This is a genomic window from Kaistella sp. PBT33-4, assembly GCF_029194425.1.
Lineage (GTDB): Bacteria > Bacteroidota > Bacteroidia > Flavobacteriales > Weeksellaceae > Marnyiella.
In genome coordinates, this window is the sequence record NZ_JARFYL010000002.1 from 1 (window position 1) to 57671 (window position 57671).

Annotated in this window: 58 protein-coding genes (1 of these 58 running past the window's edge); 33 read left to right on the forward strand and 25 right to left on the reverse strand. The window is 44.1% G+C overall.

The genetic code is table 11. The features are described from left to right. Window positions 1-515: 515 nt before the first annotated feature. From P0M11_RS02925 to topA, 10 genes are all read right to left on the reverse strand, one after another. Window positions 516-1193 (reverse strand): hypothetical protein, encoded by a 678-nt coding sequence (locus tag P0M11_RS02925; RefSeq protein WP_158065037.1) that lies wholly within the window; start codon window positions 1191-1193, stop codon window positions 516-518. After that, window positions 1190-2056 carry a dTDP-4-dehydrorhamnose reductase gene (rfbD, locus tag P0M11_RS02930; RefSeq protein ID WP_275624390.1) on the reverse strand — a complete coding sequence of 289 codons (867 nt, stop codon included), beginning with the start codon at window positions 2054-2056 and terminating at the stop codon, window positions 1190-1192. The genes P0M11_RS02925 and rfbD overlap by 4 nt, the downstream gene beginning before the upstream one ends. A 10-nt stretch (window positions 2057-2066) precedes the next feature. Further along, a complete protein-coding gene (locus P0M11_RS02935; RefSeq protein WP_158065039.1) occupies window positions 2067-2549 on the reverse strand; it encodes an acyl-CoA thioesterase in 483 nt (160 codons plus the stop codon). Window positions 2550-2611: 62 nt separating this feature from the next. Beyond that, window positions 2612-3106 carry an OmpH family outer membrane protein gene (locus P0M11_RS02940; protein ID WP_158065040.1) on the reverse strand — a complete coding sequence of 165 codons (495 nt, stop codon included), beginning with the start codon at window positions 3104-3106 and terminating at the stop codon, window positions 2612-2614. A gap of 59 nt (window positions 3107-3165) precedes the next feature. Further along, window positions 3166-3705: an OmpH family outer membrane protein gene (locus P0M11_RS02945; RefSeq protein ID WP_275624391.1), complete on the reverse strand. Its 540-nt coding sequence runs from the start codon at window positions 3703-3705 to the stop codon at window positions 3166-3168. 8 nt (window positions 3706-3713) lie between these two features. Next, the gene (bamA, locus tag P0M11_RS02950) at window positions 3714-6251 is read right to left on the reverse strand and encodes an outer membrane protein assembly factor BamA (protein WP_275624392.1); all 2538 of its coding nucleotides are present in this window, start codon (window positions 6249-6251) and stop codon (window positions 3714-3716) included. A gap of 25 nt (window positions 6252-6276) precedes the next feature. Continuing rightward, window positions 6277-7026, reverse strand: a complete 750-nt coding sequence (gene uppS / locus P0M11_RS02955; protein ID WP_275624393.1) for a polyprenyl diphosphate synthase — start codon at window positions 7024-7026, stop codon at window positions 6277-6279. Between the two features lie 4 nt (window positions 7027-7030). Further along, the gene (locus tag P0M11_RS02960; RefSeq protein WP_275624394.1) at window positions 7031-7921 is read right to left on the reverse strand and encodes a DUF6089 family protein; all 891 of its coding nucleotides are present in this window, start codon (window positions 7919-7921) and stop codon (window positions 7031-7033) included. 204 nt (window positions 7922-8125) lie between these two features. Then, entirely contained in the window at window positions 8126-9208 is a 1083-nt protein-coding gene (locus P0M11_RS02965) for a formimidoylglutamase (RefSeq protein WP_275624395.1), read from the reverse strand. A gap of 100 nt (window positions 9209-9308) precedes the next feature. Further along, window positions 9309-11879, reverse strand: a complete 2571-nt coding sequence (gene topA / locus P0M11_RS02970) for a type I DNA topoisomerase (protein ID WP_275624396.1) — start codon at window positions 11877-11879, stop codon at window positions 9309-9311. A 245-nt stretch (window positions 11880-12124) separates the two neighbouring features. On the opposite strand from topA, the gene P0M11_RS02975 reads away from it, so the two are divergent. The 9 genes from P0M11_RS02975 (at window position 12125) to P0M11_RS03015 (ending at window position 21721) form a co-directional block, all read left to right on the forward strand. Further along, complete coding sequence (locus P0M11_RS02975) at window positions 12125-15763, forward strand: MMPL family transporter (RefSeq protein WP_275624397.1); 3639 nt, start codon at window positions 12125-12127, stop codon at window positions 15761-15763. A 27-nt stretch (window positions 15764-15790) separates the two neighbouring features. Continuing rightward, a complete protein-coding gene (locus P0M11_RS02980) occupies window positions 15791-16693 on the forward strand; it encodes a dialkylrecorsinol condensing enzyme DarA (protein WP_275624398.1) in 903 nt (300 codons plus the stop codon). Window positions 16694-16711: 18 nt separating this feature from the next. Beyond that, the gene (locus P0M11_RS02985) at window positions 16712-17851 is read left to right on the forward strand and encodes a beta-ketoacyl-ACP synthase III (RefSeq protein WP_275624399.1); all 1140 of its coding nucleotides are present in this window, start codon (window positions 16712-16714) and stop codon (window positions 17849-17851) included. After that, window positions 17851-18282 (forward strand): hypothetical protein, encoded by a 432-nt coding sequence (locus P0M11_RS02990; protein WP_275624400.1) that lies wholly within the window; start codon window positions 17851-17853, stop codon window positions 18280-18282. The genes P0M11_RS02985 and P0M11_RS02990 overlap by 1 nt, the downstream gene beginning before the upstream one ends. 2 nt (window positions 18283-18284) lie before the next feature. Next, window positions 18285-18728, forward strand: a complete 444-nt coding sequence (locus P0M11_RS02995) for an ABC transporter permease (protein WP_345774350.1) — start codon at window positions 18285-18287, stop codon at window positions 18726-18728. 42 nt (window positions 18729-18770) lie between these two features. Then, on the forward strand, window positions 18771-19175 hold the full coding sequence (locus P0M11_RS03000) for a hypothetical protein (protein ID WP_275624401.1): 405 nt from the start codon (window positions 18771-18773) through the stop codon (window positions 19173-19175). Further along, on the forward strand, window positions 19176-20186 hold the full coding sequence (locus tag P0M11_RS03005) for a BtrH N-terminal domain-containing protein (protein ID WP_275624402.1): 1011 nt from the start codon (window positions 19176-19178) through the stop codon (window positions 20184-20186). Window positions 20187-20288: 102 nt separating this feature from the next. Further along, window positions 20289-21098, forward strand: a complete 810-nt coding sequence (locus P0M11_RS03010) for a hypothetical protein (RefSeq protein WP_275624403.1) — start codon at window positions 20289-20291, stop codon at window positions 21096-21098. Window positions 21099-21340: 242 nt separating this feature from the next. After that, complete coding sequence (locus P0M11_RS03015) at window positions 21341-21721, forward strand: hypothetical protein (RefSeq protein WP_158065054.1); 381 nt, start codon at window positions 21341-21343, stop codon at window positions 21719-21721. A gap of 352 nt (window positions 21722-22073) precedes the next feature. Here P0M11_RS03015 and P0M11_RS03020 read toward each other — a convergent pair whose 3' ends face one another. Next, on the reverse strand, window positions 22074-22640 hold the full coding sequence (locus P0M11_RS03020) for a hypothetical protein (RefSeq protein ID WP_275624404.1): 567 nt from the start codon (window positions 22638-22640) through the stop codon (window positions 22074-22076). A 27-nt stretch (window positions 22641-22667) separates the two neighbouring features. Between P0M11_RS03020 and P0M11_RS03025 the strand changes: the two genes are divergently transcribed. The 14 genes from P0M11_RS03025 to P0M11_RS03090 all read left to right on the forward strand — a co-directional run bounded on the left by P0M11_RS03025 (window position 22668) and on the right by P0M11_RS03090 (window position 33398). After that, window positions 22668-23423, forward strand: a complete 756-nt coding sequence (locus P0M11_RS03025) for an ABC transporter ATP-binding protein (RefSeq protein WP_275624405.1) — start codon at window positions 22668-22670, stop codon at window positions 23421-23423. Next, window positions 23413-24681, forward strand: a complete 1269-nt coding sequence (locus P0M11_RS03030; RefSeq protein WP_275624406.1) for an ABC transporter permease — start codon at window positions 23413-23415, stop codon at window positions 24679-24681. The genes P0M11_RS03025 and P0M11_RS03030 overlap by 11 nt, the downstream gene beginning before the upstream one ends. Next, window positions 24656-25093 (forward strand): acyl-CoA thioesterase, encoded by a 438-nt coding sequence (locus P0M11_RS03035; protein ID WP_158065057.1) that lies wholly within the window; start codon window positions 24656-24658, stop codon window positions 25091-25093. The genes P0M11_RS03030 and P0M11_RS03035 overlap by 26 nt, the downstream gene beginning before the upstream one ends. Then, the gene (locus tag P0M11_RS03040; RefSeq protein WP_275624407.1) at window positions 25093-26232 is read left to right on the forward strand and encodes a beta-ketoacyl synthase N-terminal-like domain-containing protein; all 1140 of its coding nucleotides are present in this window, start codon (window positions 25093-25095) and stop codon (window positions 26230-26232) included. The genes P0M11_RS03035 and P0M11_RS03040 overlap by 1 nt, the downstream gene beginning before the upstream one ends. Before the next feature lie 5 nt (window positions 26233-26237). Beyond that, window positions 26238-26768 carry a 3-oxoacyl-ACP synthase gene (locus P0M11_RS03045; protein ID WP_275624855.1) on the forward strand — a complete coding sequence of 177 codons (531 nt, stop codon included), beginning with the start codon at window positions 26238-26240 and terminating at the stop codon, window positions 26766-26768. 5 nt (window positions 26769-26773) lie between these two features. Beyond that, window positions 26774-27031, forward strand: a complete 258-nt coding sequence (locus P0M11_RS03050; protein WP_158065060.1) for a phosphopantetheine-binding protein — start codon at window positions 26774-26776, stop codon at window positions 27029-27031. Window positions 27032-27034: 3 nt separating this feature from the next. After that, window positions 27035-28234, forward strand: a complete 1200-nt coding sequence (locus P0M11_RS03055; protein WP_275624408.1) for a beta-ketoacyl-[acyl-carrier-protein] synthase family protein — start codon at window positions 27035-27037, stop codon at window positions 28232-28234. After that, window positions 28231-29295, forward strand: coding sequence for a beta-ketoacyl synthase N-terminal-like domain-containing protein (locus P0M11_RS03060; RefSeq protein ID WP_275624409.1), 1065 nt, complete (start codon window positions 28231-28233; stop codon window positions 29293-29295). Before P0M11_RS03055 ends, P0M11_RS03060 begins: the two co-directional genes overlap by 4 nt. 63 nt (window positions 29296-29358) lie before the next feature. Further along, window positions 29359-30111 (forward strand): polysaccharide deacetylase family protein, encoded by a 753-nt coding sequence (locus P0M11_RS03065; RefSeq protein ID WP_275624410.1) that lies wholly within the window; start codon window positions 29359-29361, stop codon window positions 30109-30111. Continuing rightward, a complete protein-coding gene (locus P0M11_RS03070; RefSeq protein WP_275624411.1) occupies window positions 30108-30731 on the forward strand; it encodes an outer membrane lipoprotein carrier protein LolA in 624 nt (207 codons plus the stop codon). The genes P0M11_RS03065 and P0M11_RS03070 overlap by 4 nt, the downstream gene beginning before the upstream one ends. Next, entirely contained in the window at window positions 30697-31335 is a 639-nt protein-coding gene (locus tag P0M11_RS03075) for a hypothetical protein (RefSeq protein ID WP_275624412.1), read from the forward strand. The genes P0M11_RS03070 and P0M11_RS03075 overlap by 35 nt, the downstream gene beginning before the upstream one ends. A 17-nt stretch (window positions 31336-31352) precedes the next feature. After that, window positions 31353-31724: a 3-hydroxyacyl-ACP dehydratase gene (locus tag P0M11_RS03080; RefSeq protein ID WP_275624413.1), complete on the forward strand. Its 372-nt coding sequence runs from the start codon at window positions 31353-31355 to the stop codon at window positions 31722-31724. Between the two features lie 3 nt (window positions 31725-31727). Then, window positions 31728-32204: a hypothetical protein gene (locus tag P0M11_RS03085; protein ID WP_275624414.1), complete on the forward strand. Its 477-nt coding sequence runs from the start codon at window positions 31728-31730 to the stop codon at window positions 32202-32204. A gap of 6 nt (window positions 32205-32210) precedes the next feature. Next, window positions 32211-33398 (forward strand): DUF2062 domain-containing protein, encoded by a 1188-nt coding sequence (locus tag P0M11_RS03090; protein ID WP_275624415.1) that lies wholly within the window; start codon window positions 32211-32213, stop codon window positions 33396-33398. Here P0M11_RS03090 and P0M11_RS03095 read toward each other — a convergent pair. From P0M11_RS03095 to P0M11_RS03125, 7 genes are read right to left on the reverse strand one after another with little or no spacing between them, the layout of a single operon-like run. Beyond that, the gene (locus tag P0M11_RS03095) at window positions 33388-35013 is read right to left on the reverse strand and encodes a C45 family peptidase (RefSeq protein ID WP_275624856.1); all 1626 of its coding nucleotides are present in this window, start codon (window positions 35011-35013) and stop codon (window positions 33388-33390) included. The two genes, P0M11_RS03090 and P0M11_RS03095, sit on opposite strands and share 11 nt — an antisense overlap. A 50-nt stretch (window positions 35014-35063) precedes the next feature. Then, window positions 35064-36578, reverse strand: coding sequence for an NAD(P)/FAD-dependent oxidoreductase (locus P0M11_RS03100; RefSeq protein ID WP_275624416.1), 1515 nt, complete (start codon window positions 36576-36578; stop codon window positions 35064-35066). Window positions 36579-36613: 35 nt separating this feature from the next. Further along, window positions 36614-37495, reverse strand: a complete 882-nt coding sequence (locus tag P0M11_RS03105; protein ID WP_275624417.1) for a lipid A biosynthesis acyltransferase — start codon at window positions 37493-37495, stop codon at window positions 36614-36616. Between the two features lie 41 nt (window positions 37496-37536). Then, the gene (locus P0M11_RS03110; protein ID WP_275624418.1) at window positions 37537-37797 is read right to left on the reverse strand and encodes a phosphopantetheine-binding protein; all 261 of its coding nucleotides are present in this window, start codon (window positions 37795-37797) and stop codon (window positions 37537-37539) included. 12 nt (window positions 37798-37809) lie between these two features. Continuing rightward, window positions 37810-39033: a beta-ketoacyl-[acyl-carrier-protein] synthase family protein gene (locus tag P0M11_RS03115; protein WP_275624419.1), complete on the reverse strand. Its 1224-nt coding sequence runs from the start codon at window positions 39031-39033 to the stop codon at window positions 37810-37812. 43 nt (window positions 39034-39076) lie between these two features. After that, window positions 39077-39808 carry a 3-oxoacyl-ACP reductase FabG gene (fabG, locus tag P0M11_RS03120; protein WP_275624420.1) on the reverse strand — a complete coding sequence of 244 codons (732 nt, stop codon included), beginning with the start codon at window positions 39806-39808 and terminating at the stop codon, window positions 39077-39079. A gap of 10 nt (window positions 39809-39818) precedes the next feature. Next, a complete protein-coding gene (locus P0M11_RS03125; RefSeq protein ID WP_275624421.1) occupies window positions 39819-41336 on the reverse strand; it encodes an aromatic amino acid ammonia-lyase in 1518 nt (505 codons plus the stop codon). 77 nt (window positions 41337-41413) lie between these two features. Between P0M11_RS03125 and P0M11_RS03130 the strand changes: the two genes are divergently transcribed. Then, a complete protein-coding gene (locus P0M11_RS03130) occupies window positions 41414-42661 on the forward strand; it encodes an NAD(P)/FAD-dependent oxidoreductase (RefSeq protein WP_275624422.1) in 1248 nt (415 codons plus the stop codon). 34 nt (window positions 42662-42695) lie between these two features. Here the strand turns inward: P0M11_RS03130 and P0M11_RS03135 are convergent, their stop codons facing one another. Continuing rightward, window positions 42696-43991, reverse strand: coding sequence for an AMP-binding protein (locus tag P0M11_RS03135; RefSeq protein ID WP_275624423.1), 1296 nt, complete (start codon window positions 43989-43991; stop codon window positions 42696-42698). Between the two features lie 152 nt (window positions 43992-44143). Here P0M11_RS03135 and ileS point away from each other — a divergent pair, with 152 nt between their 5' ends. From ileS to P0M11_RS03170, 7 genes are all read left to right on the forward strand, one after another. Continuing rightward, window positions 44144-47632: an isoleucine--tRNA ligase gene (ileS, locus tag P0M11_RS03140; protein WP_275624424.1), complete on the forward strand. Its 3489-nt coding sequence runs from the start codon at window positions 44144-44146 to the stop codon at window positions 47630-47632. A gap of 72 nt (window positions 47633-47704) precedes the next feature. Beyond that, window positions 47705-48085, forward strand: a complete 381-nt coding sequence (locus P0M11_RS03145) for a TraR/DksA C4-type zinc finger protein (protein WP_158065078.1) — start codon at window positions 47705-47707, stop codon at window positions 48083-48085. Window positions 48086-48175: 90 nt separating this feature from the next. After that, window positions 48176-48418, forward strand: coding sequence for a DUF6576 domain-containing protein (locus tag P0M11_RS03150; RefSeq protein WP_275624425.1), 243 nt, complete (start codon window positions 48176-48178; stop codon window positions 48416-48418). A gap of 7 nt (window positions 48419-48425) precedes the next feature. Next, window positions 48426-48626 carry a DUF2683 family protein gene (locus P0M11_RS03155; protein ID WP_275624426.1) on the forward strand — a complete coding sequence of 67 codons (201 nt, stop codon included), beginning with the start codon at window positions 48426-48428 and terminating at the stop codon, window positions 48624-48626. Beyond that, a complete protein-coding gene (locus tag P0M11_RS03160) occupies window positions 48626-49264 on the forward strand; it encodes a lipoprotein signal peptidase (RefSeq protein ID WP_275624427.1) in 639 nt (212 codons plus the stop codon). The genes P0M11_RS03155 and P0M11_RS03160 overlap by 1 nt, the downstream gene beginning before the upstream one ends. 39 nt (window positions 49265-49303) lie before the next feature. Next, entirely contained in the window at window positions 49304-50272 is a 969-nt protein-coding gene (gene trpS / locus P0M11_RS03165) for a tryptophan--tRNA ligase (RefSeq protein ID WP_275624428.1), read from the forward strand. A gap of 56 nt (window positions 50273-50328) precedes the next feature. Then, window positions 50329-50703 (forward strand): PEGA domain-containing protein, encoded by a 375-nt coding sequence (locus P0M11_RS03170; RefSeq protein WP_275624429.1) that lies wholly within the window; start codon window positions 50329-50331, stop codon window positions 50701-50703. Window positions 50704-50758: 55 nt separating this feature from the next. Here P0M11_RS03170 and P0M11_RS03175 read toward each other — a convergent pair whose 3' ends face one another. From P0M11_RS03175 to P0M11_RS03200, 6 genes are all read right to left on the reverse strand, one after another. Then, window positions 50759-51454, reverse strand: a complete 696-nt coding sequence (locus P0M11_RS03175) for a YjjG family noncanonical pyrimidine nucleotidase (RefSeq protein ID WP_158065084.1) — start codon at window positions 51452-51454, stop codon at window positions 50759-50761. Between the two features lie 25 nt (window positions 51455-51479). Next, entirely contained in the window at window positions 51480-51614 is a 135-nt protein-coding gene (locus P0M11_RS03180; RefSeq protein ID WP_262714088.1) for a hypothetical protein, read from the reverse strand. Between the two features lie 50 nt (window positions 51615-51664). Next, window positions 51665-52255 carry a sigma-70 family RNA polymerase sigma factor gene (locus tag P0M11_RS03185; RefSeq protein ID WP_158065085.1) on the reverse strand — a complete coding sequence of 197 codons (591 nt, stop codon included), beginning with the start codon at window positions 52253-52255 and terminating at the stop codon, window positions 51665-51667. 170 nt (window positions 52256-52425) lie between these two features. Next, entirely contained in the window at window positions 52426-52914 is a 489-nt protein-coding gene (locus tag P0M11_RS03190; protein WP_275624430.1) for a hypothetical protein, read from the reverse strand. Between the two features lie 79 nt (window positions 52915-52993). Beyond that, entirely contained in the window at window positions 52994-54277 is a 1284-nt protein-coding gene (metK, locus tag P0M11_RS03195; protein WP_275624431.1) for a methionine adenosyltransferase, read from the reverse strand. A 189-nt stretch (window positions 54278-54466) separates the two neighbouring features. Further along, complete coding sequence (locus tag P0M11_RS03200; protein WP_275624432.1) at window positions 54467-55414, reverse strand: LysR substrate-binding domain-containing protein; 948 nt, start codon at window positions 55412-55414, stop codon at window positions 54467-54469. A 109-nt stretch (window positions 55415-55523) separates the two neighbouring features. Here P0M11_RS03200 and P0M11_RS03205 point away from each other — a divergent pair, with 109 nt between their 5' ends. Continuing rightward, on the forward strand, window positions 55524-56939 hold the full coding sequence (locus P0M11_RS03205; protein WP_275624433.1) for a catalase: 1416 nt from the start codon (window positions 55524-55526) through the stop codon (window positions 56937-56939). A 77-nt stretch (window positions 56940-57016) separates the two neighbouring features. Then, window positions 57017-57671, forward strand: the 5' portion of a protein-coding gene (locus tag P0M11_RS03210) for an enoyl-CoA hydratase-related protein (protein WP_275624434.1). It continues 113 nt past the right edge of the window; only the first 655 of its 768 coding nucleotides appear in the window; it begins with the start codon at window positions 57017-57019; its stop codon lies beyond the right edge, outside the window.

Genomic DNA, 57671 nt, shown 5'->3' on the forward strand with positions numbered 1-57671 from the left:
CATCTTCTGTCGTTGTGCCTCTGAATTGCGAGTGCAAAAGTATAAACTATTTTTTAAATGACCAAATCTTTTTTAAGAAATTTTTAAGTCCGGATATTCACTGTATTGTTCAGCAAACCCCCTCCTTAACTAACCTCCTCTCTCAAATCTGACCCTTAAGTCTCTCCTGCGCTTCCCCCTTTCTCGTTACCTCGAATTGGGACTGCAAAAGTACAACTTAATTTTAAACTGCCAAATGTTTTTTAATAAAATTTTAAACCGCTTCCCGCAGTTCCACTCTCTTATTACCTACACCCTGACTTGTCTTCTACTTCGCTCCCTGGTCTCTCGATTTGGGACTGCAAAGATACCTAAATATCCACTCCCTCCAAATAAAATGTTATAAAATTCTCAGGAAATTGTGTAAATGACTGAGGGTGAAGGGGGAAATACTTAACTGAGAAAAACAATTGGAACTCTTAACCCAAAAATATTGCCCCAATAAACTGCTTACAATTGATCCCCTGTCTTTAAAGTTATTTAAATTGGGTATAAACGACGCTAAGGAAATCCGCAAAAGAGCGTTCCAATCTTATGATATCACCCGACTTAAGATTAATGCCCGCCTCCCCATACGGTGCCGACTGTACCTGGAAGGCCTGAAGCTGCAGATACTGAGCGGGTTGATTTACATCTGCTTTGAGCTTTACCGAGGAACCCAGGAGTTTACGGGTAGACAGTGAATAGGTTTCACCATCGGCAAGCTTCCTTACTGTATACGTGCGCTCCTTAAACTTTATTTTAGTATTATTTAAAGAAACACTCTGGTCCTGCGCGGGCGGCGCATATATATAGAGCACTCCTTTCTCCTCGGGAATTTCTGCGGAAGGCATATAATATAAACTTATCCGATAGTTCCACGGATCAAATTTCTGCTTTTTGCCGTCCACAGATTCAAAAGGGCGGAATGAAAATGAATTTGCTCCGATTTCTTTAGCCTTCTTATATATAAGTCCAAATACTTTCGCATCGTCAGCAGAGAATCCCTGAACTTCCACTTCACCCAAATATTCAGCTTTGGAAATCTCTGGGTTAATCCGGTACAGCTCCCTTTCTGTTCCCTCCCGGCTTTTCACCACTTCGTTCCAGATCACATTCTGGCCAAATGCCCAATGAGTGGCAATTAATGCGGACAAACAGATCAGTTTTCTCATTTTGACACCATAATTGTTTGCAAACATTCCTGTAAACTGTTTTCCCAATACCTGGGTTCTATTCCGTACGCAGACTCAATCCTGTCCAGCGCCAATGTACTGCGGCGCGGCCTTGCGGCGGGTGTTGGATATTCTGCGGTCGTGAGTGCTTTGATCTTTATATCAGAACCGGAAAGTTCAGCAATTTTTCTGGCAAAATGAAACCAGGTGGTTTCTCCATAATTTGAAAAATGAAATACACCATATACACGTTTGTCTGACTCTATAATTTGCATTATAGCTTCGGCAAGATCATTCGCATTGGTGGGCTGACCAAACTGGTCATTCACCACTCCTATCTCTTCTCTTTCAGAAAAAAGATGTAGCATGGTCTTTACAAAATTCTTATTGTATTCCGAATAGAGCCATGAAGTTCTTATGATAACAGATTTTGGATTAGACTCCATCACCTGTTGTTCACCTTTAAGCTTAGAAGCACCATAGATACCATTCGGGTTAGTGAAGTTATCCTCATCATAAGAGATTTCGGTGTCACCGTCAAACACATAATCCGTAGATATATGAATGAGCACCGCTCCCACTTCTCTGCAGGCTTGTGCCAGATTTCCCGGACCGTCCGCATTCACTGCGAAGGTTTGCGCGGCCTCCTGCTCAGCCAGGTCCACAGCGGTGTAAGCAGCAGCATTGATACAGAAGTGCGGTTTCTCTTCTTCCAAAACCGAAAGCACTGCCCCTGAATCGGTGATATCAAGATCGCCGGAGGCTAAAAATATAAAGTTATAGCTCCAGTCATAATCCGAAGATAATTTCTGCAGGCATTTCCCCAACTGCCCATTGGCTCCAACAACAAGTATTTTTTTCATTAATGTGTAATTAAGCTGATTTATTTTGTTTTCTGAAAAATGCCACGCGCTCGGCGAACGTTTTCTCCGGGACTTCAGTCAAGAACTCTTCAAACATTCCGCGGGTTTCTGGCGGATGGATTTCAGATTTTCTGGTTTTCATGTTAAAATAGATTACCGTGATCCAAAGCACCGCATTTATTGTCTTACCATCTTCGCTCTTCATCAGAATTTCAACTTTGGAAATACGGTCGCGCACCTCAATCGTTTTGCTGCTGATCTGTACTTTGGAATTGAAACGGACTTCACGAAGATAGGCAATTTCATTTTGCACTGTGATCCAGGTGCAGCCGGTTTTACGCGAATATTCTTCATATGTAAAACCATAATAGGACTCTACATGGTCTTCACGGGCATTCATCATATATTCCAGATACTTCACATTATTCAGGTGTCCTATCGGATCGCAATCACTGAAACGCACTTTTACCAGTGTCGAGATTTCTTTATTCATGGCGCAAAAATAAAAAAACCACCTCTATGCAAGGTGGTTAAGCTGTATAAATGTTTGTTAAATTAAAGTCCGAGCTCTTTCTTAACTGCGGCAGTTGCGTCTGGCCCACCTTTGTAGATTAAAGCGCTTGCGTCAATAACAAAATCCCATCCGTTCGCTTTGGCAGCTTTTGCAATTGCTGCATTAAGCTTGTCAATGATCGGCTTCAGAGATGATTCTCTTCTTTTGTTAAGATCCTGCTGTGCAGTTACTGCCATCTGCTGAAGGTTCTGCTGTGTTTTCTGGAGTTCAGCTTCCTTAGCAGTTCTCTGTGCTTCCGTTAGCTTAGCTCCTTCAGCCTGATATTTCTGAACATCTGCCTGCCAGGTATCTCCCATTTTTTTGAGTTCTGCTTCTTTTGATTTGCTGAAGTTCTCGAGATCTGTTGAAACTTTTTTCGTTTCAGGCATAAGAGACAATACCTGCTCGTAATCCAGGGATGCCATCTTCTGCGCTTTTGCCATTCCAACAGTCATGAACATCGTTACTGCAGCAAATAATACACTTAATTTTCTCATAATTTTGATTAATAATTTAGGTTCTTTTTTTTGATTGTTTAATGCGGGCGAAGTTAAATCTATTTTGCACCCGATGATTTACCGCCTGTATTTTTTGTTAGCAGGTCCAGTACTTTATCCGTGTAGTCATACCTTTTCTGAAGGAAAATAACACTGATGTTGTTACTCTTGTCCAGTACGATCCCAAGACCGTTTTTCTCGGATACTGTTCTTATGGCTTCCCAAATCTGGTCCTGGAAAGGCTGTGTAAGATTGGCCCTCAACTTGGCAATTTCGCCATTAGTTCCAAAACGCAGACTTAGGGTAGTTTTAATATTTTTATCAAGATCCACCACTTCCCTTTCCCGCTGCTTCAACTGTTCGCCAATAAGCAGCACTTTCTCACTGTCGAATGCGGCCTTCTTTCTCTCATATTCCGACTGAAGGTTCTGAATTTCCTTCTGCCACGTGTCCACCTGAGCGTTCAGCCGGCCTTCGGCTTCTTTATACTGAGGGAGACGCTGCAGGATATAATCGGTGTCCACGACTCCAATCTTCTGCGCATTTGCAGAAAATGTAATAAAAAGAAATGCGACAAACAGGAGGATTCTCTTATTCATTGTTTTTTTTATAAGGATTGATTCATCAGGAAGTGTGTTTTCCAGCCCGACGGTTCACTGTTATATAGCGGCTTATCGAATCCGTAGGCAAAATCAAAACCTATCAGACCGAAGGCACCCATGTATACTCTAACCCCTACACCTGCTGAACGTTTCAGCTGGAATGGGTTAAACTTGCCCCAATCGTTCCAAACATTACCTCCTTCCATGAAAGTAAGCGCGTAAATCTTTGCAGTTTGGTTCATTGAGATCGGATATCTTAACTCTAACGAAAAACGGTTGTAAATAGTACCTCCACCCAACTGAGTTACATCATCACGTGTACCTCCGTTTGTGGTCGCATTTTCATAACCACGCAGCGGTACAAGCTCACGGCCGTCAAACCTTCCGCCGAAAAGCCCGGTTCCACCCACATAGAATCTCTCGAACGGCGGTGCACCCAGTTCACTGTTGTAGCCATCCATAAAGCCCATTTCGGCAGTACTTCTAAGTACAAGTTTACCAACGATCTCATTATAGAAATCACTCTTCACCTTTACTTTGTAGAACTCCATCAGGTTGTACTTTTCTGCAGGAGCCATTGAAGAGTAGTCTTTATTGCTGAAAAGCGAATAAGGTGGCGTGAACTTCACCGAAGTTTCCACATTGGAGCCTGAGGTTGGGAAAATCGGGTCAATACCTGCAGAATTACGGCTTAAACCTACATTAATGCTGAAGTTATTGGCATTTCCGTTATACTCCGTAGTTTCACCAAACTGGAACGGATAATTGTTAAAATTGTACCGCTGGAACTGCAAACCTGTATACAAGGAGAAGTAATCGTCCGGCCAGCGTAAGAGACGGTTCAGACCGGCATTTGCCGAAAAAATATTCAGCTTCTGATCCATTCCGAACTGATCCTCGTAGTTTACAAGCGACTGGTTTACCCCAATGGAAAGTGCTGTCGGCTTGGTTCCGAACAGCCATGGCTCGGTGAATGAAATACCGTAATTCTGGAAATAATATCCCGCTTGTGCCTGAATGGACAGTGTTTGACCGTCACCCTGTGGTACAGGTTTAAAATCTTTAAACTTCAGGAAATTCCGAAGTGAGAAGTTGTTGAACGTAAGTCCTAGCGTACCTATGAAACTGTCACCACCATAACCAGCCTGAAGCTGTACCTGGGAAGATCCTTTTTCCACCAGTGACCAGTGAACATCTACCGTGTTATCCTGAGGATTTGGCTTGATGTCCTGACCAATCTGCTGAGGATCGAAGAAGGACATGGACGCAAGATCGAAATAGGTTCTCTTTATATCACTTTTGGCGAATAGGTTGCCCGGTCTTGTCCTAAGCGAACGAAGTACCACGTGGTCATGAGTAGTGGTATTACCGCTCCACGTCACCCTATTCCAGGTCGCTTTTTCGCCTTCACTGATGCGAACTTCCAGATTGATGGAATCGCCGTTAACCGATTTTTCTACTGGTGTTACATTAGAAAAAAGGTAACCGTTGTTCATATACAGGGACTTGATATCGGAATCATCTTCCTTACCGCCATCTTCACCAACTTTCTTGTTAAATCCTACCGCATCGTAAATATCGCCACTCTTATAACCCAGCACACGCTGGAGATAATCCGTGGAAAAGGCCGTATTTCCTACAAAAGAAATATCGCCGATATAGTATTTTTTGCCTTCGTTCAACTTTACGTTGATTTCGAAGTTATTCTTTTCATTCCTTGTCACAGAGTCAGAAAGTATCCGTGCATCACGGTAACCCAGGGAATTGTAATAGTTCACCAGGTTCTGCTTGTCTGCCTCATACTTTTCTTCTATGAATTTAGACGGCTTCAGAATGGCACCGATACCAAATCTTTTCTGCTTGGTATCTTTAAAACCTTTTTTTCTGAGTCTGGAATCCGAAACATTCTCGTTTCCTTCAAAATCAATACGGTCTATCTTCACCCGTTTGCCTTTCTCCACTTCAATGGTCCAGTCTACAAGGTTAGGATCGGACGCATTCACTTTATCCTTGATGGTCACCCTGGCATCAGCAAAACCCTTTTTTATGTATTCGTTCGGAACATTGCTCTTAATGGTAGAAACGAGGTTCTGGGTTATTTTGGTTCCGGGCTTAAGATTGTTGTCTTTAGCCAGTTTTTCGTTTTTGGCTTTTCCGATTCCCTTTCCGGTAAAAGTAACCTCACCCAGTTCCTTCAGGTCCTGAAGATAGAAACGGAGCACCACACTTTCGCCCTGCTGGCTTTCGATGTAAACTTCAACTTCGGAGAAAGAGTTGGTTTCCCAGAGTTTGCGGATAGCATTACTTATTTTCTGACCGGGTATATCCACAATTTCACCTTTGGACAGGCCGGTAAAACGTAAAATCTGTGCCGGAGAATATCTTTTTACCCCATCAACCACAATATCCTGCAATTTGTAGGACCCTGTCTGGCTTTCAGCATAAACCGGGTTATTGTCCTGCGGATCCCCTTGCGGAGTTACCTGCCCATAGAAATGTGCCGAGGCAACAAACATAATAATAGGGATGAATCTAAACTTCATTATATATTTAATAACTTTTAATTAATTATTCGTGCTCCAACTGTTCACTGGTCTTGCCATATCTCCTTTCCTTCATCTGGTAGTCCAGGATACAGCGGAAAAAAGTTTCACGGTTAAAGTCCGGCCACAGCATATCCAAAAACTGCATCTCTGCATAAGCCATCTGCCACAGAAGAAAATTACTTATTCTCACTTCACCGCTGGTGCGGATCATCAGATCGACAGGGGGGAAGTCTTTTGTGTAAAGATGATCTTCAAACAGTTTTTCGTCTATATCATCTTCACTGATCTCACCTGCCTTAACTTTACTGCTGATCTGTTTAACAGCATTAAGGATTTCTTTCTGGGAGCCGTAACTTAATGCCAGGATCAGGTTTCCGCGTTTGTTGTCTTTTGTAAGATCCATTACATTCTGCAACTGATCACGCACCAAATCCGGCAGCTTTTCGATATCGCCAATGATGTGTAAACGCAAACCTTTCGTAAAAATTTCCTCAGCTTCTAGCAAAAGCGTTTCCGCCAGCAAATCCATGAGGCTGTTTACTTCGTCATTAGGCCGGTTCCAGTTCTCTGAAGAAAAAGTGTATAGAGTGAGATAGGGAATATGAATCTCATTACAGGCATTAATGGCATCTCTTACCGCCGTTAAAGCACTTTTGTGTCCGTATGTACGTTCCTTTCCCCGTGATTTTGCCCACCTGCCGTTTCCATCCATAATAATGGCCACATGACGGGGAAGATGCTCGGGATTGATTTGATCTTTTACTGACAGCATTTTATTAATCGCAATAACAAGGAGGTCTTCCGAAGGAATAGGTGATTCCCAGGGTTACACTGTTTATCCAGTCATTCCCGTTTGGATCTCCCACTTCTCTGTTTTTCAAAAACTCCCTTTCCCTTTCCTTGGATACCGCATAATAAATATCCGTCTGTAAAAGTGACGTATTGGTATTAGGAGCCAGGATATCGGTGTTATAAGTGGATTTCAGGTCTTTCGCGCTGATTGTACTATAATCCAGCTGGTCTGTAAGTGTGGGCCTGAACATAAGTTCACCCGAAATAGCCCAGTTATAGTTGAATTTATATTTTAAACCGATACCGAAAGGCAGGTAACCTGTTACTTTGCGGCCACTGTAATATTCGGCAGTGGTATTGAAGTCAATTTCATTTACCGGTGCCTGCGCCACACCGTCAACATCGCGGCGGTAGTCATGGTTCAGCGTAGCCTGAGTCACATCATGCATCATGGCACCTACCCCGGCAAAAATATAAGGACTCAGCATACCGCGTTCCTGTTCGTTATTCACAGGGAAAAGATTGTATTCAAAAATCGCATCAGCTTCCAGCAGTGTGTTGGTTCCCCACAGCTTACGGTTTCTGCGGTATTCTTCTTTGGCCCAGGCATCACCAAACTGGATATGGCTGTAACCAAGGTCAAAACGGAGTGTTTGATACGGATTGAAATTCATACGGTAGATAATGCCGCCGTATGCCGGAAAACCATATGTAGATGTCTCTCCAAATGGCTTCTGTAAAACGTAACCTGTTCTTCCTATGTCTCCTACCAAATTGCTTGTTCCCAAACGCACACCTAATTCGTGCCGTTGCGCCTTTACACTTGCTACTGTAAGAATAACTGCAAACAAGCTAAGTAATAATTTTTTATTCATAGGAGAATATAGATTATGGTTATTTTTAGTATTTAATTTTTGCAAATATAAAACATTTTTGCATTACCGAAATTCATAATATTTAGTTAAATATAAACAATTAAATATTAATTTAGTCGCTACCAGCGCACTTTTTTTGAAATTTTCCACAATTATTCAATAGTTGGGATACGAGCTGAAAAGATACCGGGACTGATGCAGTGCCTAAATGCGGTCACGCATGAGCCGCGCGGGCAGTGTTCCTCTTTTAGCCTGGGCATACTCTGCCGGAGAGCAGGGAATTAGCTTTTCTACATCTTCATCATCTCCAAAATACCACAATCCTGAAAAGCTGTCCCGCTTAAAAGCAAAATGAACATCGTCCACAGGTACATAAAAGGTTTCCATGCGCCGCTCCTTAGGATGCGACCTCTGAATATTAATACCTTCTATGAGATGCCAAACCATCTGGGCCAGCAACTGCTGATTAAGCAAAGAGTCGGAATGCGGATTAAAATTGAATATACCCACCGACTTCAGATTCTCACTGAGACCTATCTCCTTCATATAGGCACAAACCTCACGGCGGTTCAGCCCGTTCACCTGGGGATTCACTGAGAAACCTCCGGCAGGACCTTCCACGGAGTCACAGTTTACAGTTACCAGATCTGCCCTCCTGAAATAAGGTTCAGTGTTTTCTGTAGATCCCATCATCTCGACCAGACGGATTACGTCAAACTCAACTTCCTTCATCAGTTTTACGGAATCCAGCTCATTGAGATGCTTTTGGTAAGCCATGTGATGATAATCCCGCAACGGGAAGTTTTTGGAACCCAGAATCCTGGCCAGATAATTTTTCTCGTTTAATCCTTCGCCTTGGTCATTCAGAGAAATCATAGCCGAAATGTTGGTATAACTTATTTCCCGGTGGTAATGACTGAGTGCGGAAAACAGCGCAAATGAAAAATCACAGCTGCCGCCAATCACTACGGGAACCGCCTTCTTATCGTGACAGATTGAAAGCAGCTCCTGCAAAATATAGTGGGTATCCTCATGAGATTTCCCGGAGATTAAATCGCCCAGATCACATACGGGAATTTCAAAATCCAGACGGGAAAGGTTATAAAGTTCCCGCCTCACCTTTCTGAAACCATGTATTTCAGCCTCACCACCGTTTAAACCACGATAATCTGAACAGAAAATAAGGACGATACCACCTTCAGCAATCTCGCCGGAAATCAAATTTCCCAACTGCCATTTTTCGGTTTCAATTTTACCGGCCGGAATGATTATATCTTCAATATTCATGGATGTCAGTATTCAGTAAGCACTGCAAAAGTAGTAAAAGCAGCAATAAAAAACGCTTCCGTAATAATATCCTGGAAGCGTTCTGTTTACTACTGCATATTTATTTCTTTTTTGCAGCGGGCTTTTTGGCGGTTTTTTTTGCTGCGGGTTTTTTGACAGCAGTTTTCTTTACAGCTGCTTTTTTCGGTTTCTCCTTGAAGGCATCCTTGTCCTGGGCAGTAATCCACTTTTTCACCTCATCCAGAGAGACCTCAGCCAGCTCTTCGGCGGTATATTTTTCATCTTTTTTGGTCTTCGGAATCTTAAACATTTTCTTTCCGAATTTGATGAAGGGGCCCCACCTTCCGTTTTCAATCGAAATTTTCTCGTCTTCCCACTGGCGGATGTACCTGTTGGCTTCTTTTTCCAGCTTAGCTTCTATAAGCTCATGCATTTCTTCCTGTGTAAGGTTGTCAAAGTCATAGCGCTTGGGAACATTGATGAAAAGTGATTTATATTTGATGAAAGGTCCGAATCTGCCGGTTCCTTTTGTCACTCCTTCACCTTTATAGGTAGCCACAGGTGCATCAGCAATCTGTTTCTCGCGGATAATTTCCTCAGCACGTTCCTGAGTTACAGAAAGAGGGTCTTCGCCACGCGGAATACTGATGAAGGTCTCACCCCATTTTACATAGGGACCAAAACGGCCTACTCCTACCGAAACCGGCTGTCCCTCGTATTCCTGAAGGTCAAAAGGCAGTCTGAAAAGCTCCAGGGCCTCTTCCAGCGTAATTGTCGCGATATTCTGAGAGGCCATGAGGCTGGCGAAAACCGGTTTTTCTTCATCATCCTGCTCACCGATCTGCACCATTGGACCGAATCTGCCGATTCTGGCGATGACATTCTTACCGCTTTTGGGATCTGTTCCAAGGATGCGTTCTCCGTTTGCGCGGTCGGCATTTTCCTCCACATCCTCAATCCGCGGATGGAAATCGCTGTAGAAGCCCTGTAGTATCTCCTTCCACTTTTCCGAACCGTTGGCAATATCATCAAAATCCTGCTCCACCTTGGCGGTAAAACCGTAATCCAGGATCTCGGCGAAGTTCTGCGTCAGGAAATCATTTACCACTTCACCAATATCAGTAGGTACGAATTTATTTTTGTCACCCCCGAACTTCTCTGTAAGAACTTCCTTCTTGAGCCCGGATTTGGTTAGAGACATTTTCATAATCTCCCTTTCCTGAGGTTCAATTTCTCTTTTATCTACATAAGCACGGTTCTGTATGGTTTGTATCGTCGGTGCGTAGGTAGAAGGTCGGCCTATGCCCAACTCTTCCAGTTTTTTCACCAGGCCGGCTTCTGTATAACGGGCTGCAGGTTTTGTGAATTTTTCGGTGGCTTCAATCTTTTTATAGCTCAATGCCTCACCTACGCTTACTTTCGGAAGAATTTTTTCATTGTTTTCCTCCTCATCTTCATCAGTTTTGGTAATTCCGTAAGCCTTCAGAAAACCGTCAAAAACGATAACCTCACCCTGCGCCTCAAAATGCTGAGGCAATTTTGGACTTCCAATTTCAATTACAGTCTTCTCAATTTTGGCATTTGCCATCTGGCTGGCCAGCGTCCTTTTATAGATAAGCTGATAAAGCCTGTTAAGCTGTGCATCGCCAACCGACTTCACAGAAAAGTCTGTGGGACGTATGGCTTCGTGAGCTTCCTGAGCCGATGCGGATTTAGTTGTGTAATTGCGCGGCTGGGAATATTCTTCACCGTATTCAGATAAAATCTGTGCTTTCGCACCATTTATTGCTTCCTGGGAAAGACTTACCGAGTCGGTACGCATATAGGTGATGAAACCTTCTTCGTAAAGTCGCTGTGCCACTCTCATGGTAGAGGTCACGCCATAACCGAGACGGTTACTTGCCTCCTGCTGTAAAGTGGATGTTGTAAAAGGTGCTGAGGCCGTACGTGTGCCCGGTTTCTTTTCCACATTAAGCACCGTGAATTCTGTATCTTTTGCAAGGGTGAGAAACTTTTCGGCTTCCTGCTCTTCTGCAAAATCCTTCTTCACTTTAGCTGCAATAAGTTGCTTTTCACTGTTCAGGAAAGCACCCTCTACCCGAAAACTTGATTTAGGCACAAAGTTCCTGATTTCAAGCTCCCTTTCCACAACCAAACGGACAGCTACCGACTGTACACGTCCGGCTGAGAGTCCGGTCTTCACTTTCTTCCAAAGTACCGGTGACATTTCAAAACCTACAATCCGGTCCAGAACCCTTCGCGCCTGCTGGGCGTTTACAAGGTTTTGGTCAATAGACCTCGGATTCTCAATGGCTTTCAGGATTGCATTCTTTGTAATTTCGTGAAAAACAATACGTTTTGTATTGTCATCTTTCAATTTCAGTTCCTGGGCCAGGTGCCAGGCAATGGCCTCACCTTCACGGTCTTCATCGGAAGCCAGCCATACGGTATCCGCCTTCTTCACTGCATCTTTGAGTTCAGAAACTATCTTTTTCTTATCTGCCGAAACTTCGTAATCGGGAGTAAAAGTAGTGAGGTCAATCCCCATTCCTTTTTTAGGCAGGTCGCGGATATGACCGAAACTGGATTTCACCTCAAAATCTTTCCCAAGGTACTTCTGAATGGTCTTTGCTTTTGCAGGTGATTCCACAATCACTAAATTTTTTGGCATCAACTAAAATTTTTGCAAAAGTAGAGTTTTTTTTAAATGTGAAAATCCCACCCACATCTGCAGGTCTTAAATCAGCAGACGATAAACGCACTGAAAACGAAACTTCCCTTCTCTGCAACTGGCTGAAATGCAAAAAGCAGGAACTGAAGTGTTATTTAAAGTTACTTAACAAGGGTCACCTGATCTGCCTCCAAATAAATCTGTTTCCTGTTTATTTTAAAGAATTAATTTTGCGCCACCTAATTATGCACAGGATTTTTATTTCTTTATATAATCTGATTGAAAGATACCGCCTGATTGCGGCATTGCTGGCTCTGGCATTCCTGACAGCCGGTGCATTTTACGCCTCCAGAATAAAATTTGAAGAAGACATCAGCCAGATGTTGCCTAAGAACGGCAAATCCGACATTACAGCTCAGGTACTGTCACAACTGGAGTTCAGCGACAAAATAATCGTTCTTATAAACAGCAGGAGCAATGGAGCAAAACTTACTGAAACAGCAGATGCCTTCATTGAGAGGCTGGAGCCCCTGAAACCGTACATTAAATCTGTACAGGGCAAAGTGGATGAAGACCAGATTTCAGAAACATTTGATTTTGCACAGCAAAATATTCCGCTGCTATTGGATGAAGATGACTACGGGATCATTGCGGACCGCATTTCGGGCGACAGTATCAATCAACGGCTCGCGGCCAATTACCGGGCACTATCATCTCCGGCAGGATTGGTCACCAGGGATTTCATCAAGAAAGATCCGTTGGGTATCACCGCGCTGGGGCTGCAGAAGCTTAATCTGCTGGGTGAAAACAAAGACTTCCTCCTGCAGGACGATTATATTGTTACCAAAGACGGTAAAAACATCCTTCTGTTCCTTGAGCCTTCATTTGGTGGTGCCGAAACTAAAAACAATGAAATTTTTGCGGAACAGCTTAATATTGTTAAGGACAGCCTGAACAGGGAATTCCGGGGACAAACCGAAGTTTCCTTTTTTGGCGCACCGCTGATTGCCGCTGCCAATGCCAAACAAATCAAAAAAGACATCCAGACCACCGTACTGATTTCCACCGGAGTGCTTCTGTTGCTGCTTATCTTCTATTTCCGGAATATACTGGCACCCATCATCATTTTCATTCCCACAGTTTTCGGTGCCGTCACCGGATTGATTTTCATCTACATAATAAAGGACAGTATATCCGCGATTTCACTAAGTGTCAGTGCGATACTGATTGGAATCACGATAGATTATGCTATCCATATTCTGACCCATTACAAGCACAACAATAATATAGAGGATGTCCTGAAAGAGATTACACATCCCATAATCATGAGTGCATCTACCACGGCAATCTCCTTTCTCTGCCTGGTTTTTGTACGTTCAGAGGCACTCAGGGACCTGGGGATTTTTGCCAGTGTTACGGTCATCTTTTCCGCGCTTTTTACTTTGGTGCTCATTCCGCATCTGTACAGGCCCGGTAAAACGAAAACGCCTCAAAAGAAAACTTTCATCGATAAAATCGGAGCATATCCTTATGAAAAAAACAGGGCGTTGGTCATCATCTGCTCTCTGCTGATTGTTATTTCCTTTTTTGGCTTCAGCCATATAAAATTCAACCAAAACATCTCTGACCTGAATTTTGTACCCGAGGAAATGAAGCAGAATGAACGAAAACTGCAGGAACTTTCCGACCTTACTGAGAAGTCCATCCATGTGGTTTCTTACGGCACTTCACCGTCTGATGCTGTTGATAAAAATACAAAGCTGTTATCTTTCTTAAAAGACCAGCAGGAACAGGAAAATATACTGAGTTTTCAGTCGGTAGGCGAAGTGGTACTTTCAGAAAAAGAACAGCAACAGCGGGTCCGCCGGTGGAATCAATTCTGGACCGCTGACCGAAAAGCAGACGTTATTACGAAGTTGAAGATGGGTGGTGCTGTACTTGGATTTAATCACTCGGCCTTCGCTGAATTTGAAGAGATGCTGAACAGAAATTATCAGCCAATTTCACTTAACGATTACTCTAACCTGCCAGCCATGCAGTTTTCAGAATTTTACCGCGCCAGCCCGGGAATGCATACACTGTCCACTATTGTGAAGGTTAATGAAGCACAGCGCGCCCAATTCATCCGCAATGTGGAGAAGCACAATGAAGTCCTGGCCATAGACCGCCAGCAGATCAATGAAAATTTCCTGGGTTTACTTAAGGACGACTTCAACAACCTCATCAATTACTCGCTGATCGCCGTCATCATTATATTTCTGATTTTTTTCCGGAACACAGACCTTACGGTCATGGCCGTGATCCCAATCGTTCTTTCCGGTGTCGTAACTGCGGGCATCCTTTACTTTATGGGGCTTGAACTCAATATTTTCAGTACTATTGTATGCACGTTAATCTTCGGTGCCGGTGTCGATTTCAATATTTTCCTGACCCAGGCGCTTCAGAAAGAGATCAGCACCGGAAAAGACCAGCTGCCGCTTTACAGGGTGTCCATCATTCTGGCACTTATCACTACCGTGCTGGCGGTAGGAGCTTTGATTTTCGCGAAACACCCTGCGCTGTATTCGGTTTCTACAGTAGCCCTGGTGGGAATGGTGGCTGTTGTGGTCATTTCATTTGCTCTGTACCCACTGATGTTCGGATACATCCGCAGGCGTTCGCAAACAGGTTTGATGCCTGTAAAATTGAGGGTAGTACTTAATTCCCTTTTCTCACTTACTGTTTATGCTTTTGGCGGAATTGTTTTTGGAATTATCGCACCATTCTTCAGCAGAAGCAATGAAGGAAAATTAAGAAAAATAGTAGCTTCTTATCTCACCATGGTTCTTTATACCAATCCTTTTGTCCGGAAAAGAGTAATCAACCAAACGGGAGAAAAGTTTGAAAAACCTGCCGTGGTTATCGCCAATCACACGTCCTCTCTGGATATTCTGGCAATGGCCATGACCACCCATAAACTCATATTTTTCGTAAACGACTGGGTATACCATTCTCCCATTTTCGGCAGGTTGGTGCGCCGGCTGGGATTCTTTCCGGTTTCCGAAGGTCTGGAGGGTAATTTGGACCGCCTGAAAAAGAAGGTGGACCAGGGATATTCACTGATGATCTTCCCTGAAGGAGAACGCTCGTTCACTAATTTGGTGCAAAGATTTCACAAGGGTGCATTTTATCTGGCGCAACATCTTAAACTGGACATCCTGCCCGTTTACATTCACGGTACTTCCGAAGTAATGCCCAAGGGCGACCTTTTTATTCATGACGGCAGTATTACCGTAGTTACGGGCAAGCGGATTGCCTGGGATGATATGTCTTTTGGTGAGACTTACCAGCAAAGAGCAAAAAAAGTAAATGCGCTGTTCCGTGAGAAGTTTTCCGAACTGAGAAAAGAACTCGAAGATGAGGATTATTTCGCAAAAAAGATACTGATGAACTATCATTATATGGAGAAGGAAATCGTGAAGGATGTTCATGCCGACTGGAAGCAGAATAAAAAGCTGTACCACGAGCTGAATAAGTGGATCGGCCCAAAAGACAATATACTTCATATTTCCGCGGACTATGGACAGCTGGACATGCTTTTGGTTCTTCAGGAAGCGGGCCTCCAGATCAATTCCTACAATGTTGATGTAGAAAAAAGGCATACCGCCAGACAAAGCTATCTGCTGCACCGGCGGAAAATCCAGTATCTGGATTCTTTGGACAGCCTTGAAACAGTTCCGGATGTGTTGCTCATCAGTGACGTCAGCTTTAAGCTGGATGAACTCGTTGAACTTCCAGCACGAATTATATTTCTGAACAGACCGGAGGTGCAGGCTCCTGCCGGCTATCAAACATCAGAGGCAACAGATGGGCTTACCGTCTTTAAGATAATGGATAAATTTTAATATTTTTGTAGAAATTCATAAACTGCAATGCCGAAGAAGATACTGGTTACCTATTATTCACAAACCGGACAGCTGGAAGAGATCATGAAGAATATTGCCGGGGCATTCCGGGACCGCAGTCATTTTGAGATTACCTATTACGAGATCAAGCTGAAGGAGGATTTTGAATTTCCCTGGAAGCCGGAGGTTTTCTATGACACTTTTCCGGAAAGCTACCTTCAGGTGCCGCGTGAAATCATCCCGCCGTCTGAGGAAATTCTGAATACGAAATACGACCTGATCCTTTTTGGCTATCAGGTATGGTTTCTCACTCCTTCGATTCCTGTGATCTCTTTCCTTAAAAGTGAATTTGCCGAAAGACTGATGGCCCACACTCCGGTAGTCACCATTAGTGGGACAAGAAACATGTGGATGCTCTCTCAGGATAAACTTAAAGTGCATTTAAAAAGGCTGCAGGCCGAACTCGTCGGAAATATTGCGCTGGTAGACAGGCATGATAATTACACCAGCGTCATCACCATCCTGAACTGGATGCAGACAGGAAATAAAGCACAGAAAAAACCGCTTCCGCCGGCGGGTGTTGCCCAGAAGGAGATTGATGAAGCCGGAAAATACGGCCAAATCATTATGAAATATGCCGGGAGTGGCAGCTATGGTGGAATGCAGAAAGAATTGGTACAGAACGGAGCCGTAGAGATCCGCCCCTTCCTTATCAAGGTGGAAACCGTAGGCAATAAACTCTTTACGGTCTTTTCCGGAATCATTGCCAGAAAGCCTCAGAGCCGCAAATTTTGGGTAGGTGTCTACAAATTCTACCTCATGTTTGCCATTTGGGTGGTATCGCCCATTGTTTTATTTTTTTATACATTGCTGACTCCTTTCTTTTACAGGAAAAGAAAAAGACAGATTGAACACTATCAGGGACTTTAAAAATAACTTTACTAAAATATGAATCAAGTTTATATCACAAGGGCAGCCAAGTATCTTCCGGGAAATCCAATTTCCAATGACGAAATGGAAGACTACCTGGGTTATGTTAATGATACACCTTCAAAAGCAAAGGCACTTATCCTTAGGAACAACGGAATCAAAACCAGATATTACGCGCTGGACAAAAACAATAAACCCACCGAAACCAACGCTGAAATCACAGCCAAAGCGGTAGAAAAGCTTTTCGACGAAAACTTCACCAAAGAGGACATGGAACTGCTTACCTGCGGAACCACATCAGCAGACCAGATCCAGCCTTCCCATGCCTCAATGGTTCACGGCGTACTGAAACCGAGTCATTCCATTGAAATTAATACATCTATGGGACTTTGCAACGCGGGTATGAACGCGCTTCAATACGGTTTTATGTCGGTAAAATCAGGAAATTCCAATAACGCGGTTTGTGTTGGCTCCGAAAGATTCTCGGCCTGGATGACAGCAGACAAGTTCAACCACGAAGCAGAAAACCTGAAGCAGCTGGAAGAGAAACCGATTATCGCTTTCAAAAGGGAATTTTTAAGATGGATGCTTTCCGACGGCGCCGGTACCTTCCTGCTGGAGAAACAGCCGCGTGAAGGAGAAGTGAACCTTAGAATTGAGTTCATCGACTTCTTTTCCTATGCACATGAGCTGGAAGCCTGTATGTACGCGGGTTGCGAAAAACAGGAAGACGGCAGTCTGAAGTCATGGGCCGAATATTCGGCGGATGAATGGCTGAAGCAATCCATATTCTCGCTGAAACAGGACACCAAACTTCTGGGAGATTTCATCCTGAAAAAAGGTGCACAGGCGCTTAGAGCTTCATTCGACAAAAACAATCTGAATCCGGACGATATGGATTATGTGCTGGCACATATCTCTTCAAACTACTTCAAAGATGGCTTAAGAGAAGAGTTCGCAGCCGTAGGTCTTGATTTCCCTAAGGAAAAATGGTTCTACAACCTTTCTGAAGTAGGTAATATCGGTGCAGCATCAATATATATCGCGCTGGAAGAACTGATGGCTTCCGGAAAACTTAAAAAAGACGAAAAAGTACTGCTCTGCATCCCGGAAAGTGGCCGATTTGCTTATTCCTGCGCACTGTTAACCGTAATGTAATGGAAATTTCACTTCCGGTTACGGATAAAAACACTGTCGGAAACCTTATTCCACAAAAAAAACCGTTTGTAATGGTGGACGCCCTGTTCTCATGGCAGGAAACTGCACTGAAATCGGGCTTCACGGTGCCGGAGGAACATGTTCTGGTGGCCAATGGCTTCTTTCAGGCCTCGGGGGTGCTGGAGCATCAGGCGCAAAGTGTGGCTTTGCATACCGGCTATCAGTTTTATCTGAAAGATGAAGAACCGCCTGTGGGTTACATCGGTGCCATCAAGACTTTTGAAATCTCAGCCTTGCCTGCCGTGGGCGATAAGATTGAAACCGAAGTCGAGATCCTGAACGAAATGATGGGGGTAACTTTGGTGAGAATCAGCAGTTCGGTAAACGGAAAAGAAATTGCTACTTCGGAAATGAAGACGGTCGTTAAATAATTTTGGAAAAGGAAAACCACATCAACATTCAGGACTTCCTTCCGCACCGCGAACCGCTGCTGATGGTGGACCGCATACTGGAAATCCGGAAAGAAGAAGTAATTACCTCGTTCCGGATACAGCCCGATAATATTTTTGTTGATAAAGGCTTTTTTGTTGAATCAGGCCTGATTGAAAATGTAGCCCAAACCTGTTCCGCGATTACCGGTCAGGATTTTGGCGATGAGATCCGCAACCATGAAGATCCGGGCTCCAGGGTAATCGGTTTTATTACCAATATTAAAAAAGTGAAGATCCATGAACTGCCGCCTGTTGGAAGCGAAATTATTTCCAAAGCGCACCTTAACTCACAGTTCGGAGATATCTGCACTATTTCGTGCCTGACCTATCTGGAGGACCGATTACTTGTGGAAGCTGAGATCAGCCTTTTCATCAAGGCGCTTTAGTGAGCAGATTTTACAGCTATTGATGACATCTAAATTCTGATTATGAAAAAAGAAGAAGTTCCGCAGGAAAAAAGTGCACTGGAATCCGCCAACATGACGGATCTTTACTATGTGACCGATGAAAACGGAAACTATACCACCGCACGCAGCACCGGCTGGGACGCTAAAGCAAAAGCGCTGGAGGAAAGCATGGAACTCATTAACGAACGCGTGAATGAGGCCAAAGCCGCTGTGGCAAACGGAACTGCCAGTCCAATCCTTTACTTTATGGAGCTGAACAAGATGGATTTCAGCATACTCTCCAGCTATGTAGGAATCTGGACGTTCTTTGTAAAACAGCACACCAAACCGGGAAAATTTAGAAAACTAAGCGAAAAAACCTTACAGAAATATGCCGATGCTTTCGGAATCACTGTAGAGGAACTAAAGAATTTTGACGGAAAATAGATGAACGATATAACCAAACTGAACTTCACCCACCACCAGACGGCACACTGCGAAAACGGAGTGGCGTCCAACCTGCTGAAAGACAAAGGCCTGAACCTGAGCGAACCCATGATTTTCGGCATTGGCTCGGGTTTATATTTTGTGTACCTGCCTTTTCTGAAAGTCAATTTTGCCCCCGGATTCAGTTACAGACCCATGCCCGGTGCCATCTTTTCCAAAGCCGCCAAAAGGCTCGGCATAAAAATTAAAAGACAAAGGTTTTCCAACCCAAAAGAAGCTCAGGCGGCGCTGGAAAGAAACCTCGAAAACAAAATTCCCACGGGTTTGCAGGTGGGCGTTTTTCATCTGACTTACTTCCCGGAGGAATATAAATTTCACTTCAATGCCCATAACCTGGTGGTGTACGGCAAGGAAGGCAACCGGTTCCTCATAAGCGATCCGGTGATGAACGAAACCACCACACTTACCGAGAAAGAACTGGAACGCGTACGCTATGCCAAAGGCGTTATGGCGCCGAAAGGTCACATGTATTTTCCCACAGACATTCCGGCCACGCTGGAGCTGGAAAAAGCCATTGTAAAAGGAATTAAGGATACCTGCAACAAGATGCTCGCACCGGTTCCCATCATCGGCGTAAAGGCCATCCGGTGGGTGGCGCGCAGTATCCCGAAATGGGCCGACAAAAAAGGCGCAAAAACGACAAACCATTATTTGGGCCAGCTCATCCGTATGCAGGAGGAGATCGGTACCGGCGGCGGCGGGTTCCGTTACATTTACGGCGCCTTTCTGGCGGAAGCGGCAGACGTTTTAAAGAAACCCGAACTGAAAGAACTTTCCAGGGAAATAACCGACATCGGTGACCTCTGGCGTGATTTCGCGGTGGATATTGCCCGCGTCTACAAAAACCGCAACAGCAAATTCGACATCTACAACTCTCTGTCCCAATCCATGCTGCATATCGCGGATCTGGAGGAGGCCTTTTTCAGAAAGTTGAGGAAGGTGGTGAGGTAAGGTGTTAGTCAGGATCGACTGGGTGAAGATTAAATTCAAATTATGCAGTAGTAATCCAAATGCATATTAAAGCTACAACATATTTTTATTATTACATAGAATATGCCTGACCTTATAAAAGAAATTGCAGAAAAACAAATCAGCACTCTGCATCAAATAAGACTATATACCTGTACCTTATTTAAAGACCTAAGTTCCTATAAACAAAATGGGACGGGAGTATTTGTTAAAATTGGATCAAAACATTTTCTATTTTCAGCTGCCCACGTTTTTGATGATTTTGATGAATTATTCATTCCTTTAAAGGAAGGTAAGACTTTATTAAAACCTGGTGGTAGTGTAATAAAAAATTTCCCTAAAGAAAATCGGGAAACTGATGATTTAGATGTAGGAATATTAGTTCTTGACCCTGAATCCATTGCTGCATTAAAAGAAAGCTATTCTTTTTTGGAAAGCTCACATCTAGAAATAAATCATGTCCAAAGTAATTTATTATTATATACTGTTTTCGGATATCCTACCACTTGGTCAAAAAAATCAACTACAAAAAATTCTTTTCATAGTGTACCTTTCTTCAATTTTACAAAATGTGTTGGAGGTGCAGAATATTACAAAGTAAATCGACATGAGTATTTAAGCCTGATAGTCGACTATGACAGAAAAAATACGCCCAATTTAAAGTCTAGAACGTTTAGCTATGGACCGGACTTGTTCGGAATAAGTGGTTGTGGATTATGGTATCTAAACCCACACGATCTTCAACGCGGTCCTGCACTAGTGGGAATTATGAATGAGTGGTCCAAAACAAACAGATCAAGATTAATTGCTACCAGAATTGATGCCTACACAGAAATTCTGCGAAGTCAAGGAATCATTGACTTTCAAGAAACTAATTTGTTTGGATATAAATAAATTGAAAAAATCCTTCCAAATCAGTTTTGAAATCCGCGACTGTTCCCCCGATGTCGCGGATTTGTAATCCGTGACAATTTCGCAAGTTTAAGACCCACATACGCTTAGAAATCCTTTTGAAGTCCATTTTTTGTTATTTCATTCTACTACGTAAAGCGCTGTAAATAATTCCATTAACTTGGTTTACAGGTCAATAAATTTTTAACTTTAAATGAATTTATTAACCAATAAAACTCAAAATCATGGAAAATAATGTATTAACAAAGGAAGTACTGGATTTCTTACCTGAACCGTTTCAGGTGGCTCAAAAGGCTATTGACCTGCCCGAAGTAAAGGAAATGATGGCAAGACTGGCCAAATATAATCTGGGCGTTTTTATGCCCCATCAGCATAATGCGGAAAGTGGTGCCTTCGAAGTTTTGGAAGACGGTAAAATGCAGATGGAAAACGACCTCCAGGTTTCCTTTATGACCAAAGAGGAGGCAGCCAAAATAAACAGTCTGCCCGTAGGCTGGGTTTGGAAAAACGATGGCGTGCGGGGATCCGCAGAGTGCACTTTCGGCTGTCATTGGGAGATTAGCCCTACAACAGGTGCTGCCGTCCACATCAAAAATCATAAATAGTACAAGAACAAACTGTAAGTCTGTGAAGTCACTTACAATGCTGTTTTTACTGATCTGCCCCAACAGTTTATTCGGTCAAGGCGCCCGGGATTCCTCAACAATAATTGTAAAATATAAATTCACTTTTGTTCAGGATACCCTGGATATGAGCTCAGTTATTTAGTGCAGAAAAAAGGCATAGAAGTTACCCGCGAGCAGTATATATTCAAAAAGGAATGAGTTTATGAGTGATCCCCTTCAGGGCCGCGTGAACAACCCTGAATACAGAAACAGGATAAAAGCCAACAGACTTAGGTATAATAATTCTTTGGAATGAGCTTACAGATTGCTTAATAGAACCCCGTCTATTGATCTATTCGAAACGCATGTTCATAGGCAATTTATAATTGCTTTTTACTGGCTGACCATTAATTTTAGCAGGAATCCACCGCTCTTTTATATTGGAAAGCACACGGACCATTTCATTTCCCAAAGCCGCATTTCCTGTGTATTTAATGTCTGTAATCCGGCCTTCGGTGGTAATTACAAAAGTGGTTTCGGAAGCTAGCATTCCTTTCCCGGTGATTTTGGATGCATTAAAATCTTTCATTATTGCCTGACGGAATTTCTGCAAACCACCGGGGTATTCCGCTGCCTCTTCCACCTCTGCATAAACAGAATCAGTTTTTATCTGGATTTCCTGTGCAGAGATAAGCAGGCCAAAAAGCAAAAGAAACAAAGCGAGAAATTTTTTCATAGTTGCTGTTTTTAAACTCAGTTTATTGGAGTTAACATTTAACTGCAAGTTTAGTGAAATTAAACTTATTTGTAAGATTTTAACTTGAGCAGTCAGACGAATTAATTTTATCGGCAAGTACTCAGTGACGTACATCCAACTACCACCCAATTCACTGCCCTTTCCCCTTCCCTCTAAAATCACTATTTTGCAGCCTGAAAACCATTGCTTTTGGCTACAAATATTATCGAAATTAAAAACCTCTACAAGAAATATAAAAACGCAGACGAGTTCTCTGTGAACAATATTTCGCTGGAGATTGCGGAAAACGAAATCTACGGCATCCTCGGGCCCAACGGCGCCGGCAAGACCACCCTGATTTCCATGCTCTGCGGACTGATTAAGCCGACCTCCGGAAGCTATACCATTAACGGACTTTCGCCACGAAACCGGCTGAACTCCATTAAAAAAATCACCGGCATCGTACCTCAGGAATACGCCCTCTATCCTACGCTGACCGCCAGCGAAAACCTGATGTTCTTCGGCTCACTCTACGGTTTGAAACATGCTGATCTGCACCAAAAAATCGATACCATGCTGGAGCGTGTGGGCCTTACCAACTTCGCCAACAAGAAAATTGAACATTTCTCCGGCGGAATGAAGCGCCGCTGCAACCTGATCGCTGGTATTATGCACAACCCGAAAGTCCTTTTCCTGGATGAACCGACTGTGGGTGTAGATGTGCAGTCCCGGAACGTGATCATCGAATTCCTGAAGGAACTCAACCAAAATGGCACCAGCATCGTGTACACCTCGCACCACCTTCAGGAAGCTGAGGAATTTTGCACTAAGATCGCCATCATCGACAACGGTCAGATCTACGCCATTGGCAGTCCGGAGGAACTCATTGCCAACACCCCAAAAGCGGAAAACCTGGAAGACGTTTTCATTTCACTAACCGGAAAAGAACTTCGCGATGTTATATAAACTCTGGAGAGCCCTGTGGAAGGAGATCTTATTGCTGAAACGAGACATGGGCGGCATCCTGATCATCTTCATCATGCCCCTGGTGCTCATCATCACCATTACGCTTATTCAGGATTCCACCTTCAAAAATCTGGAGGGTACCAAAATCCCGCTTTTACTTGTTGACAATGACAAAGCCGAGGTTTCGAAAATCATAACGGACGGACTGAAAAAGGGCGATACCTTCAACCTTATCACGAAAGATTTAGACGAAGCTAAAGCCAGACAGGCGGTCTTCAACGGCGATTATCAGATGGCCATCGTGATTCCGGAAAATCTCACGGAGAACATGAACCAAAGCATCGACTTTAAGGTTCAGTCCATCGTAAGTTCGCTGGGCGTTGGCGAAACTGACACGGCAGTGGTGCAGCGTGAACTTCCGAAGGCCAAAGAAATCCACCTCTATTTTGATCCGGTGACGAGCGCAGGCTTCAAGAGCGGCGTGAAGAGTTCGGTAAATGAAATGGTAGCGACCATTGAAAATCAGAAAATCTACGCAGCCTTTCAGGACCAACTGGGAACCGAAGATGATATTTCTTTTGACCAGAAATTTATCGCTTTTAAGGAAATAACCCCTAAAGGTGATGACGAAGCCCTGCCCAACTCCGTACAGCACAATGTGCCGGCCTGGGCCCTGTTTGCGATCTTCTTCATTGTGGTGCCGCTTTCCATCAACCTTGTAAAGGAAAAAAACCAGGGAACCATCATCCGCATCCTGGCGAACCATACGCCTTATTATGTACACGTCCTCGGCAAGACTTTCACCTATCTCATGATCTGCATGATACAGTTTTTGCTGATGCTTGCGGTGGGCGTTTACCTTTTCCCCTATCTGGACCTGCCGAAGTTTGAGGTGGCCGGAAAACTTCCTGAGTTGCTTTTCGTGACCTTTTTCGCAGGATTGGCAGCCATCGGATTTGGCATCCTGCTCGGAACATTAACAGACACCCAGGAACAGTCGGCGCCTCTGGGAGCGACCTCGGTAGTAATTCTGGCGGCAATTGGCGGTATTTGGGTGCCGGTATTTATGATGCCAGACTTTATGCAGACGATATCAAGCTTCTCGCCAATGAACTGGGGGCTCAATGCTTATTATGACATTATCCTGAGGAACGCCGGCATATCGCAGGTGCTGCCCGGGGTGGGCCTTTTGCTTTTGTTCTATATTGTAACAGTGCTTATAGCTTTAATTTATGAAAGAAAAAAACACTCCATCTGATGCCATCATAAACCGGCAAACGGTTAGGGTGCGCTTCAACGAGTGCGACCCGCTCGGGATTGTATGGCACGGTCACTATATTGTCTATTTTGAGGACGGACGCGAAGCCTTCGGTCGCGAACACGGCATTTCCTATCTGGATGTCCAGCATAACGGATTTGCCACACCGATTGTGAGAACGGTTTGTGAACATTTTCTCCCTTTGAAATATGGCGAAACCATAACCGTTGAAACCACTTTCGTGAATTTGCCCACAGCAAAAATGATGTTCCGCTACCGGATCTTTAATGAAGAAAATAAACTGGTCTGCTCCGGCGAGACCGTTCAGGTTTTTATTGATACGGACGGAAACCTACAACTGTATAATCCAACCTTTTTTCAGCACTGGAAGGATAAAATGGGACTTTCATAATGGAGAAAACGGTCACCTACATTACAGATTACAACTGCGTTACACCTTTAGGTTACAATGCGGAAGACAATTGGCAAAATGTTCTGGACGGAAAATCCGGAATCAGGAAGCATGATCTTTTTGAGAGCCAGCCACCTTTTCATGCAGGGATCATTGACAATAATGAACTCGGAAGTATTTTCACGGCTGAATTTAAATCTGAGAATTTCACGCGGCTGGAAAAAATGCTGCTGCTAAGCCTGAAACCGCTGATTGAAAAAAATGGCGTTAAGGAAAAAACAGCCTTCATCCTTTCTACTACCAAAGGAAACGTTTCCCTGCTGAAAAACAAAATTGCACCACCTGAAGAGGCTTACCTTTCAGAGCTCGCGAAGACAATCGCCGATGTTTTCGGCTTTAAAACAAAGCCTGTGGTCATTTCGAATGCCTGTGTTTCAGGTGTGATGGCGGTTTCGGTGGCAAAAAACATGATCGAGTCGGGGCTGTACGAAGATGCTTATGTTTTAGCCGGCGATGAGGTTTCGGAGTTTGTAATCTCGGGTTTCAACTCCTTCCAGGCTATGAGTTCGGAGCCTTGTAAACCTTACGATGAAAGCCGTGACGGAATTACGATCGGTGAGGCCGCGGCAGCGTTGTATGTAACCTCCACTCCACCAACTGACGGTATATATTTTAAAATCCTGGGTGAGAGTGCGGTAAATGATGCCAACCATATTTCCGGACCTTCCAGAACGGGCGAAGGTCTGTTCCGCAGCATTGAAAATGCATTAAAAGAAGCACAGATTTCAGCGGAACAGCTGGATTACCTATCCGCACACGGTACAGCCACTATTTATAATGACGAAATGGAAAGCATCGCCTTTACACGGGCGGGCTTACAAAATGTGCCCGCAAACAGCCTTAAAGGCTTCTATGGACACTGTCTGGGAGCCTCGGGATTGCTGGAAATTATTATCGCTATGGAATGTGGCCGCAACAATACGTTAATTAAAAGCCTGAATCTTGAAAAGCCCGGTGTTTCGCATACTCTGAATATCATTACCGAAAATAAAGCTCAGGAAATTGAATATATTTTGAAAACGGCTTCCGGCTTTGGCGGGTCAAATGCAGCCATTATCCTGAAAAAATGTGCCCAATGAAAACACTGAAAACCTGCAGTATAGAAAATGGCAGCATCACAGTGGATGATGAGGTGGTTTTTCAGGAAGCGCACCTCCATTTCAGCGATTTTGCCAAGTCTGTTTATAAAAAGTTCAGTTTTGACTATCCCAAATTCCACAAGATGGATGCTTTAAGCAAACTTGCATTTATGGCTTCGGAAATGGTATTGAGGGATGAGGAGAATAAAAACACCGCTTTGGTTTTCGCCAACCGGTCCTCCAGTCTGGATACCGACATGAAATATCAGGAAAGTATCAATTTGGAAGAAAATTATTTCCCAAGCCCGGCGGTTTTTGTATACACCCTCCCAAATATCTGTCTGGGTGAGATCAGCATCAGGCATCAGCTTCAAACCGAGAATGCTTTCTTCGTCACCGATGAGTTTGATGAAGACTTCATGAACCTTTACGCAGGACAGCTCCTGAAGTCAGGAAAGGCAGAGCAGGTGCTGGTGGGCTGGACGGAATTGTACGGGGAGAATTACAAAGGTTTTGTATATTTGTTGACCTTATAAAAGAAATTATGGACTTAAGAGAAGAATTAAAGCATAAAATTATAGAAGTACTGAACCTTGAAGATGTTTCTGCAGAGGAAATCGCAAACGATGCACCACTTTTCGGCGGCGGCCTTGGATTGGATTCCATAGACGCGCTGGAGCTTATCGTTTTACTGGACAAGCAGTACGGAATTAAGCTGGCTGACCCAAAGAAAGGGAAGGAAATCTTCGAAAGCATCGACACGATGGCTACCTATATCGAACAGCACAGAACCAAATAGTCCATGTCGCGAAAGATTGCCATCACCGGCATGGGAATCATTTCCTCCATTGGCCGGAATGTAGAAGAAAATTACACCTCACTTCTGGAGTCCAGACATGGGATTTCCGATATCGAATTCCTTGAAACACGCCACCGTGGCGAGGTGAAACTGGGGGAAATAAAAATGTCTAACGAAGACCTGATTTCAGAGTTGGGTATTCCCGAAGACAACAATTACGCACGCAGCACCCTCCTGGGTATTGTGGCGGCAAAGGAAGCCGTAGAAAGTGCCGGCATTAAGAACCTGAACCAATATCGCACAGGACTTATTTCATCAACAAGCGTGGGCGGTATGGACGTTACCGAAAAATACTTCTACGACTACGAAAACCAACCTGATAAACAGAAATACATCGCTACTCATGATGCCGGACAGTCCTCTTTGGCAATTGCTGAGGTTTTAGGTCTGAAAGGCATGGTTTCCACAATAAGTACAGCATGTTCATCGGCGGCCAATGCCATTATGATGGGTGCGAAACTTATACAGAGCGGCATTCTGGACCGTGTGATCGTAGGCGGTACCGACGGACTCTCAAAATTCACGCTGAACGGTTTCAAAACCCTGATGATTGTCACCGATACTTACAATACGCCTTTCGATAATGACCGCAAGGGTCTTAATCTTGGTGAAGCAGCCGCTTTTTTGGTACTGGAAAGTGATGAGGTCTTAGAGAAAGAAAATAAAAAGCCGATTGCCTGGCTATCGGGGTATGCCAATGCGAACGACGCCCACCATCAGACCGCTTCCTCCGAAGACGGAACCGGTGCCTATCTGGCTATGGAAAAGGCGCTGAAAGTATCGGAGCTTGACACAAGAGATATCGACTATATCAACGCGCACGGAACGGCGACGCCCAATAATGACCTTTCGGAAGGTACGGCCATGCTGAGGATTTTTGGTGATGACCAGGTGCCGGATTTCAGTTCTACCAAAGCCTTTACAGGACACACTCTGGCTGCTGCTGCGGCAGTAGAAGCGGTCTATTCCATACTTGCAATCAACAACGGAGTTATCTTCCCAAATCTTAACTTTAAAACGCCGATGCAGGAGTTTGACCTTACGCCTGTAACAGAACTTAAACGGAAGGAAATCAATCACGTACTCTCAAATTCATTTGGGTTCGGAGGCAACTGTTCCACTTTAATTTTCTCGAAATCATGAAGCCGGTTTATGTTAACAGTGCCGTGTGTATTTCGGTGCAGGACACGCTGAATGCAGTATTTTTCCATACAATGGAAGCCGACCAAACCTCAGTGCTGCTTAATGCGGTTGCTCCCAATTATAAAGAATTTATTCCGCCGGCTCAGATCAGACGGATGTCCAAAACGGTGAGGATGAGTGCTGTAGCCGCGCAGAAAGCCATGAACGAAGCCGGTATAGTGACACCGGATGCCATTATCGTTGGTACGGGAATGGGCTGCGAAGAGGACTCTGAGAAGTTTCTGAAAAACGTTATCGAAAATAACGAGGAATTCCTGACGCCTACACATTTCATACAATCCACACACAATACCGTAGCAGGACAGATTGCTTTGGCCAATTCCTGCCATGCCTATAATTTCACGTATGTAAATCCGGGTTCATCGCTGGAAATGAGTCTGCTGGACGCGAAGCTTCAGATCGAACATGACGAAGCAAACAACATTCTGGTTGGCGCGACAGATGAAAAGGCGGCAAGGACGATGGAACTGTACCGTTTAAAAGGGACTATTAAAAAAGAAACAGATTTACCCGCAGATTACCTTGATTCATCCACAGCAGGTGTGGTTTGGGGCGAAGGTTCTGCCTTTTTCGTACTCAGTTCAGAAAAATCTGAAAATACAAGCGCACAGTTGCAGGAGGTAACTTTCATCAACAAGCTTGCAGAAGACGAAGTAACGTCTTTCATATCCGAATTTCTGGCTAAGAATAATATGGCAACCACAGATATTGATGCGGTTTTATTGGGTTTCAGCGGAGATGCGCGCACAGATAGCTACTATAAAACAGCTATGGAAATATTTGAGGGGGCAGATCGGCTGTACTTCAAGCACCTGTGCGGTGAGTTCAATACTTCGAGCGGATTTGCCTTCTTTATGGCCAACCAGATTCTGAAACGTCAGGAAATTCCGGAGGCGATGAGGATTAATAAGGACATTCAGAAAGATTTCATCAATAGTATCCTTATCTACAACCATCTTAATGGTGAAGACCACAGTTTGACCTTGCTCAAAAAAGCCTGACAGCCGGTTCTGCTTACAGGAATCGGGTAAAATGTATTTATCAATCTGCTTTAACTGCGTCATTTGAAACACCGGATTTCCATCTTAATTTTTATAGCCATCACATTGGCTGTCTATTTCTTGAAAGGTGAACTACGGATGTATTTTGTTACATTGGCAATTTTCGGTGTGGTTACTTTTTTAGGCGTGACCAATATGGATTTCAACTGGTTCCTGAAAAGCTTTATCAGTAATCCAAAGGCTGAGGAACGCATCGTTGCACTAACTTTTGATGACGGACCTACCGAATTTACACCACAATTCCTGGACCTGCTGCTGGCTCATCAGCAAAAAGCAACTTTTTTCTGCGTTGGAACCCAAATAATAAAGCATCCGGAAATCTTCAACAGAACAGTTACTGAAGGTCATGAAGTGGGAAACCATACCTTTTCACATTCCAAAGCAACCGGTTTTCTTTCCACTTTCAGGATGAAAAGGGAAATCTTGCGTAACGACAGAGTGATGCTGAAGAAAGCAGGTCTCACCACAGACCTTTACCGTCCTCCATTTGGCATTACAAATCCCAATATCGCCAGGGCAATCAGCATAACCGGTACGAAGTCCATTGGGTGGAATATACGTAGTTTCGACACAGCCATCAGCAACGAAAAAAAGATACTGAAAAGGATACTGCCTAAAATTAAACCCGGAAGTATAATCCTGCTGCACGATACTTCAGATAAATCCTGCCGTGTGCTGGAGGAAATATTGCTATTTTTGGAGCGCGAAAACTATAAAAGCGTAACCGTGTCAGAACTTTTCAACTTCAAGAAATGAAATCAAACATTATAGCATTCCTCCTGCTTTTTGCAGGTCTATTTACATCGGCACAGACCAAAATGAACGCGGCGGAAATCAGGCAGTTCACCGCTAAAATGTCGGCTGAAAGTAAGAAAATAAAAACGCTGCAGGCCAACTTTGTACAGACCAAGAAAATGGATTTCCTGAACAAAGACCTTGTAACCTCCGGACAGATGGCGCTGCAGGCACCGGGCATGTTAAGCTGGAAGTACACAAAGCCTTACCAATACAGCGTCATCTTCAAAAACGGAAAAATGCACATTAATGATCAGGGTAAAAAATCTACTTTCGATGCCAAATCCAGGAATTTTGAGAAGCTGAACAGGCTGATTATCGGCAGTGCCAACGGTAACCTGCTGAATGACCCGGATTTTAATGCAAGCTATTATAAAAATGCCGGCACCAATATCGCAAGATTCACCCCGAAATCTGCGCAATTGCTGAAATATATTAAACAGGTTGACCTGCACTTTGCACCCAACCAGTCAGTGGTTACGCAGGTGAATATGCTGGAAGCCTCCGGTGATACCACCAATATTGTCTTTAAAAACACAAAGGTCAATGCGCCTGTACCTGCTGCTGCTTTCAGTCTTTAGCCTGCTGATTGCAAGTCAGTCCTGCAAATCTTATACGCCGGCAGGCACTTCCATAAGCTCCTCTGCATCAACAGTCGTGGAGAACACCTATTTCAGCTCACCGGAAACTGACTATCTGTACCGGACTCAGATTGAGATTTACGGCAATAACCTTAGCGGAATACTTATCATAAAAAAGATATCTGATGATATCCATCGGGTAGCGATGACCACTGATTTCGGCAATAAAATGCTGGATTTTGAGATCTCTGATACTGCTTTTAAGATCAATTACCTTATTCCCGATCTGGACAGGAAAGTGGTGAAAAATTTTCTGGAGAAGGATTTCAGGGCTTTGTTAAAGGAAAGTTATGATGTAACCGAAGTTTCTGAAGATGCAGCGTTTAAAATATTTGCAACCGAACATCCTAAAGGAAAAAATTTTCTTTTTTACGATAAAAAAGATGGTCTGCTGAAGAAAACAGTCATCACCCAAAACGGAAAGGAGAAGGTTAATTTTCTGTTTGACGGAAAATCTGCTATCTTCGCCGACTCAATAACGCTGATACACAAAGACTTCAGACTTAAAATAAAGCTTAACCATATTAAGCCTGAGTCAGAATAAGCCTAATTAACGAAAACATGGATATACTGAACGGATTTTATATTTTGAACTCTTGCGAGAATACTGGCGAAGGAACTTACTCAGCCATGATTACGCTGGATCCTGCGCATCAGATCTTCAGTGGGCATTTTCCCGGAAACCCGGTAGCGCCCGGCGTCTGTATGATGCAGATCGTAAAGGATGTCACGGAGCGGATTCTGGAAAGAAAATTATTCCTGACCTCTGCCAATAACGTAAAATTCATGGCCATCATTAATCCTGATGCAACACCTGTCCTGAAGCTGGACCTGGATATTAAATCCGACGGCGAACAGGTAAAGGTAAAGAACGTAACCTCGTTTGGAGAGACAATTGCTCTAAAGATGTCCGTAAACTATAAATTCATCTGATTTATGAAACTGATTATCGCATTCCTAAGCGCATTTATATTTTTATTTCAGGCGCCGGACCTTGAGGCTGTCCGCGCCAAATATCCATCTGCCCACACGACCAAACAAAATGCCGACAGTTTCGCGAAACTGGTGGAAAAAGGCTCGGGTTCCACAATGGCCGGATACAAAGCTGCTGCAAAAATCATTCAGGCAAAATTTGCCAAGGGTGAAGGACGGAAGAAAATTATTTCGGCGGGCGCCACATCGCTGGAAAACGCCGTGAAAGCGGACCCTGACAATGCAGAACTGCGCCTTATACGTTTGAGCATTCAGGAAAGTCTGCCGAAATTCATTAAATACAACGGCCACATTGCTGCCGACAAAGCTTTCCTTCTAAAAAATTACACTGACCAAAACTCCTCCCTGAAGTCACATATCAGGAAATTTGCGGCTAACTCAAAATCCTTCACCGCTGCAGAAAAACAAAAGCTGAAATAAAGGAGCATGACCCCTGCTGAGACCCGTATCCTTCTAAAAAAACATAAGATCTGCGTCCTGATCGCCACGTATAACAACCACAAAACCCTTTCGCGGGTCCTTGAAGGTGTGCTTGATTATACAGAGGATGTCATTGTAGTTGATGATGGCTCCACAGATTCTACAGCATCCATTCTTACACAATATCAGGGTATTAAGATAATCAGCCTTCCTATAAACGGGGGCAAAGGAAATGCCTTGAGCACGGGTTTCAACGAAGCAAGAAGATTGGGATTTAACCATGCAATTACCATAGATTCCGACGGGCAGCATTATCCCAATGACATCCCAGTTTTTGTAAAGGCGCTGGAAAATGAAGGCAGCGATGTTCTGCTCGTAGGCGACCGGAATATGGAGCAGGCCGGCATACCGCAGAAAAGCAGTTTAGGCAACCGGATCTCTACCTTCTGGTATTGGTTTGAGACCGGAATTAAACTGAAGGACACGCAGTCCGGTTACCGGCTTTATCCTTTGAACAAAATTCCAAAGAAGTTCTATACACCCAAGTTCGAATTTGAAATTGAGATCATGGTGCGGACCGCCTGGAAAGGCGTGCCTGTAAAAAATGTACCGGTAAAAGTGCTGTACGACCCGGAAGAACGGGTTTCCCATTTCCGCCCTTTCACGGATTTTGTGCGGATAAGTATTCTGAACACAGTGTTGGTATTCATAGCCATCTTTTACATTGCGCCACGCAAATTCATCCGCAACTTCAAAAAAAAAAGTTTTAAACGCTTCCTGAAAGAAGATGTTCTGGAAAGTGACGGCAGCAACCGTAAGAAGGCCATGTCCATTGCCTTGGGTACATTCATCGGCTTGTCACCCTTTTGGGGTTTTCAGACTTTCCTTACCATTTCCCTGGCAGTATTGCTGAAACTGAATAAAGTACTTGCTTTTGCATTTTCCAATGTAAGTATTCCGCCATTTATTCCCCTGATCGTTGGCGGATCACTGGCTATTGGCGGCTATCTCTTGGGCGCAGAGACCAATTTCATGGATCAGGAATTCAGTCTGGATTTGGTTAAAAGGCACCTTTTGCAGTATGTTTTGGGAAGCCTGATACTGTCTACTATAGTTTCTGCTCTGTTTGGGTTCGGGTTTTATTATTTTCTTGAAAAGTTCAATTCTGAAGAGAAGGACAGAACTACTTCGTAATTCCTTTTAATTTCTTTAAATATCTCTCCACTTTTTTGCGGTCGGGAACCGTGGTAATCTCCTTGGTCAGTGCCTTTTCAAACAGTACGGTCGCCTTCGTGTATTCTTTCCTTTCATAATAATATTTTCCGGCCTTGTAGTACACGCTCCACAGTTCAGGATTAAGTCGCTGATACTTTTGCAGGTAATCTGCGGGCAGCTCGGTATTTTTTTTCAGGGCATCATCCACTTCACTGTCTATTGTCCGGTAGAGTTCATAATCCTGAAATTCCTGACTATCAGCAAAAGGATCACGGGCGATATTTCTTTCGCCGGTACTCAGTACATAACCTTTCCTTTCCTTAAAAATCTCCTTCAGGTCATAACTTACCATTTCACCCAGCTGATAGGGACTGCTGGAAACCCAAACCAGTCTTTCCTCAGGCGAAAAAATGACTGAATGATGTGCCAACAGTTGGTTCAAAGCTTTTTCGTTGCCGTAGCCCAGCCTGATATCCTTCAGGCCGTCTTTATTTCGGAGAATGGAAGCCATTTTCGCCGGATTCAGTTTTTCACTTTTTTCCAGAAGCTCATTCATTCGGTCAAAGCGATATTGGGAATGGCCTTCGGCAATATGTTTCTTATTTCGCCTGTCATTACTGTAAGCCTGCGACTGGAAATGATTGGAGCAAACAAGTTCCGAAGAGTTCTGAACGTCGAACACTCCAAAATTTTTAGGTGACATTTCAATCAACACTGCTTTCCGGTCCGCTGCACTGCCTACCATAATGCTCTCGGAGACAAATATCTTTCTTTTTTTGGCGATCTTTACCGCTTCCGAAATATTTGCCGCAAACTGCAGAATCTCTTTCGCTACCAACGAAATGGGTGTTTTGGCACTTAGCGGTATCTTCGATTTACCCGCATTAATAGTAACGGTCAGACCTTCGGCATTCATGCCAGAAACTACACCCGTCATCCCCGGCCAAGTAACCGACATATACGGGATTCCAGCTTCGGGATTTACAAATGCGACAATTTTTTCTTTGGCAAAATCATCTCCGGCATAAAAATCAAAATTCCGGCCGATGAGGAGCTTACCGTTCTCAGATTTCCCGTTCCATACCGCCAGCGAGGAACATCCGACCAGCATTAGATCCTGCAGTGCGTGCCCGATGTCGTGTGCACCGTGCAGATAAAGGTTCCGCTGGAACTTCGGTGCGATAAAATCATACTTATCCCCCGAATATTGAGAAAGTCCATAAATCTCTGCCTGAAAATCATTACTGACATGACAGTACATATTCCGGTTGTAAAATTTCAGAACCTTGCTTAAAAGCCGCTGCTTCCTTTTGGATGGCACCATATCTTCCACTTTCGAAAAAAATATCTGTTCCTGCTTATGCATAAGTTCCTGGGTAAGCGCACCCTGGTTATATCCCAATTGCAGCGCATTACCCGAAATATAAAGTTCCCAGAGATTCTGCCTGTTTTTGGTGAGGAAATTATGACCGGAAACGGTTGTGCTGTCGTTAAGTTTAGTGGTCACAGGTTTTGTAACCGGGAAGGAGCTGAGATTGGGGATATGCTGCGCCGACTTTTGTACTCCACAGGAAATGGCAGAGAAAAAAAGCATCACACAAAAACCATGCGTTAGCAGAAACCACCTGATTTTCTCCGCTTTAATCATACTGTGGATAATCTCTGGTCTATAAGTTCTGAACCCAAAATTTCTGCGCAGGTAGCAAAAGCGCCAATCGTTACGCCCAGGATACCGTGCATATTAACCGTCTGGCCGGTTAAGAATAAGTTAGGAATCTTAGTCCGCGGCGACACCATTGTTTTTAAAGGATTACCCGAATCTTTCTCATAACCGTACATATTCCCCCTGTAATTCCCGATATAATCGCGGTAAGACAGGGGTGACGACGTATAAACTGCAGCAATATGATTTCTAAGCCCGGGAAATTTTTCTTCCAGGCGCGCTATGATCCGGTCAGCTTTCTCTTCCTTAAATCTTTCATACTCCCCGCCTCGTTCCTGAGGATCAGCTACTGTATTGTCTGTACCTTCCCATTGATTTACCTCATCAAATTCCATATAAGTGATAACGGTCATGCTTTCAGCAAATCCCGGATTTTTACGGTCGGAGGTACAGGAAAGCATATAGGATTCCGGCCAGGCCGCTTCTTCGCAACAACCACCATTCGATGAATACTTCTCTGTACTGTAATGGTAACAGTTATAGTTGAAATAGGAAACAGCACCTGGTTTCAAGGCCAGATAAACACTGAAACAGGAGGATGTAGGTTTGAGTTCAGCGATGCGGTTTCTAAATGATTTCCTGAACATTTCTTTACCTGCAAGCTCAATGGTACGCCGTATTTCAATATTGGAAATAAACTGTAAGCCGTTATATTGCTTCGCATCTTTTGTGCGCACAGCACTTAAATTTCCCGCGTCATCGTATACAAAACTGCTCACATCTGCATGTTTGTAAACTTCAGCTCCATATTTCCGCAGTTCCCTAATGAGCAGTTTGGAGATCTGACTGCCTCCATCCGTACATTTGTACGAACTCTGTATATAGGAATTTACGGTGAGCGCATGAACATAAAGAGGCGTGTTTTCATCCAGTCCGGCATACAGGAAACCCGAACCGGCAAGCACAGCCTGCAGTTTTTTATTTTCAGTTATTGACCTTAGGAATTCAGCAGCATTAAGATAAAGCATCTCTTCTGAATACCTTTCACTTCCAGCCAAATTATAGCGCGGAAACTGCGCACAAACTTCCTGGATGCCATTCACATACCGTAGAAGATTTTCACGTTCCGCCGGGAAATGTTTTGAGAGCTGTTCAACAAAATTATCGTAACCCTGCGCATGGGGATATACGGTATCATCATTATCAAAACTAATCATGTCAAAACCGTCCTCGTCGAGTTTTTGCAGTTTCAAACCTTCCATTATACCCAGATAGCTGAAGTATCGGTGAAGGTTCTGACCTTCCGAAAGCCCGCCAAGATAGTGTACGCCCGTATCGAAGATGAGTTTACGGCGTGAAAAAGTCTGCAGGTTACCCCCAAACTGATTATTCTTTTCGAGTACACATACACTCAGACCTTCTTTAGCAAGAACGAGTGCAGAAACGAGTCCTCCCAGCCCGCTGCCAATTACTACTATGTCAAATATTTTAGACACTGCGAATTATGCTTTGCATCAAACTTAAAGAATTTTCAGTCTACCTCCTCCCAGAAGTCAAAGTAATTGAACCACTGCAGCGGGTATTTTGTCAGCATACCTTCAAGATTCTGAACGTAGGAATGGAGCAGCCCCTGAGCATCGCGGTGTTTAACCTGTGCAATACGCGTATACAGATGATAGTGCAGATTTTGTTCCTTCATCACATACACATAGGCTACCGGCACGTTGAGGCGTGAAGCAATCAGAAATGGTCCGGCGGGAAATTTTGCTTTCCTCCCCAAAAGCTCCGTTTCAAGAAATTTTGAACCTTCAAAATAACGGTCGCCGGTAAAACAGATGAGTTCGTTGTTTGAAAGTGCTTCATTAATGGCGAAGATGTGCGACATGTCCTCCTTTATGAAGATGAATTTAACACTGCTTTTCCTGTCGGAAACACTTTCGAGATACTCTTTTATGATGCTGTGTTCGAGATCCGTAGTTACCAAATTGATCTGGTAATTGAAATCAATCTCACCAAAGAAACGTTCTGCGATTTCGAAATTTCCGATATGCGCACTGATGAGCACACCTCCCTTTTGGTCGGCCATCATTCTTTTAAGATGGTCTATGCCGTCAAATTCATAGGTAAACCAGTCGCGAAGGCCAGCGCCAATGGCCGTTTTATCAATGATGGTCTGTCCAAAGACAAAATAATTGCGGTAAACTGCCCATCGGGATTTAAGAGAACTCCAGCCCAGTCGGCACTTAAAGTAGTAATAAATATAGCGGTTGTTGCTCTTGAGAAACAGGAAATACCAGGCCGATACGAAGTACAAAACTCCATAGGCTGCCTTAATTCCCAAATTTTTAATACAAAAAACAAAAATCCTGTAGCCCAATAAGGTTCCACGGGATTTTCCGGTCCATTTTGCCATTATAATAACAACGAAGATCCAATGGATCTCAACTTACAGTTTTAGGATACCAACTCTTTTTCGCCAATTTTCTCCTGAATAGCGGTATAAAAATCATCAAAAGTGATCATTTTCTTAAAATCGGCTTCGCCAAGCTTAACTCCGAAATTGCTTTCAATAATGACCACCAGGTCAATATAGTCCAGACTGTCCAGACCTAAAGTTTGCTTAAGTGGCGCCTGGCTGTGAATCTCTGAGCCATCCACTTCAAATTCATTAATTAAAAAACCGTTGACAACTGAAACAATTTTCTCTTTTTCCATCGTGTATCTTATTTATCTATCAAATTTCTTTATAATCAGTGACGAGTTGGTTCCGCCGAAACCAAATGAATTGGACAAAAATACATCAATATTGCTGTGTCTGGTCTCACTGACCAAATTAATATTACGCGCATCTTCATCCGGGTTTTCCAAATTGATATTGGGTGCAATAAAGCTGTTTTGCATCATTAGTATGGAGTAAATGATTTCGCTGGCGCCGGCCATCCAGCATTCATGCCCCGTCATGGACTTGGTGGAACTTACCGGTATTTTACTTCCGAAAATACGGTGAATGGCTTTGGCCTCGTTGGCATCACCAATAGGTGTAGAGGTAGCATGAGCGTTGATATAGTCAATTTGTTCGGGGCGCATTCCAGCGTTTTTCAGTGATCTTTCCATAGCCAGGGCCGGACCTTCCACATTGGGAGTAGAGATATGGCCTCCGTTTGACGAAAAACCGTAGCCTGCAATTTCCGCAATGATTTGTGCACCGCGTCTTTTCGCGCTCTCCAGACTTTCTACAATAAGGGTCGCGGCTCCACCGCTGGGTATCAGGCCGTCGCGGGCAGAATCGAAAGGACGTGAGGCTTTGGCCGGATCCTCTTCGCGTGCTGAAAAAACACCAAGACCGTCAAAACTTGCCATGCCATATTTATTGGTTTCCTGTGCACCACCACACACGATGATATCCTGAAGCCCTCCTTTTATCATCAGATAGGCCAGTCCCAGGGAGTGTGATCCGCTGGCACAGGCTGCACTTACGGTAAGATTAATCCCTTTCAGTGCGAAGATGGTAGAGAGGTTCATGGTCACCGTAGAATTCATTGACTTAAATATCGCTCCCGACCCCATAAGGGTGGTGTCCTTCTTCGCGCGTACAATATCGGTGGACTCCACTACGGCCTGCGAAACGCTGTCGTTCCCATAAAGGATGCCCACTTCATTGGTATCCAGAAAGTCCTGTGAGATGCTGGCATCCTTAAAGGCATCAAGTGTGGCGATGTAGGCATATTCGCTCTCCTCGCCCATGCTGATGCGCTGCCGGCGGTTGAGCACATTTTTAAGATCCGGTTTAGGAACCCATCCCGTGAGCCCTGACCTGTAGCCAAAATCCTTACGCTCCTGGCTGAAAATGATGCCGGATTTTCCGTTATATAGTGAATTTTTAACTTCATCCAATGTAATCCCGAGGCAGGAATAAATTCCCATACCGGTGATTACGACTCTGTTTTCCATGTCTGAGACTGATTTTTCTTATGACCAATAAGTTAGCACTTTTCTATGAATATATGCCACCATTGATATTTATCACCTCGCCTGTAATATAACCCGCTTTGTCTGAAGCCAGGAATGCAACAAGGTCCGCAACTTCTTCTGCTTCGCCGAAACGGTTTGCAGGAATCATCTGCTTAAGTTCGTTTTCATCAAACTCCTGAGTCATATCTGTCTTAATAAATCCGGGTGCAACGGCATTTACGGTTATTTTCCTTTTCGCAACTTCCTGCGCCAGGGCTTTGGTAGCACCAATAACAGCGCCTTTTGCCGCAGAATAGTTGGTTTGTCCAGCGGTTCCTTTCAGGCCGGAAACAGAAACCATATTAATGATCCTGCCATATTTGTTGCGCAGCATTTTCTGAATGAAGAAATTGGTTACATTGAAGAAACCATTCAGGCTGGTGTTAATAACACTGTTCCAGTCCTCCGGCTGCATCCACATAAAAAGTCCGTCACGGGTGATGCCGGCGTTGTTTACAATCACTTCTACTACAGCATCAGGATTATTTTCCTGCCAGGAGTTCAGAACAGACTGGGTTTCTTCATAATTGGAAACATCAAACTTCAGAATCTCACCTGTAGCGCCCGCTTCTATTACCTTCTGTAAAGTATCATTTGCCGCTGCCCCGTTGGACGTATAATTGATAATAATATGATAGTTTTGCTCCTGTGCCAGCTTTACACATATGGCACTGCCAATACCACGCGAACCTCCCGTTACTATTGCACATTTCATGGTTTTCAGTTTATTTATTGATGAGGTAATCCTTGATTTTCTGCACAAAGGGATACATCACCATGTCTTCCTTGAAGACCGGCACGATTTCCCTAACCTCATCATACATTTTTCTTGTTGATGAAGAAACACTGTCTTTAAATTCAAGATACTCAATAGCCTGAACAATGGTGATGAGCTCAATAGCAAGCACCTCATAGGCATTATTGATCACTTTCTCACACATTACAGCGGCATTGGTGCCCATACTCACAATGTCCTGATTATCGTTATTATTGGGAATGCTGTGAATATACATTGAGGTTGAAAGTGCCTGGTTTTCGGCCGTCGTAGAAACAGCTGTAAACTGTACGCCCTGCATCCCAAAATTAAAGCCGAGACGGCCAAGGTTGACGAACGGAGGCAGGATTTCGTTGATTTTTGAATTGAGAAGGTAATTCAACTGTCTTTCTGCAAGCATGGTGAGTCTCGTAACTACCAGTTTCAGCTTGTCCATTTCCAGGGACACATAGTCGCCGTGGAAGTTACCGCCGTGGTACACATGTTTTTCTTCCGGAATGATGATGGGATTATCGTTGGCAGAGTTAATCTCGTCCTCCAAAACCTTTTCTGAAAATTCCAGCGTGTCCAGGACAGGCCCCAGGATTTGCGGCACACATCTGAGTGAATAATACTCCTGAACTTTATCCTTGAAGATCTCTTCCTGTGTTTCCTTATTATAAAGATGGTCTTCGCGCTTACGGATCAGTTGGCTGTCCTGAAGGTATTCCCTCATTTTGGCCGCCACTTTCTGCTGACCGGTATGTCTTTTTGTACTGTTCAGGGATTCAGAAAAATGATCGTCATAAGCCTGTACAATTTCATTAATTGCACAACTCATCCTGATACTGAGATCAATGAGTTTCTTTGTATTATAAGAATTAATGATCCCAATGCCGGACATCACCGACGTGCCGTTCATCAGGCCAATACCTTCCCGCAGTTCAATATTTATGGGTGTCAGTCCCAGCTCCTTATAAACATCGGATGTGGGTCTTCTTTCGCCATTATAAAAAACCTCGCCTTCACCAATAAGCACCAGTGCCAGGTGGGCAAGCTGTACAAGGTCGCCGCTGGCTCCTACCCCACCGTGCTCAAAGATGAGTGGTGTAACATCCTGATTTATTAGCTCGGTAAGCAACAGAATCACAGAAGGATGAACAGCAGACTTTCCCTGCGAAAGCGTATTGAGACGCGCCAGCATAGAGGCCTTAGCCGCGGCAGGTTTCAGTGGAGTACCAACTCCGGAAGCGTGGCTTCTGATCAGGTTGTACTGAAGTTGGTATTTATCTTTTTCGGGAATTCGGTACTGAGCCATGGGCCCAAAACCGGTATTAACTCCGTAAATGACTTTTTTCTCCGAAAACTCCTTTAAAAACTGAAAACTCTGCTCCACCCTACTTACCAGGGATTCGTCCAGTTCAACCTTTTCATTTTCAAAAATCACCTTCTGGAAGTCTTCAATCTTTAAATTATTGACTAGTCTCATTCAATATTGTCTTAAAAAAATAAAAAATAGCCTATTTTGACTAAATTTGTCGCAAAGATATTAAAACTATACAAATCATGGATAACGAAGTTGTGGACGTATTAGTGATTGGTGCAGGCCCTTCAGGCTGTGTTTCTTCGGCCTGGCTGCACAATAATGGTTTAAAAGTTAAGGTGGTTGAAAAAACCAGATTTCCGCGCTTCGTTATTGGTGAAAGCCTGATTCCCAGGGTGATGGATCATTTTGATGAGGCTGGTCTTCTGGAAGCACTGAAAAAACAGAACTTCGAGATTAAGCCCGGTGCCAGGTTCATCAGAGGTGAAGAAGTTTGCGTCTTTGATTTCAGCGATAAATTCGGTGAAGGATGGGACTGGACCTGGCAGGTACCACGTGCCGATTTCGACAATGTGATGGCTCAGGAAATCATCCGAAAAGGTGTGGATCTTGAGTTTGAGTCGGAAGTCACCGCCATCAGGTTTATCGGCAGCAATTCCATTACCACTGTAAAAGATAAGAACGGTGAAAGCAAAGAAATCCAAGCTAAGTTCGTCATTGACAGCAGCGGTTACGGACGGGTGCTCCCCCGCCTGCTGGATCTGGAAAAACCATCCACACTGGAACCCCACTCTTCCATTTTCACTCATGTAAAAGACACTACCCGTGTGCCGGGACAGGAAGGAACACTCATATCTTTCGACATCCTGGAAACTGAGGTTTGGCTTTGGGTTATTCCTTTCTCCAACGGAAATACGAGTGTGGGTATCGTAGGTCCAACTGAATACATTGACCAGCTTTCGGCCACCGGCAACACTGCTGAAGCGCTGCGGAATGCCATCAATAAATCGGACTATTACCGTGAACGTTATGGTGATCTGGAATTTCTTGTCGAACCCAGACGGCTCACCAATTATTCCTGCGCAGTAAAGCAACTTTACGGTGAGGGTTATGCACTAACCGGGAATGCCGCAGAATTCCTGGACCCTGTTTTCTCCTCAGGAATGGCTTTTGCCACAGAGTCGGGCATGCTGGCGGCGAAACTGGCCAAAAGACAGATTGAAGGTGAAATGGTTAATTGGGAACGCGATTATTCGGACTACATCCTTTCGGGAGTACGTGTATTCTCCACTTATGTAAAGGAATGGTATACCGGCAACCTTCAGACCCTGTTTTTCCATCAGCCTGAAAACCCGGATATCAAAAGGAAAATATGTGCTGTATTGGCAGGATACGTATGGAACAAGGACAATCCCTTCGTGAAAAAACATGATCATGTAATCCGCAATCTGGCTTACATGATTGAGAGCGAAAAGGAAATAAAACTTTAAGCAGGCTACCGTTTCTTCACCTAAGGGACAGATTCTAAAGCCGTAAATCCAGAAAATGTAAGGGTTTACGGCTTTTTGGATTATGAACCTGCAGCGTCAGTTCCTCCGCGGGTATAATTTCAATCTTAGGACTAACGCGTAGCTTTGCCCGGAAACGGTCTTTCACTTCATTTAATAATTCCTCCCTTTTATCATCCGTACTGATTTTTACGATAATTTCATCCGTACCGATACTGTTGGTGCGAATTACAATCTGGTAAACTGTAATTCCATCAAAGTCATTCAGTATATCATTCAGAGCCGGTGGGTAAAGCGTGGTTCCGCGGTATTTTATCATATGCTGTTTCCTGCCTACCACAGGCCCCAGACGCATAGTGGTTCTGCCACATCCGCAAGGCTCATGATGAGCAGTCACAAGATCGCCGGTCTTAAATCTCAGCAAAGGTAACGCTTCAACTCCCAGGGTAGTAACAACCAACTCTCCGGCTTCTCCTGGCAGCACGGGCTCCCCATTTTCGTCCAGAATTTCCGTGATGATAAGCTCCGGATGCTGATGGCCTCCCTGCTGCAATCCGCATTCAGCGAAGGCAGTACTCATCTCTGTGGATGCGTAAGTAGAAAACAATCTGATACCCCATTTTTCACCGATTTTTCTGGAAAGCGCAGAGTCTGTGAAATCCTGCTCACGCAGACTTTCACCAATGCACACAGCACCGTAAACAGAAGAGTTCCTGTAATCGATTCCATGATTTTCAGCAAATTCAATCATTTTAAGCAGGAAAGAGGGCACCGTAATCAGCCATTTTGGTTTATAGCGCAGAATGCTGTCCCACTGCAGTTCCGGAATACCAGGCCCCATCCTGATGACACCCGCTCCCATCTTCCGAAGTCCGAGGAAATAAGCCAGACCTGCCATAAACCGCTTGTCTACTGTAGTCATCATCTGCACCAGATCACCTTCTTTAATGCCCGCACAGGCGAAAGAAATGGCCTCGTTATAAGCCAGCCGCTCCAGATCGCTGTCGGACAGGCCGAAGGTAACCGGATCACCCAGGGTTCCCGAGGTCGTGCTGTAATCCACGATCTTATGACCTGGAACACAGAAAAAATCATGATTATACTGCTGAAGATCTGATTTGGAGGTGAGGGGCAACTGTTGCAGGTCTTCCAGTTTCCTGATATTTTCAACATTGATCCCATTCGCAGAAAACATGCGTTGGTAGAAAACCGAATGATCCTGCAGGTATTTCAGAAGTTCTGCCAGCTTTTGCTCCTGCAGCGATCTTATTTCTGCCGGCGATGCATATTCAATAGATGGAAATAGGTTCAAATTGGTATCTTTAGGAAAAATGTGTTCAAAAATACATTTTTTTACGCTGAACAGGGCTAAAAACCTGCACAATACCCGTCAATTTTACGTCAAAAAACGCTATATTCGCAAACTTAAATTAATTAGGATCATTCTAATTGAACTTACTGAAAATGAAGAAGTTTAACGAATATAAAAACCTGGACCTCACTGCTGTTGCTTCGAGTGTTTCGGAGTACTGGAATCAACATGAAACTTTCAGAAAATCAGTGCAGATTCGTGAAGGACAGCCTGAATATGTTTTTTATGAAGGTCCACCTTCAGCGAACGGAATGCCGGGGATTCATCATGTGATGGCCCGCGCCCTGAAGGACATCTTCTGCCGTTACCAGACCCAGAACGGAAAACAGGTTTTCCGTAAGGCGGGTTGGGACACCCATGGATTACCCATTGAACTTGGCGTTGAAAAAGAACTTGGAATTACCAAAGAAGACATAGGCAAGAAAATTTCGGTTGAGGACTATAACCAGGCCTGCCGGGATGCCGTAATGCGCTACACGGATGTTTGGAATGACCTTACGGAAAAAATCGGCTATTGGGTGGATCTTGATGATCCTTACATTACCTATGAACCCAAATACATGGAAACGGTATGGTGGCTCCTTAAGCAGCTCTACACCAAAGACCTGCTCTACAAGGGCTATACCATACAGCCCTATTCACCAGCTGCCGGCACCGGTTTAAGTTCACACGAACTTAACCAGCCGGGCACGTACCGCGATGTAAGTGACACAACAGTAGTTGCTCAGTTTAAGGTTAGGAAACTTTCGGAAAAGGCAGCGCTGAAAATAGGTGAAAGTCAGGTATCCATTGATACGGGTGAAATTGCCGGCGCAAGTTGTGGCGGCGCCCTTCACTGGGAAGAATTTGACAAGGAAAATTCAGAAATCCAAACAGACATTCACATCCTGGCCTGGACCACCACGCCCTGGACTTTGCCTTCAAATACAGCATTGGCTGTTGGAAAAGACATTGAATATGTTTTGGTGAAAACCTTCAACCAGTATACTTTTAAGCCTGTTAATATCATTCTGGCCAAAGTACTTCTGCAAAAGAATTTCGGTAAGAAATATGCCGAAGGAACTGATGAGGATTTTGCCAGTTATACTTCTGAAAGTAAAACTATTCCTTATAAAATCATCGCTGAACTAACCGGTGAAGATTTGGCCGGAACAGATTACGAACAGTTGATTCCATGGTTTTTACCCGCTGAAAATCCGGAAAATGCTTTCAAAGTTATTGTTGGAGATTTTGTGACCACTGAAGACGGTACAGGAATCGTACACATAGCGCCGACTTTCGGTGCTGACGATGCACGTGTAGCGAAGGAAAACGGAATTTCGCCAATGCTCGTGAAGGATGAAAACGGCAATTCAGTTCCGCTGGTAGATCTTCAGGGAAGATTTATTGAAGGCGGCCAAACGCCGGAACTTTTTGCAGGTAAATACATTAAGAACGAATATTACGAGGCCGGAACCGCTCCTGAAAAATCATGGGACGTAGAACTCGCTATCCTTCTAAAGACTGAAAACAAAGCCTTTAAGGTGGAGAAATATGTTCACAGCTATCCACACTGCTGGAGAACCGACAAACCGGTGCTTTATTATCCGCTTGATTCCTGGTTTGTGAGAATGACCGCCGTTAAAGACCGCCTGGTGGAACTGAACCAGTCCATCAACTGGAAGCCTAAGTCCACCGGTGAAGGCCGTTTTGCCAACTGGCTGGAGAATGTTAATGACTGGAACCTGTCGCGCTCAAGATATTGGGGCATCCCCTTGCCTATCTGGAGAACGGAGGACCTGAAAGAAGAAATCATCATAGGTTCTGTAGAAGAACTGATAAATGAAATTCAGAAATCCATTGAAGCCGGATTTATGGACAAAAACCCTTTTGAAGGTTTCGAAACAGGAAATATGTCGGCAGAAAATTATGCTAAGATTGACCTTCATAAGAACATTGTAGATGAAATCGTTTTGGTTTCAAAAACCGGTAAGCCGATGAGGCGTGAAGCCGATCTAATCGACGTATGGTTTGATTCAGGCTCAATGCCTTATGCACAACTTCATTATCCTTTCGAAAACAGGGAACTGATTGATGACAGGAAAGCCTTCCCGGCTGACTTTATTGCTGAAGGTGTGGACCAGACGAGAGGTTGGTTTTACACACTTCACGCAATTGGAACAGCAGTTTTCGATTCTGTAGCATATAAAAATGTAATGTCCAATGGCCTGGTTCTCGATAAAAACGGGCAGAAAATGTCTAAGCGTTTGGGCAATGCGGTGGATCCTTTTGAAACTCTTCAGAAATACGGTCCCGATGCAACCCGTTGGTACATGATTGCCAATGCAAATCCCTGGGAAAACCTGAAGTTCGACGTTGAAGGAATTGACGAGGTGAGAAGAAAATTCTTCGGTACACTTTACAACACCTATTCATTCTTTGCGCTGTATGCCAATGTAGATGGATTTACCTATTCTGAAAAAGACATCGAAGACCGTCCGGAAATTGACCGCTGGATCCTATCGGAACTAAACCTTCTGGTAAAAGAAGTTACTGAATTTTATAATGACTACGAACCCACTAAGGTAGCCCGTGCCATCAATAATTTTGTCAATGACAACCTGAGCAATTGGTACGTGAGGCTTTGCAGAAGACGTTTCTGGAAAGGCGAATATTCTGAGGATAAGATTTCAGCCTACCAAACTCTTTATACCTGCCTGGAAACGGTAGCCAAAATTTCAGCTCCAATTGCACCGTTCTTTATGGACAGGCTTTATCAGGACCTGAACCGCAGCACAGGCAGGAACACGGCTGAATCGGTACATTTAACTGATTTCCCAACAGCCGACCAGAACCTGATTGACCAGGATCTTGTTGAAAAAACCCACTTGGCGCAGCAGATCACGTCAATGGTTTTCTCGCTAAGGAAAAAAGAGAATCTGAAGGTTCGCCAGCCACTCCAAAAAGTGATGGTACCGGTCCTGGATGCCAAGAGCGAAACACAGATCCAGGCGGTTTCGGAACTGATTAAGCAGGAAGTAAATGTAAAAGAACTGGTGCTGATAAACGCTGAGGAAGCATCACATCTGATCGTGAAACAAATTAAACCCAATTTCAAAACACTTGGAGCCAAACTGGGCAAGGACATGAAAGTGGTAGGATCACAGATCTCGGCCATGACTTCAGAACAGATAGCCACACTGGAGAAGGAGGGAAAGATGAACATTGAAGGTCATGAAATCATGCTGGACGATGTAGAAATCTTCACTAAGGACATCCCCGGCTGGACCGTGGCGAGCGAAGGGAAACTGACTGTAGCCCTGGATCTTACGCTTACGGAGGAGCTTAAAGCCGAAGGAGTTGCGCGTGAATTCATCAACAGGGTACAGAATCTGAGAAAAGATAAGAATTTCGACCTAACCGACAGGATTACAATCCAAATTGAAGAGAATTCACCGTTTGAAGCTGAACTTATTAACAATAATCAGTATATTTCCGAGGAAGTATTGTCAGATAAAATAGAAATTGTAAATTCACTTTCGAATTTCAATGAAATTGAGATTGATGACATAAAATTTAAAGTATTTGTAAACAGGATTTGACCGCTTCCGGGGTATGGTTATTAATTGAATACACCCCGCAGTCCCGGAGGAAGAAACATAAAAAAGAACATAATGGCAGAAGAAAGACAACGTTATAGTGACGCAGACCTGAAGGAGTTTAAAGAACTTATTCAGCAAAAAATAGAAAAAGCAGAAAAAGATTTAATGCTCATCCGCGAGAGCTTCATCAACGACCAGAATAACGGTACCGATGACACCTCGCCCACCTTCAAGGCTTTTGAAGAAGGAGCAGAGACACTCAGTAAAGAGCAGAATGCAATTCTGGCAGGCAGACAGGAGAAATTTGTCCGCGATTTGAAAAATGCGCTTATCCGTATCGAAAACAAGACTTACGGAATCTGCCGTGTTACAGGTAAACTCATTGGCAAGGAGCGTTTGCGGGCTGTACCGCACGCCACACTGAGCATTGAGGCAAAAAATCTGCAGAGATAGAAGAAGTTTTCTGATATTTTAACCGAATAGGTTTGTAATGTGAAATAAACGGTGCATTATAAACCTATTTCAATTTAAAAATAACACTGCATGCCGGAAGCCATACTGATTATTGCCGCACTTGCACTTATCATTTATTGCTTCAGGAAATACTCCACAAAACAATCTGGTGTCCGAAGTGAGAAGTTTACTTCCATAGACGACCGATTTAATGCAGAAAGAAGAGCTCGGGAGCTGGAAATTGACCGGTTACTGAATAAAATGGGTAAAAACGGCATCGCAGATCTCTCCGAGAAAGACAGTCTGAGACTGGAGGAACTGTCAAAAAAATAAAAATAAAATGGAATCACTAATCGTTCACCCCAAGAACCAGATGGAACTGAACGCGCTGAAAAGCGTGATGAAGGAAATGGGAATCAAATACGAAAAATTTCATAACCGGACACTGAAACCGCGTTCAACTTCAGAGGGCAGATCAGGAGAAAAAAAATCCGGCAGACCATCCGGCAGCTTCCGGGATAAACCAAAGACAGGGGAATAATGAAGAAGATCGCAATCATCACCATCATCATCCTTTTAATTGACCAAATTTCCAAGTTCTATATCAAAACCAACTTCCACCTGGGTGAAAGCGTAGATGTAATGCCCGGGTTTAAACTCACTTTTGTAGAGAACCCCGGGATGGCATACGGATTCCACTTCGGCGGACTCCTGGGAAAATATTTGCTCGTGCTGATCCGTATTTTCCTGATTGGCGGGATGGTATACCTGTTCCGGAAATGGCTGAAGCAAGGCGCCTCCAACTATCTACTGATTCCAATGTCAATGATCTTCGCGGGAGCCATCGGCAACCTTATAGACGGTATGTTCTACGGACTGATCTTTGACAGCGGTACGGTTTATGACGAAGGTGTGCAGCGCTGGATCGATTATGGCGGAATTTCGAAAGTGGTGGAATTCGGCCAGGGATATTCTACCTTTATGAAAGGATGTGTGGTGGATATGTTTCACTTCCCACTTGTAGACTGGTATGTACCTGCAGACTGGCCTTTAATTGGAGGCAAACATATTGAGTTCTTCAAATACATCTTCAATGTGGCCGATTCGGCAATCACAGTCGGCGCCCTTCTCCTGCTGATATTCCGCAAGAAGGCCTTTCCCGAGGGTCTGGACTTCTAAACGGCTCACCTTTAATTATCAATCCTAATTACTGTTTCAATGTCACGAATCCTAACCGGAATCCAGGCTACCGGAACGCCTCATCTGGGCAATCTACTCGGAGCCATTATTCCAGCTATTGAACTCTCCAAAAAAGCGGACAACGAATCTTTTCTGTTTATCGCCAATATGCACTCACTGACACAGATAAAAGATGCTGAGGAACTGAAAAGGAATACCTATGAAATCGCAGCCGCCTGGCTAGCCTGCGGCCTTGATACGGACAAGACCTACTTCTACCGCCAAAGTGATATTCCCGAGGTCTGCGAACTTTCCTGGTACCTTTCCTGTTTCTTTCCTTATCAGCGGCTTACCTTGGCCCACTCCTTCAAGGATAAGGCCGACCGCCTGGCCGACGTGAATGCCGGACTGTTTACCTATCCTGTACTGATGGCCGCAGACATACTCCTTTACGATGCCGAAGTGGTACCTGTAGGCAAAGACCAGCTGCAGCACCTGGAAATGGCCAGAGATATGGGCGCACGGTTTAATAATCAGATGGGTGAGGTCTTTGTACTTCCCCAGGCAGAACTGCAGGAGGACACCAAATATGTTCCCGGCACTGATGGCCAGAAGATGTCCAAGTCCAGAGGGAATATTATCAATATATTCCTGCCGGAGAAGCAGCTTAAAAAACAGATCATGGCCATTGAAACAGATTCCAGAACACTGGAAGAGCCTAAAGACCCTGAAACGGACAAAGTTTTTGCCATCTACAAATTAATCGCAACAGCTGAGGAAACCTCTGAACTGGAAGAAAAATACCTGGCCGGTAATTTCGGTTATGGACATGCTAAGAATGCGCTGCTCGAACTGATCCTGACCAAATTTTCGCGGGAGCGCGAACTCTTTGCGTATTATATGGATAACCTGCCGGAACTGGAACAGAAACTTCAGGAAGGAGCAGAAAAAACGAGGAAGATTGCCGCCAGTACGCTTCAGAGAGCCAGACAAAGTCTTGGAATGTAAGAGGCAGATACTTGCAGACTCACTTTTAAATAAAACAATACAATAACTAAACCTTGATGAAAAAAAGAAATCTACCTTTTCTGATCCTAATCGGAATGTCTTCCGTATCCTGTGCCACTATATTGACAGGTACAAGTGATGATGTTTCCTTCACCTCCAATCCCTCAGGAGCCAGCGTATTTGTAAAAAACGTTGAAAAGTGCAAAACTCCGTGTAACGCGACCGTGCAGCGCACCTTATCTAAATCCACCGCAGAGCTTAAACTTGACGGTTATCAGGATCAAAGTGTTAAATTGGAAAAGACCTTTAATCCCGTAAGCCTTGTAAACATCCTCATAGGTGGAGCAATTGGCGTTGCAGTTGATGCGGCAACAGGCTCTCTAACAAAATATCAAAAGAAAACCTACGAAGTAGAGCTGGAAGCTAAATAAAAAAAATTGATACTGAAAAAAAATATCCTTCCGCTGTGGAGGATTTTTTTTTGTTTTAAAGCAACTGTTTCAGCTCAGATAGATGTCGGATGACATCAACACCTTCTGCGGTATATTTGTCATCGAAAACATCAAAGAAAACGACCTTTAGGCCAAACGCTTTTCCTCCCTCCACGTCGGCCACCCAGTCATCACCGATCATCACAGATTCTCCTGCGGCTGCACCGGCTTTCTGCAGTGCATGTGCATATATTTCAGGGTGCGGTTTACGGATGTTAAGCTCATCGGCACTGGTGATTGTCGCGAAATAGTTCTTTATGCCGGACAGTTCACACTTTCTGTAGGTCACTTCTTCAAAACCATTGGAAAGGATATGGAGGGTATATCCCTTATCTGCGAGATATTCCAAAAGTTCAAAAGCCCCATCTACAAGCTCGTTATAATTCAGGATTTCGTCCAGGAAGTTGTGCTCGAATACCTGAGCCAGCTCAAAATCATCAATTCCAAAAAACAGGAATGAGTCGTAGAAGCGATGCTTTCGGAGAAATTCTTTATCAATCTCCCCATCACGGATCTGCGCCCAAAGCCTTTCATTGATGGTAAAATATTCCTTATGGAATTCTTCGAAGCCTATGCCGTAGCGCTCCTGCGCCCTTTCGCGCGAATAAATCTCCCGCAGGGTTAGATAGGCGTTCCTGCGGTGGTCCCACAGAGTATTGTCCAGGTCAAAAAAAATGTGCTGCATTTTCATACAGCACAAAATTAGGTTTTTGAAATCAGTTTTGCGAAACGGCCACTACTTTAGTTCGAGTTTTAAGAACAGTGATGCTCTTGGAGAAGTTAAGCAGTAAACTGACCGTGGATTTTCTGGGTTTCAATAGTTTGGCGTTTAAGGTGTCATTTTTTTTCATAGGCTGAAGATTTGGTTTACCTGAAAAACGCCGTATTTTTAAAAATATTGCTACCTCGTGAGAATAATCCTGTTTTCCTCCATGATTTTTCTCAGGTTGATGAGCGCATACCTCACCCTTCCCAGAGTGGTGTTGATGCTGCTGTCAGTCTGGTCAGCAATTTCCTTGAAGCTTAGCCCGTCAAAGAAGCGGAGTCTGATTACCTCCTGCTGGTTTTCCGGCAAAAATTCCAGCAGTTTGAAAAGGTCACTGTGGATTTGCTGTGTTACAAGGCGCTCTTCTATATTCTCCTCCTGCTCCCGGATCAGGTCGAAGATGGAGAACTCCTCGTTATCATAGGAAGTTTCAGAAACTTTATTGTGCTTGGCTTTTAACCTGTAATGATCAATGATCAGGTTGTGCGAGATCCGCTTCGCCCAAAGTATAAACTTGCCTTCCTCATTATACTTTCCGCTTTTCAGCGTGACAATGATTTTCATGAAAGCATCCTGAAAAATGTCATTAGCCAGATCCGAGTCCATTACCTTATAAAATATATAGGTATATAATTCGTTCTGATGTCTTTCGATAAGTACAGCAAGCGCTTTTTCGTCACCTGACTGATACTGTGATATTAGTGAACTGTCCGATTTAGATTTCATAATTACTTCAATATTGCAGCCAACAGCCCTTACCCAAAGAGGACCGCGGTTTTTTTGTTAATTTAAAGAAGTAAAATTTTATCTATAGGCGCTGTTATGATGTTGTAAATATAAAAATTATTTCATTATGATTCCAAATTTACACGAAATGAATCCAATCTGTTGATAATTCAGTTCAGAAGATCATGTAGCAGAACCGTAGGTATGTTAAGGGCTACATTGATGTTCAACCCTTTCATCTCCTTTCCGTTCAACCCTTTAGTTCCTAAAGGGAAAGCATAGCCGCCACTGAGGTCCAACAGTCCGAAGAAGCTCACTCCAACCTTCGGGGCTATATATTTGGTGGTCACCTCGGCACCACTTAAAAAATAATAGGAGTGATAAAGGTCCACATTCCTCTCAAAATTCACCAGCACATCACCCTGCACTTTAGGCATCGCGGCAAACTTCCCGTTCACAGCGCCCAACAGGGCACCGGCACCTACGCGGAAAATAAAGTCATCATTTTTAAGGAAAAGCAACTTGCCGCCTACCTCTCCAAAACTTCCGTTCTGATAAACATATCCTGCGTTTACAAGCTTGTGCACGGTAAACTGAGCTTTAGACAGACCGGTGCAGAGCAGAAGCAAGAGTAACGAACCGAAGATCTTTGATTTCATAATATAGATTGTAAGCGGATGGCAAAGTTAAAAAAAACTGCTTCAATCATCCGACGAAGCAGTTTTTACTCTTAAGAGATTATTGGAGTTCGAATTCCTTTTTAATATCGTTCACTCGGTCCAGTTTTTCCCAGGTGAAGAATTCCAGGTCCTCTATTATCTTTTCGTCTTTACGGCCTTTATTGAAGACGCGTGTCGCTGTAAAAGGTTCACGCCCCATATGTCCGTAGGACGCTGTTTCCTGATAGATGGGGTTACGAAGCTTCAGATTATGTTCTATTGCATAAGGGCGCAGATCAAACAAGGTTTGTACCCGTTGGGCGATCTCGCCATCTGTTAAATTCACGTTCGAGGTTCCGTATGTATTGATGTACAGACCACAAGGCTGGGCAACGCCTATTGCATAGGAAACCTGCACAAGTACTTCATCGGCCACACCGGCAGCTACAAGGTTTTTGGCAATATGGCGCGTGGCATACGCAGCACTGCGGTCTACCTTGGAAGGATCTTTCCCGCTGAAGGCCCCGCCTCCGTGAGCCCCTTTGCCGCCATAGGTATCAACAATGATTTTACGGCCTGTCAAACCGGTATCACCATGTGGCCCTCCGATTACAAACTTGCCGGTTGGATTTATATGGTATTTGATCTGGTCGTTAAAGAGTTCCTGAATTTCACGCTTCTGCTTATATTTCACCTTCGGTATAAGTACATCAATCATATCCTTGCGGATTCTGGCCAGCATTGCTTCGTCGCTGCCAAATTCGTCGTGTTGAGTGGAAATGACAATACTGTCTATACGGATGGGTTTATGGTCGTCCGAATACTCTATGGTGACCTGTGATTTTGCGTCAGGTCTCAAATACGAAACTTCAGATCCTTCGCGGCGCATTACAGACAGTTCTTTCAGGATGGAATGTGCCAGATCCAGCGCAAGCGGCATATAGTTATCGGTTTCATTCGTGGCATAACCAAACATCATTCCCTGGTCGCCGGCTCCCTGCAGGTTGGCACGGGTTTCAAAATCCGCCTCCTCATTAGTCCTGTCTACACCTTGGTTAATATCGGGAGACTGCTCATGGATCGCCGAAATCACTCCGCAAGAATCACCGTTGAACATATACTCGCCTTTGGTATATCCTATACCGTTAATGACGTCGCGGGCTATGGTCTGAACATCAAGATAAGCCTCAGATTTCACCTCACCAGCCAATACCACCTGACCGGTAGTTACAAGAGTTTCACAGGCCACCTTCGACTGTTTATCGTAGGCCAGAAAGTTATCGATCAGTGCATCTGAGATCTGATCCGCAATCTTGTCGGGATGTCCTTCGGAAACCGATTCAGACGTAAATAAATAAGACATATTTTGTGTGTTTTACTGTATTAATAAATAGAGATTAATCTGAAAGAAAACACACAGAAAAAGAGAAATTCTGTTTTAGCATTTTTTTCTGAGGTAGCAATCAGTCAAATTTATCCTCCCTTAAAGTGCTGCAAATTTACGACTATTTCTGAGAGCAAAAAGACATTTGCCCAAAAATGGAGACCACCTTTACTGTGGTTTAACATTCACATAATCTGCCGGTGCTTTCGTAAAGTTAAGCTTTGCCTGCATAGAATCACGTATGGCAGCAAGAAGCTCATCAATGATTTTCTGTTTGTAGGTAGGTTTATAATAAATGATGCTGATCTCACGATACGGAAAGGGCTTTCGGAATCGCGACACCTTCTGCGCCTGTTCATCCGTGAGCTGCAGAACAGCCAGTTCCGGCAAGATGGAAATACCGCCTACCTTATCTACCATTTGTACAAGTGTACTGATATTGGAAGCTTTAAAGTCCAGATTTTTGGGTTTCAGAGCATTCTCCTTAAGGTGGCAGATGTTTTCAAACTGGGTCCGGAGACAGTTACCTTCCTCCAAAAGCCAAACTTTCTCTACATCGATCTCTTCCGGCACTACGAAACTGTCACTTTTTTCCGGCACGTCTGAAGCATAGAGCATAAGTTCCTCATTAAACAGAAACTCCTGATAGAATTCGTTGGCACCGTCGTATGGCGTCGCAATGATTCCTGCATCCAGTTCACCGGACTTAAGTGCTTTGATAATATTATCCGTGGTCATTTCCTTTACAGCCATCTCTACTTTCGGATTCTCTTTCAGGAAAGAAAAGATTTCAACCGGAATAATATAAGTGGAGACGGTAGGTATAATTCCCAGATTGATCTTGCCACCAAGGACATTATTCAGTAAATCGGCCTTGTTGCGCAGTTCATTAACCGAATCAATGATACTTTTGGCGTGGGCCACCATCTGAACGCCTACATCTGTAGTTCGTATGGGGTGGCTTGTGCGGTCAAAGATTTTAACATCCAGCTCATCTTCAAATTTCTGGATCATGGCGCTCAGCGTAGGCTGCGTAATAAAACAAGCCTGCGCTGCCTTTCCAAAATGTTTATATTTATCTACCGCGATTAAATATTCTAACTGCTGAATGTTCATTTTAAGACTTTTACCTTGGACAAATATACATTGTTTTTCATTACATCTCGTGGCCTGCGCAAGTCCTACAAACCGTAATTTAGTAAATTTGTGAAGCAAAATATTGAATATGGACGCAATACATAACCATCCGGAACCGCAGGTGGCTTCTTCTGCAGTGCAGATTCATCCTCTAAGCGGAATTTCTGCACAGTTAGTGCAGGATTTTATCCTCCGTGAAAATCTCGCGCATCACACAACGAAAGTTCTTGCCGAAAGGAACTTTGGGGCAAAGGGGTCGGGCTTATACGGAACTTTTACCGTCACTCATGATATTTCACGATTTTCAAAAGCGCCGATATTTTCAGCACCAGGAAAAAGCTGCCGCGTATTTGCACGTTTTTCCGGATTTACGGGGGAAAAGGGAACAGCCGATGCAACGCGCGACCTTCGCGGTTTCGCGCTGAAGTTCTACACAGAGCAAGGCAATTGGGACATTGCCGGCAGTAATTTACCAGTATTCGCCGTAAAGGATCCCGAAAAATTCCCCGCCCTTATTCTGGCACAGAGCAGAGATGCGACCACCAACCTGAAAAGCGTCACGGCACTGTGGGATTTCTGGAGTCTAAATCCCGAAAGCCTTCACTATCTTCTTATGCTGATGTCTGACCGTGGGAACCCACGCAGTTACCGCTTTATGCACGGCTATGGAAACCATACCTTTTCCCTGGTTAATGATGCAGCGCAACGGGTATGGGTGAAATTCCACTTCAGGAGCGAACACGGGATCCGGAACCTTTCGGAGCCGGAACTGGATGAAACAGGTGTCCCTAATCCCGATTTTTTCCAGGAAGACCTCTGCCATTCTTTGCAGAGTGGCCACATCCCGAAATGGAAAATGTACATTCAGGTAATGACAGAAGATCAGGCAAAATCCTTCCGCTGGAACCCTTTTGATGCAACAAAGGTGTGGTTCCATGATGAATTTCCTCTCCATGAAGTAGGAATTCTGGAGTTCAGTGAAATGCCGAACGATTACTTTAATCATGTAGAGCAGGCCGTCTTTTCGCCAGCGAATCTGATTGAGGGGATAGGTCTCTCACCGGACAGGCTGTTGCAGGCCCGCCTGTTCACCTATGGAGACGCACAGCGGCACAGGGTTGGTCTTAACGCCACACAGCTGCATGTAAACCGCTGCCCTTTTCCAGGTGCCGGGCAGCAAACAGCCGGCTCAGCAGAATGCAGGAATTTAGAACCAGAAATGTTGGCTGAATACAGCCGTAGTGAAAATGAAGATGATCACTATACCCAACCCGGACTGTTTTATTCGAAAGCATTGAAAGGCGTGGACAGAGATTCTCTCGTACAAAATATCGTGAACAGCATGAGACAGATTTCCGGACTCCGCAGGGCGGAGATCATCAACCGGCAGCTTTGCCATTTTTTCCGTGCGAATGTTGAACTGGGGATGCGGATTGCCGCGGGACTGGACGTGGAAATAGATGCAGCCATGTTTACACACGGAAAAGAAAGTCCTGCACAATAAACAAAAGAGATACGGCATTAATATTCTTAAATTATTCGTAATTTGCAATCCATTGATGATTTTAACGATAAATGATTATGAATTACGAAAATATTGCGGTTTCTACAGAAGGAAAGACAACTGTAATCACCATATCCCGGCCACAGGCGCTAAATGCACTTAATGCAGCAACTATTTCCGAACTTGGAGATGTCCTGGACCGTCTTGATTCCGATGCATCATGCAGGGTGGTTATTATTACAGGAAGCGGCGACAAATCCTTTGTTGCTGGTGCAGATATTAAAGAATTCAGCGATTTCGGCACCGCAGAAGCGGAAGAACTTGCCCGGAACGGGCAGCGTACCCTCTTCACCAGAATAGAACATATGACCAAACCGGTGATTGCTGCCATAAACGGATTTGCACTGGGCGGTGGTCTGGAACTGGCACTGGCCTGTCATATTCGCTATGCCTCGCAAAATGCAAGGTTAGGTCTGCCGGAAGTAACTCTGGGTCTTATTCCGGGTTACGGAGGAACCCAAAGGCTTCCAAAACTCATTGGAAAAGGCCTTGCCAACGAAATCATTTTTTCGGCTAAAATGATCAGTGCGACACGTGCTGCCGAGATTGGCCTTGTAAACGAAGTTTTCAGTTTGGAAGAGTTGCTTCCGAAAGCAAAAGAACTGGCTGCATCTATTGCAGCAAACTCGCCAATGGCCATTGCGGAAGCCATCAATGCAGTGAATCTTTCTG

Coding starts and splice junctions, on each gene's coding strand:
- P0M11_RS02925 (WP_158065037.1), bottom strand. CDS start 1,193: ATGAGAAAACTGATCTGTTTGTCCGCATTAATTGCCACTCATTGGGCA.
- rfbD (WP_275624390.1), bottom strand. CDS start 2,056: ATGAAAAAAATACTTGTTGTTGGAGCCAATGGGCAGTTGGGGAAATGC.
- P0M11_RS02935 (WP_158065039.1), bottom strand. CDS start 2,549: ATGAATAAAGAAATCTCGACACTGGTAAAAGTGCGTTTCAGTGATTGC.
- P0M11_RS02940 (WP_158065040.1), bottom strand. CDS start 3,106: ATGAGAAAATTAAGTGTATTATTTGCTGCAGTAACGATGTTCATGACT.
- P0M11_RS02945 (WP_275624391.1), bottom strand. CDS start 3,705: ATGAATAAGAGAATCCTCCTGTTTGTCGCATTTCTTTTTATTACATTT.
- bamA (WP_275624392.1), bottom strand. CDS start 6,251: ATGAAGTTTAGATTCATCCCTATTATTATGTTTGTTGCCTCGGCACAT.
- uppS (WP_275624393.1), bottom strand. CDS start 7,026: ATGCTGTCAGTAAAAGATCAAATCAATCCCGAGCATCTTCCCCGTCAT.
- P0M11_RS02960 (WP_275624394.1), bottom strand. CDS start 7,921: ATGAATAAAAAATTATTACTTAGCTTGTTTGCAGTTATTCTTACAGTA.
- P0M11_RS02965 (WP_275624395.1), bottom strand. CDS start 9,208: ATGAATATTGAAGATATAATCATTCCGGCCGGTAAAATTGAAACCGAA.
- topA (WP_275624396.1), bottom strand. CDS start 11,879: ATGCCAAAAAATTTAGTGATTGTGGAATCACCTGCAAAAGCAAAGACC.
- P0M11_RS02975 (WP_275624397.1), top strand. CDS start 12,125: ATGCACAGGATTTTTATTTCTTTATATAATCTGATTGAAAGATACCGC.
- P0M11_RS02980 (WP_275624398.1), top strand. CDS start 15,791: ATGCCGAAGAAGATACTGGTTACCTATTATTCACAAACCGGACAGCTG.
- P0M11_RS02985 (WP_275624399.1), top strand. CDS start 16,712: ATGAATCAAGTTTATATCACAAGGGCAGCCAAGTATCTTCCGGGAAAT.
- P0M11_RS02990 (WP_275624400.1), top strand. CDS start 17,851: ATGGAAATTTCACTTCCGGTTACGGATAAAAACACTGTCGGAAACCTT.
- P0M11_RS03000 (WP_275624401.1), top strand. CDS start 18,771: ATGAAAAAAGAAGAAGTTCCGCAGGAAAAAAGTGCACTGGAATCCGCC.
- P0M11_RS03005 (WP_275624402.1), top strand. CDS start 19,176: ATGAACGATATAACCAAACTGAACTTCACCCACCACCAGACGGCACAC.
- P0M11_RS03010 (WP_275624403.1), top strand. CDS start 20,289: ATGCCTGACCTTATAAAAGAAATTGCAGAAAAACAAATCAGCACTCTG.
- P0M11_RS03015 (WP_158065054.1), top strand. CDS start 21,341: ATGGAAAATAATGTATTAACAAAGGAAGTACTGGATTTCTTACCTGAA.
- P0M11_RS03030 (WP_275624406.1), top strand. CDS start 23,413: ATGTTATATAAACTCTGGAGAGCCCTGTGGAAGGAGATCTTATTGCTG.
- P0M11_RS03035 (WP_158065057.1), top strand. CDS start 24,656: ATGAAAGAAAAAAACACTCCATCTGATGCCATCATAAACCGGCAAACG.
- P0M11_RS03040 (WP_275624407.1), top strand. CDS start 25,093: ATGGAGAAAACGGTCACCTACATTACAGATTACAACTGCGTTACACCT.
- P0M11_RS03055 (WP_275624408.1), top strand. CDS start 27,035: ATGTCGCGAAAGATTGCCATCACCGGCATGGGAATCATTTCCTCCATT.
- P0M11_RS03060 (WP_275624409.1), top strand. CDS start 28,231: ATGAAGCCGGTTTATGTTAACAGTGCCGTGTGTATTTCGGTGCAGGAC.
- P0M11_RS03070 (WP_275624411.1), top strand. CDS start 30,108: ATGAAATCAAACATTATAGCATTCCTCCTGCTTTTTGCAGGTCTATTT.
- P0M11_RS03075 (WP_275624412.1), top strand. CDS start 30,697: ATGCGCCTGTACCTGCTGCTGCTTTCAGTCTTTAGCCTGCTGATTGCA.
- P0M11_RS03080 (WP_275624413.1), top strand. CDS start 31,353: ATGGATATACTGAACGGATTTTATATTTTGAACTCTTGCGAGAATACT.
- P0M11_RS03085 (WP_275624414.1), top strand. CDS start 31,728: ATGAAACTGATTATCGCATTCCTAAGCGCATTTATATTTTTATTTCAG.
- P0M11_RS03090 (WP_275624415.1), top strand. CDS start 32,211: ATGACCCCTGCTGAGACCCGTATCCTTCTAAAAAAACATAAGATCTGC.
- P0M11_RS03095 (WP_275624856.1), bottom strand. CDS start 35,013: ATGCTTTTTTTCTCTGCCATTTCCTGTGGAGTACAAAAGTCGGCGCAG.
- P0M11_RS03105 (WP_275624417.1), bottom strand. CDS start 37,495: ATGGCAAAATGGACCGGAAAATCCCGTGGAACCTTATTGGGCTACAGG.
- P0M11_RS03110 (WP_275624418.1), bottom strand. CDS start 37,797: ATGGAAAAAGAGAAAATTGTTTCAGTTGTCAACGGTTTTTTAATTAAT.
- P0M11_RS03115 (WP_275624419.1), bottom strand. CDS start 39,033: ATGGAAAACAGAGTCGTAATCACCGGTATGGGAATTTATTCCTGCCTC.
- fabG (WP_275624420.1), bottom strand. CDS start 39,808: ATGAAATGTGCAATAGTAACGGGAGGTTCGCGTGGTATTGGCAGTGCC.
- P0M11_RS03125 (WP_275624421.1), bottom strand. CDS start 41,336: ATGAGACTAGTCAATAATTTAAAGATTGAAGACTTCCAGAAGGTGATT.
- P0M11_RS03130 (WP_275624422.1), top strand. CDS start 41,414: ATGGATAACGAAGTTGTGGACGTATTAGTGATTGGTGCAGGCCCTTCA.
- ileS (WP_275624424.1), top strand. CDS start 44,144: ATGAAGAAGTTTAACGAATATAAAAACCTGGACCTCACTGCTGTTGCT.
- P0M11_RS03145 (WP_158065078.1), top strand. CDS start 47,705: ATGGCAGAAGAAAGACAACGTTATAGTGACGCAGACCTGAAGGAGTTT.
- P0M11_RS03150 (WP_275624425.1), top strand. CDS start 48,176: ATGCCGGAAGCCATACTGATTATTGCCGCACTTGCACTTATCATTTAT.
- P0M11_RS03155 (WP_275624426.1), top strand. CDS start 48,426: ATGGAATCACTAATCGTTCACCCCAAGAACCAGATGGAACTGAACGCG.
- P0M11_RS03160 (WP_275624427.1), top strand. CDS start 48,626: ATGAAGAAGATCGCAATCATCACCATCATCATCCTTTTAATTGACCAA.
- trpS (WP_275624428.1), top strand. CDS start 49,304: ATGTCACGAATCCTAACCGGAATCCAGGCTACCGGAACGCCTCATCTG.
- P0M11_RS03170 (WP_275624429.1), top strand. CDS start 50,329: ATGAAAAAAAGAAATCTACCTTTTCTGATCCTAATCGGAATGTCTTCC.
- P0M11_RS03175 (WP_158065084.1), bottom strand. CDS start 51,454: ATGAAAATGCAGCACATTTTTTTTGACCTGGACAATACTCTGTGGGAC.
- P0M11_RS03180 (WP_262714088.1), bottom strand. CDS start 51,614: ATGAAAAAAAATGACACCTTAAACGCCAAACTATTGAAACCCAGAAAA.
- P0M11_RS03185 (WP_158065085.1), bottom strand. CDS start 52,255: ATGAAATCTAAATCGGACAGTTCACTAATATCACAGTATCAGTCAGGT.
- P0M11_RS03190 (WP_275624430.1), bottom strand. CDS start 52,914: ATGAAATCAAAGATCTTCGGTTCGTTACTCTTGCTTCTGCTCTGCACC.
- metK (WP_275624431.1), bottom strand. CDS start 54,277: ATGTCTTATTTATTTACGTCTGAATCGGTTTCCGAAGGACATCCCGAC.
- P0M11_RS03200 (WP_275624432.1), bottom strand. CDS start 55,414: ATGAACATTCAGCAGTTAGAATATTTAATCGCGGTAGATAAATATAAA.
- P0M11_RS03205 (WP_275624433.1), top strand. CDS start 55,524: ATGGACGCAATACATAACCATCCGGAACCGCAGGTGGCTTCTTCTGCA.